Here is a 55,624-nt window from a genome sequence, read left to right as displayed (position 1 = left end):
AGGAGGGTGTGTCAGGCGGTGGGTGCGTCGGCGTTCTGCTGGGCGCGGGAGTAGCCGAGGTAGCTGCCCTCGATCTCGATGACGGGGAACCCGGCGCGGCGCAGCGCCTGGCTGGCGATGATGTTGCGGGCGCCGCTCTGGCAGTAGCTGATGATCGTGCGGTCCTTCGGGAGCCGGTCGGTCTCCCACAGCACGCGTCCTGCGCCGATCCGGGTCGCTCCGGGGACGTGGCCGGCGGCGTACTCGCTCGCTTCGCGCACGTCGAGCACGAAGGCGTCCTCGATGTCCGCGACCTCGTCGGGGGCGATGGTGGCGGAGGGTCGCGTCTCGAGCCCGTCGAGGGTGGTGAGGTAGCCGGCGTAGGAGTCGATTCCGACGCGGATCAGGTGATCGCGCACGTGATCGGCCGGCTCCGGCCCGTCGACCAGGAGAAGAAGGGGGCGCTTCTCCTGCTCCGGGTCCACCGCCCAGGCACCCCACGCGGCGGTCTTCCCTGTCGCGGGGATCGCCAGGGCACCGGGTACCGAGCCGGCGCGCACGTCGGCCGGGGCGCGGGTGTCCACCAGGATCACCTCGTCGTCGCGGAGCAGCTCGGCGGCGTCCTCGGACGTCACCGCCGCCAGTTCGGACAGGGGTCCGAGCACGGCGGGGCCGTCGCGGTTCTCGCGCTTCATGCGGGCGAAGTAGGCGTGCGCGTCGGGCTGCCCGTCGAGCAGCTCGCGGACGAACCCGTCCCGGTCATCCGCCGCGAGGTAGGGACCCCACCAGGTGTAGAGGCGTTCGTAGCCGACGGTGGTCGACGCGATCGCTCCGAGCGCCTTGCCGCAGGCGCTACCCGAGCCGTGCGCGGGGTGGATCTGCACGTGATCGGGAAGGGTGAGCAGGACGCGCTTGAGGCTGTCGAAGAGGTCCTGCGCGCCCTGGAACCGCGTGTCCTGACCGCCCGCCGCTTCATCCAGCAGATCGGGGCGGCCGAGGTCGCCGACGAACACGAAGTCGCCGGAGAGCAGGTAGCCGGGATCCTGAGTCAGGGCGCCGTCGGTGACGAGGAACACGAGGTGCTCCGGAGTGTGGCCGGGGGTGTGCCGGGCCTGCAGGCGGAGGTTGCCGACGGGGATCACGTCACCGTCGTGCAGCCGGGTCGCGTCGAAGCCGTACTGCCAGTCGACGCCGCCCTCCCCCGAGACGAAGATCTCGGCGTCGGTGGCGCGGGCGAGCTCGCGCGTGCCGGAGAGGTAGTCGGCGTGGATGTGGGTCTCGGTCACCGCGACGATGCGCATGCCGTTGCGGGCGGCGGTGTCGAGGTAGACCTGGACATCCCGTCGCGGGTCCACGACCACCGCGTCTCCCGTGGCCTGGCAGCCGATGAGGTAGCTCGCCTGGGCGAGGTCGTCGTCGTAGAAGCGTTCGAGCAGCATCACTTCCCCTTTCAGTAGGAACTCATGACCAAATTATACCCCCGGGGGTATTTTGTCGAGCGTGCTCAGGTGGGGGCTGGCCCTTCGGGCGAGCGAGCGCCGTCCGGCTGGCAGCGGTCAGCCTGCCGGCACCGTCCGCATCTCCTCACCCACCGAGGTGTGCAGATCGCCGCTTCGACTGGAGCCCTGCGCCATCGATGAATCTGTCCGAGTGCGAATGACGGGGGTCCGTGTCACCATGACTGCATGGTTCCCACCCTCGAGGTACTGACGATTTCGAAGATCAGCGCTCGTCTCGCTGAACTTGAGGCACGCGCAGGGGCTTCGGTTGATGAGCTGCGCCAGCGCGCCGACCGGTACGAGCTGTCCCAGGAGGGACAGTCGATCCTGCGCAAGCTCGAGGACCTGACGTACCTGCGGGAGCATGCCGAGCGTTGACCCTGGCGGTCAGTCCGACGGGGACCTCGAAGAGAAGGTCTTCGACTTCATGCTCGAAATCATGGAGATGCTCGCGAAGATCATCCCCAACGGACTCGTCGGCCTAGAGAGCAGCGTGGTTCGCATGCGCGGCGGCGGTGTCGCCGTCACTGTCGAGCCCACCGAGGAGCTCGGGCTTCGTCTGGACATCGAGGGCACCGAGACCTTCCGTCTCGTCGTCCAGTATCGGCTGGTCCTGAGTCCGGTGAGCCACCTCGTCTCTGTGGAACGCTCGACGTTCAAAGTGAACGTGCGCGGCTCGGCCCGGCCGCTCTTCACCGTCGACTACCTCCGAGACAGCGGCAGCGACGTCCCCTCGGCGCACTACAACGTGCATGCCGAGCGGCAGGACATGACGGACGCCCTCGCCGCCACAGGAGCTCGACGTCGCGGCAAGATCTACCAGAAGCGCGTAGCGAAAGGTGACCCGCCGCGATTCGGCGATGTTCACTTCCCGACTGGCGGCCATCGGTTCCGACCGTGCCTCGAGGACGTGCTGGAGATGATGATCATCGAGTTCGGTATCGACACCATCAGTGGCGCGGGCGCCGCCCTTCACGAGGGTCGCCTTCGGTGGCGCAAGCGTCAACTCGCCGCCGCGGTGTCCGACGATCCGATGACCGCCGTGGCAGAGCTGGAGCGGCTGGGGTTCACTGTCGTTCCGCGCGACAGCGCCGAAATACTCCCGCGTTTCGATCGGCTCACCGCACTCTGAGGCTCACCCCCTCACCGCAGGTACGCCGGCAGCGCTCCTCCGCCGAGCCTCACCGTCAAGCGCTCCCGGGCGCCGCGAGCTCGCCGGTGATGTATTGCGCTCGGCCGAAACCGAAGGACCAGTCGGCCGCGGTGTTCTCGATGAAGCCGATGACGAGGTCGGCGCCGTCGATGCCGATCGCGTCCAGCGCGGCGGCGAGGGCGGCGAAGAACGCCTGCTTCTCCTCGGTGCTGCGGCCGGTCTGGGTGAAGATCTGGATGATGACGATCTGCTCGGACCTCTCGATGCCGAGTCCGACGTCCAGGGCGGTGAGTCGGCCGGGCTTGTGCTCGGTGACGATCTGGAAGCGGTCACGCTCCGGGAGGCCGTAGACCTCGACGAGGGTGCGCATCAGCGCGTCACCGAGTGCGGTGATCTGCTGGTCGGAGCGGCCCTCGATCAGGTCGATGCGGATGAGTGGCATGGTGACTCCTTCAGTCCGGGGCGTGCTCGCACCGTAGCTCCCTGCCAGCGCTGGGCTCTGCCTCTCCCCTGCGTCTCTTCTCAGCCGGTGCAGCACCGACGGGATTGGGCAGGCTCTCCTGGCTAGCGCTCCCGCGGGGCGGGTGCTTGCATGGCCCTCATGTCGACCCCGTCCACGCCTCCGCCCTCCTCGCCCCGCGCGGAACCGCACGACAGCGCGATCTCAGGTCGGCTGAACTGGTTGCGAGCGGGCGTGCTGGGCGCGAACGACGGCATCGTCTCGGTCGCCGCTCTCGTCGTGGGTGTCGCCGGTGCGACGACCGCGACGGCACCGATCCTGACGGCGGGTGTCGCGGGTGTCGTCGGCGGTGCGATCTCGATGGCGCTGGGCGAGTACGTGTCGGTGAGCAGCCAGAGCGACAGTCAGCGTGCGCTGATCACAAAGGAGCGCGTCGAGCTGGCCGAGGATCCCGACGGGGAGCTCGAAGAACTCGCCTGGCTGTACCAGGCGCGCGGTCTAACCCCGGAGACAGCGCATCAGGTCGCCCGCGAGCTGACCGAGAACGACGCTCTGACCGCACATCTGGAAGCGGAACTGGGGTTGAACGAGGAAGCGGTCGCCAGCCCGCTCGCCGCCGCCGGCGCCTCGGCGCTGGCGTTCCTCCTGGGAGCCGTGCTGCCGCTGCTGGCGATCCTGCTCCCTCCGCCGGACTGGAGGGTTCCGGTGACCTTCGCCGTGGTGCTGATCGCCCTCGCCGCGACCGGATACATCAGCGCACGGGTCGGCGGCAGCCCGGCTCTGCGCCCGATGATCCGCATCGTCGTCGGCGGCGCGCTGGCCCTCGCCGCGACGTTCCTGATCGGGTCGCTGCTCGGCACGTCCGGCGCGATCTGATGTCCCGGATCCTCGTCGTCGAGGACGACCCGCAGATGGGCGCCCTCGTCGAGCGAGGACTGCGGGAGGACGGCTACGACGTGCAACTCGTCGACAACGGTGTCGATGCGCTGATCGCCTTCACGGCGGAAGATGTCGACGTCGCCGTCGTCGACGTCATGCTGCCGGGGATGACCGGGTTCGAGGTCTGCCGTCGGATGCGCGAGTCGGGCAGCACCGTCCCGGTCGTGCTGATCACGGCGCGGGACGCCGTCGAGGACCGGATCTTCGGGCTGGACTCGGGCGCCGACGACTACGTCACCAAGCCGTTCCACTTCGGCGAGCTGAGCGCCCGGATCCGAGCACAGATCCGGCGCCGAGCCAGCGGCCCGCAGCCAGTGGTCCAGATCGGAGCGCTGCGCCTGGATGCCCTGTCCGTGCGCGCGACGGTCCGAGAGCGTCCCTTCGCGCTGAGTGTCAAGGAGCTCACGCTGCTGCGCTTCTTCGCCGTGCATCTCGATGAGGTACTGACCCGGACGGAGATCCTCGCCGAAGTGTGGGGGTCTACGGAGACGTTCGAGCCGACCCTCGTGGATCAGTACGTCAGCTACCTCCGCAAGAAGCTCGCCCTCGCCGACACAGGCCTCCGGATCACGACCGTCCGCGGCGCCGGATACCGGCTGGAGCGCGCCGAGTGAGGCTGCTGCGCTCCCTGTCGATCCGCTCCCGGATCACCCTCGGCAGCCTCCTGGTCGCGCTGATCGGGGTCGGCGTGATCACCCTCGTGCTGCACGGGCAGTTCCGCAGCATCGTCGTCGCGTCCGAGGTGACCCTCGCCGAGGGCGACCTCGCCCCGTATCTCGCCGATCTGGGATCGGACCCGACCGAGACCCCCGACCCGCCGGCCGAGGGGATCCTGATCTTCGCGCGCGCTCCCGGCGGAGCGGTCCCCGTCGATACGATGCCGCACGACGTCCACGAGGTTCTGGAGCGCAGCACCGGCAGCGACGGCACCTCGACGGTGATGACCGACGAGGACGTCCGGTTCACGATCGTCTCCCGGACCCTGGACACGAGTGCGGGCACGTGGGAGCTGTGGGCGGCGCGCAGCGGCGCCGGCAGCGACCTGACCGTCTCGGCCCTGGACCGGACGCTGCTCGTCAGCGCCGCGGCCCTCGTGATCCTGTCCGCCCTCGCCGCATGGCTGCTCACCGGCGCCGCCCTGCGTCCGGTCGAGCGGATGCGCCGCACCGCCGCGTCCCTCGGCGACCGGGACGGCGGCAAGCTCCCCGTCGGCCCGGTGGCTGACGAGCTGTCGGACCTGGCGGAGACGTTGAACGCCTTCATCGCCCGGACGCGGGACACCGCGGATCGGGAGCGGCAGATGGTGTCCGCGGCCAGCCACGAGATCCGCACGCCGCTGGCCGTCGTCATCACCCAGCTCGAACTCGCGCACCGGCACTTCGGCGACGCGGACGCCCTCGAAAAGGAGATCCGCGCCGCCGAGGGATCCCTCGCCCGCCTGTCCCGCCTGGCGACGAACCTCCTCGAGCTCTCCCGCCTGGACGCCGCACCGCCCGCCGCGACGCGCTCGACGGCGAGCGAGCTGGAGACCGAGCTGATGGACTCCGTCGACCGGCTAAGGACGATCACGGGCGGCGCCGGCCCCGACATCGAGCTCGACACCGCGATCGAGCGCGCCGACGCGCCCTACCCGCTCTCGGTGAGCGCGTTCTCGCGGATCCTCGACAACCTCGGCGCGAACGCGATCGCCGCGACGCCTCCTGCGGGACGCATCACCCTCCTCCTGCAGCAGCACGACTCCACCCTCGAGCTGCGCGTGGAGGACACCGGGCACGGCATTCCGGAGGAGTTCGTGCCGCACGCGTTCGAGCGCTTCTCCCGACCCGACGAGGCGCGCACCAGCCGCGACGGCGGCAGCGGGCTCGGGCTCGCCCTCGTCGCAGCTCTCGTCGACACAGCCGACGGATCGGTCACCATCGAGAACCGCCGCCCCAACGGAGTGCGGGTGACGATCGTGCTGCCCGAGCGCTGACATGTGAGACCTCGAACACGAATCGGACCCCCGCGGGGAATCGGCACGCATCCCTCATAGTCGACACCAAGACTCCCCCGCGACGGTAGGAGCGCGCCCCCCGGAAACCCGAGGTCGGCGCATGCGACACCGACCGGAGGGCGCCGCCGTGAGCACCACGATCCGACCGACCAACGCACCCGCACCCCACGCGCCGACCACCCTGCGGCGGTCGCAGGCCGACCGCGAGCGATCCCTGCGTCGGCGCCTGCGTTCCGCGGACGCGCTCGTCACCGCCGGCTGGGTCTCGGTCGCCCTCGCCATCGCGCTCTACCTCGCAGCCGGCGGGCCCGCGGAGGCCACCGATATCGCCGGAGCTCTCACGGCCGCAGGGATCGTCGCCGGCCTCGTCGGCACCGACCTGATCCTGGTCATGCTCGTCCTCGCCGCCCGGATCCCCTGGATCGACCGCACCTTCGGCCAGGACACCGCGATGGCGCTGCACCGTCGCCTCGGCAAGCCCGCCCTGTCTCTGATCCTCGGGCACGGTGCCCTGCTCACCGTCGGCTACGCCCTCACCGACGGGCTGACGCTGTGGAACGAGACACTCGCTCTGTACTCCGGCGCCGACATGCTCCTGGCGCTGCTCGGCAGCACCCTGCTGGTGCTCGTCGTCGTCACCTCCCTCGTCGCCGTGCGCCGCCGCTTCGCGTACGAGGCGTGGCACGCGATCCACCTCCTCAGCTACGCGGCGGTCCTCGTCGCCGTCCCCCACCAGCTCTCCGCCGGCCAGGTCCTCGCCGGGAGCACCCCGCAGCGCGTCTACTGGCTCGCCCTCTACGTCCTGGCGTTCGGAGCGATCGCCAGGTTCCGGTTCGCGGTGCCCGTACTCGCCACCCTGCGGCACCGGATCCAGGTCGAGGCCGTCGAGACGATCGCCCCCGGCGTCTTCTCGCTCCACCTCTCCGGCCGCGACCTCTCCCGCCTCGGCGTGATCGGCGGGCAGTACGCGATCTGGCGGTTCTGGAGCCGCGGCACCTGGTGGCATGCGCACCCGATCTCCTTCTCCGCCGTCCCGACCGACACCCGCGCTCGGATCACCGTCCGCGCACTCGGAGCCGGGACCGACCGTCTCGCACGACTGCGCCCCGGGACCGCGGTCTCGATCGAGGGCCCCTACGGGATCTTCACCGACGTCGCCCGCACCGCCCCGCGGCTCGCGATCATCGCCGCCGGCATCGGCATCACCCCCGCCCGAGCGCTCCTCGAGCACGGCGGCCTCCGACCCGGCGAGGCCACCGTCCTGCTGCGCGCCACCGACGACTCCCAGACCTACCTCTGGGACGAGACTCGGACACTGGTCCGCAGCAGCCGCGGCGCGCTGTTCGGGATGATCGGCCGGCGGCCCGCAGGGCTGGCGACGTGGATGTCCGCCGAGTCCGTCGCCCGAGGTGTGACGATCACCTCGGCACTGCCGGGCCTGCTCGAATCCGACCTGTTCGTCTGCGGTCCGACCGCCTGGGCCGACCTCGTCGTCCGCGACGCGCGAGCGGCAGGCCTGCCCGACCGGCAGATCCACGTGGAGAGGTTCGACTGGTGAGAACACGAGCAGCAGTCGCCAGCGTCCTCGCCTCCCTCGCCGTCCTCGTCGTCGGCTGGCAGATGGGATCCGCCGGCGCCACCGGGTCCTCGCTCGCCACCGGGACGAGCGCCACCACGGCCACGGAAGGAGCGGCTCCCGCGGTGACCACGCCGACCCCGGCCGGCGCCCCCGCCTCGACGACGCCCTCCGCCGGCGCGCCCACCGACCCGTCGGCCGGTACGAGCTCGACGGCCACTGCGAGCCCGTCCGCCTCGGCCGACGGCACGTGGACCGGCTCATCTGTTCCGACTCGCTTCGGCGCGGTGCAGGTCGCGATCACCGTCGCCGGCGGGCAGATCACCGACGTCACGGCCGTGCACCTCACGGACAAGGACGGCAGGTCCGTGTCGATCTCGCACCGGGCCGCGCCGATCCTGCGTCAGGAAGTCCTCGCCGCCCAGTCCGCGAACGTGCAGGCGGTCAGCGGAGCGACCTACACCAGCGACGGGTACCTCACCTCCCTGCAATCGGCGATCGACCAGGCCGGACTCTGACCGTGCACACGTTCACGACGATGGGCACCGTCGTCAGCCTGCGCGCCGCCGACGACACCCCGGTCGGCGACGTCGAGGCCGTCTTCGCCGACGCCGACGCCCGCTTCAGCCTGTACCGGCCGGAGTCGGAGGCGTCCCGGATCGCCCGCGGTGAGCTCGCGCTGACGGCCGCGTCCGAGCAGATGCGGACCGCGTACACCGAATCGCTGCACTGGCGAACGGCGACGGACGGCGCCTTCACCCCGCACCGGCCCGACGGGGTCATCGACCTCGCCGGAACCGTCAAGGCGACCACCATGGCGCACGCGGCCCGGCTGCTCGGAGACGGCGAATGGCTCCTCGATGTCGGGGGAGACGTCCTCACCTCGCCCGCCGGCAGCGGGAGGGTCGGGATCGTGGATCCCGGCGACCGGCAGGCGCTGCTCTGCGTCGTCCCGCTCGGCGACGGTCGCCGCGCGATCGCCACCTCCGGGACCGCCGAACGCGGAGAGCACGTCTGGCGCCGACCTGCCGAGCCCGGTGACGTCCCCTTCGTGCAGGTGTCCGTGATCGCCGAGGACATCGTCACCGCCGACGTCCTCGCGACCGCGATCCTCGCCGGCAGCGCCGGGACGCTCGACACCGTCACCGACCGCTTCGACGTCGACGTCCTCACCATCGACGCCGCCGGTGCCCTTCTCGTGACCGACCGGCTCCGCCGCCTGATCGCACCGGCGAGCCGGCACACGTCCTGACTCCGCTCGGTCGGCTCCTCGCGTCTCGGCCTGAAGCGGGGAGTCGGCTCGGAGGACGGGCGAGTGATCGTTCGAGGGCTCACACGAACACGTCCAACGGCAGAGCGCGCAGGGCGGGGCGCGTTAGCGTCACGAGGACAGCCCCCCTCTCGACCGAAGGCGCCCCCGATGAACGACTGGCAGATCAACGGCCTCCCCCTCCACCCGCTCCTCGTGCACGCCGTCGTGGTTCTGCTCCCCCTCGCCGCACTGATGCTCATCCTCGGCAGCCTCTGGCCGGCCGCCCGCCGCAAGTTCGGGATCCTCACCCCGATCATCGCCCTCGCCGCGCTGATCGCCGTCCCGCTCACCACGCAGGCCGGTGAAGCGCTCGAACGACAGACGGAGCCGTCCGCGATCCTCGAGAAGCACACCGAGCTCGGCGACCACCTGCTCCCCTGGGCTGCCGGCCTGTTCCTCGTCGCCCTGATCCAGTGGCTCTGGTTCCGCCGCACGCGACGAACCGAGGACCGAGCCGCCACCACCCGCCGCCCCCTCGTCGGAATCGTGCTCGCCGTCGCAGCGATCGCCATCTCCGTCGGAGCGACCATCGACGTCGTCCGCATCGGCGACTCCGGCGCGCAAGCCGTCTGGTCCGACTCCACCTCGAGCACCAGCACCGATCAGGCACCCGCGCCCGACAGCGACGACGACTGACCCACCCGCTCTCGGGCACTGCCCTCTCCGGCTGACACCGCCCCCTCTTCGCAGGAGGATGGTGTGAGTGCCTCAGCACTCGACGCCATCTGCGAGGTCCTCGGCTGCCAGGTGGGCGACATCCTGACTCACGTGCCGGACGACGTCGGGAGCAGTACGGATCGGCTCGGTGACCGAGCGGCCCGCTGACACGTCGCACCTCGGTGGTCGACTGGTCACCGCGGGCGTCGTCCAGCTGGTGGCCGTCGTCGCGCTCAATGTGCTGGGGCCGATCGTGCCCGTCTGAAGGATCTCCGGCCCGAGCGCTCAGGGTCCACTGCGGTCCCCGATCTGTCGCCTCTGCTCGGCTGGGCGATCGCCGCGGCGGTGTTCCTCGTCTGGGCCTGGTCGACGGCGTGGCCGGCCGGCCCGGAACGCACCCGCGACCTCGCCCGCCACGAGGACCGGTCCCGGAAGCTGGTCGACTCGCTCATCATCGCCGCCACCTTCTTCAGCCTCGTCCTCGTGGTCGTCGCACTCCTCCGCAGCCAGCAGAAGGACCCCGTCGGATCCGCGGCCGCGATCCTCGCGGTCGTCGGGGTCGTCGCGGCCTGGGCGCTCGTCAACACCGTCTACGCCTTCAAATACGCACGCATGTACTACCTCGACGACCGCCACCGCTTCGACTTCGACCAGGACGAGGACCCGTCCTACAGCGACTTCGCCTACACCGCGTTCTCGATCGGGATGGCCTACAGCGCGAGCAGCATCACCCAGTCCTCCACCCCCTCACGCCGGAACGCCCTGGCCCACGCCCTGCTGTCCTACTTCTTCGGCACCTTCGTCGTCGCCGTCGCCATCAACCTGATCACCGGCCTCACCCAGGGAGGGTGAGGAGCGCCGCACATCCTCAGGCAGGCATGTCGGAGTTCGATACTGATGTCATGGCATCACCGCTCGTCTCCGACGTCGCTCACTCCGGTCTCACCGTGGCCGACCTCGACGACGCGCTGGTGCTGTGGTGCTCCGGTCTCGGGTTCGTGCTCGAGCGCACCTTCATGCTCGACGTGGACGTCACGGCGGCGACCACCGGCGTCCGTGGAGCCGTGATCCGCGCAGCGACGGTGACACTCGGCCCCCACCGGGTGGAGCTGCTGCAGTACGACCCGCCCCGACAGCTCGAGTCCGCCGGCTCGCCCGCGCAGGTCGGCACGGTGCACATCGCGCTCACGGTCTCGGACCTCGATCGTGTCCTCGAACTCTGCGCTGGACACGGCTGGAGACCGGTCGGGACACCTCACCGGATGACCGCTGGCGCCCGAGCCGGCACGCGCATCATCTACCTCGAAGGTGCCCTCGGCGGATTCCTCGAACTGATCGCGCCCCCGCAGCTCCCGTAGGCCGCGTCGGCCGATCGCGTCGAGGGCCCGATCTCTCAGCCCGCCAACCTCGCCATCCACTCCTCCACCGCGTCGGGCGTGCGCGGCATCGCCGCCGAGAGCAGGATCGACGACGTCTCCGTGACCACGAGGTCGTCCTCGATCCGGATGCCCAGGCCCCGCAGCTCGGCGGGGACCGTCAGGTCGCCCGGCTGGAAGTAGAGGCCCGGCTCCACGGTGAGGGTGTGGCCGGCCGCGAGCACTCCGCCGAGGTACGTCTCGTGCGGAGCGTGGTTGCAGTCGTGCACGTCCATCCCGAGCATGTGCCCGGCGCGGGAGATGCTCCACCGGCGGTGGTACGACGCGGACGGGGCCATGGCCTCGTCGACGGAGCAGCGGATCAGGCCGAGGTCGATCAGCCCCTCGGTGAGGGCTCGCCCGCACGCGTCCTGGTAGTCCTGGAAGCGCACTCCCGCGCGCAGGGAGTCGATGCCGGCCTGCTGCGCGCGCAGCACGATCGAGTACACGTCCCGCTGCAGCGGGGTGAACTCCCCGCTGACCGGGAAGGTCCGGGTGATGTCGGCGGCGTAGAGCGAGTGCAGCTCGACCCCCATGTCCATCAGGACGAGATCGCCCTCGGCGAGGGGCCCGGTGTTCCGCGTGTAGTGCAGGGTCGTGGCGTGCGCTCCCGAGGCGACGACCGATCCGTAGGCCGGCCCCTGTCCCTCGACCAGGGCGCGGCGGGCGAAGGTGCCCTCGAGGTAGCGCTCGCCGCGGGGCATCGCGCGGGCGACCGGCCACGCCTCGAGGCAGTCGTCGAAGCCCCGCGCCGTGCCGTCGACGGCGAGCTGCAGCCGTCCGATCTCCCAGTCGTTCTTGATCAGGCGCAGCTCGTCGAGCGTCGCCTTGAGCACGAGGTGCGGTCCGAGCTCCGGCCCGCAGATGCTCCGCACCAGCTCGTCGACGCTCTCGTCGAGGGTGGGCAGGACCCGGATGCGCCGGGCCCGCCGCGCGGCCCGCTCCACGTCGCGGGTGAAGTCGGCCAGCGGCCGGGTCTCGATGCCCAGCGCCGCCTGCGTCTCGGCGAGCGACGGCCGCGGCCCGACCCAGAGGTCGCCGAGCGCGTCGTTCTGCCAGAACTCGTCTCCGTCGCGGCCGGAGGGAGCACGCAGGTACAGGATCGAGCCGGCCTCCCCTCCCGTCGTGTCGACGACGAGCACGCTCTCGGCGACTCCGTTGCCCGTCAGCCACACGTGGTCGGTGCCCGGGCGGAAGCGGTGGTCGCTGTCGTTCGAGCGCACCCGCGGCAGGCCGGCGGGGATGATCAGCAGCTCGGCGGGCAGCGCCTGCGCCAGTCGCGACCGGCGCTCCGCGGTGTAGGCGAGCACCGGGTCGTCGGGGTCGATCACCGGCTCCGGATCGGCCCAGCCGGCGGTCATGAACGCGCCGTCCCCGGGGAGCGGGCTGCGGTTCACGGCCCTCGGCATGCTCCAGAGTGCGGACTCCCCTGCCCGGGCCTCCTCCACCGCGCTCACGCGCCCGTCCGCTCCAGCGCGTCGGGCAGCTCCTCGAGCCAGGCCGCCCGGTCGGCGTCGAGCGGGGCCAGCGGCAGCCGCCCCAGCCCGTCCGGCAGCGGGATCGCCGCGAGCAGCGCCCGCGTGTACGGGTGCAGCGGGCTCTGCCACACCGTCTCGGTGTCCCCCGACTCCACGACCCGGCCGCGGTACATCACGAGCACCCGGTCGGCGATGCGCCGGACCACCGAGAGGTCGTGCGAGATGAACAGCATGCCCGCGCCGGCCTCGACGCTGAGCGAGCGCATCAGCGCGGCGACGCTCGTCTGGGTCGAGGCGTCGAGGGCCGAGATCGGCTCGTCGGCCACGAGCATCCGCGGCCGCGCGGCGAGTGCCCGCGCGATGGCGATGCGCTGCTTCTGCCCGCCGGAGAACTCGTGCGGGAACCGGCTCGCCATCGACGGATCGAGCCCGACGCGGCGCAGCCAGTCGGCCGGGTCCGAGCCCTCGGCGCCCCGGGCGAGCGCCGCCCGGACGCCGTCGCCGATCTGCTCGCCGATGCGGCGACGGGGGTTGAGCGAGGAGTTCGGATCCTGGAAGACCATCTGCATGCCGGTCATCACCGGACTGCGCCGACGGAGTCCGAGCGCGGGCACGTCGACGCCGTTCAGGCGCACGTCGCCACCGCGGCGCTTCTCGATGCCGACCACGGCGCGCGCGAGGCTCGACTTCCCGCAGCCGCTCTCTCCGACCAGCGCCACGACCTCGCCGGCCGCCACCCGGAAGCCGACCCCGTCGACGGCACGCAGCGGCGGTCGCCGCCCGTACTCGACCACGATGCCATCGGCCTCGAGAACCACTCCCGCGCTCATCGCGCACCCCTCTCGACGTCGCCTGCCGCGGCCGCGCCCGGATCGTCCGCGGCGGCGGCCCTCTCGTGCCCCTCGACGAGCTCGGCGACCAGCTCCTCCGGGCTCTCCTCGAAGCTCGAGCCGGGCAGAGCCGCGAGCAGCGCCCGCGTGTACTCGTCCTCGGGTGCGGTGAACAGCCGCTCGCGCGGAGCCGACTCCACGACGAGCCCCTGGCGCATCACCGTCACCTCGTCGGCCACGGCGCTCATCACGCCGAGGTCATGGGTGACGAGCAGGATGCTCAGCCCGCCGTCGTCGACCAGCTCCCGCAGCAGCTGCAGCACTCCGGCCTGCACGGTCACGTCGAGCGCGGTCGTCGGCTCGTCGGCCAGCAGCACGGAGGGCTCGCACGCGAGCGCCACCGCGATCGCGATGCGCTGCCGCTGACCACCGGAGAACTGGTGGGGGTAGCGCCCGAGGGAGGCCCGGGCGTCCGGCACCCGCACCCGCTCGAGCAGGGCCTCGGCCCTGGACCGCGCGGCCTCCTTGCCGAGACCGAGGTGGTGGCGCAGGTGGTCGGTGAGCTGGCGTCCCACGGTGAGCTGCGGGTGCAGGCTCGTCGACGGGTCCTGGAAGACCATGGCGACCCGGCGTCCGCGCACCGCGCCGAGCACCTGCCGGGACGCGCCGACGAGCTCCGTCGTGCCGTCGCCGGTGTCGTCGGCGAGGCGGATGCTCCCGCTGGCCGTCATCGCTCCGGGCAGCAGTCCGAGCACCGCCAGGGCGGTCATGGTCTTGCCCGAGCCCGACTCGCCGGCGAGACCGTGGATGCCGCCGCGGCGCAGCGCCAGATCGATGCCGTCCACGATGGCGTGGCTGCGGGTGCGGATGCGCAGCCCGCTGATGGTCAGTGCGTCGCTCACAGCGTGGCGCCTCCTCCGCGGATCGTCTGCGACCGCGGGTCCAGGGCGTCGCGCAGGGCGTCGCCGACGAAGGTGAACGCGATGACGACGGTGAGGATGGCCAGGCCCGGGAAGACCCCGATCCACCACGCGTCGAAGTTCTGGATGGCGTCCGACACCATCGAGCCCCACTCCGCGGTCGGCGGCTTCGCACCGAGCCCGAGGAACGACAGGCCCGACAACAGGAGGATGGCCGTGCCGATGTCGAGGCTCGCCAGGACGAGCACCGGGCCGACGATGTTGGGCGCGATGTCGCGGACGAGGGAGCGCAGCGGCGAGAAGCCGAGCAGCTGGCCGGACACGACGTAGTTCGACGAGCGGAGGCCGAGGACGAGACCGCGGGTCAGCCGGGCGTAGGACGGCCACGACACGATCAGCGCCGCGAGCACCGCGTTCAGGAGCGACGCTCCGAGCGCGGCCGCGATCACCATCGCCAGGATGACCGTGGGGAACGCCATCACGAGATCGGTGATGCGCATCGCGACCTCGTCGACCGCACGGCCGAGGAATCCGGCGACGGATCCGACGATCGCGCCGATCAGCACCGACATCACGACGAGCAGCAGGGCGAGCGGGATCGTGACCCGGGCACCCCAGATCACCCGCGAGAACACGTCCCGGCCGAGCGCGTCGGTCCCCATCAGCGTGCCCTCGCCGGGCGCCTGGAGGAGGGGCAGGTCCTGCGCGAGCGGATCGTGCGGGGCGATGACGGGGGCGAGCACGGCGATGAGGATCCAGAGCACGCCGACGGCGGCGCCGAGGAGTCCGAGCGGCGCCGACCAGCGGCCCAGGCGCAGGCGGGGGCGGCGCAGGCGGAGGCCGGGGGCGGCGACCGGGTCGAGCACTCCGGCACCGACGCCGTCGCGCGGACCGGCAGGAGCGCCGTCGCGCGGGTCGGACCGGGTGGTTCGCGGATCCGTCACGAGGCCAGCCTCACTCTCGGGTCGAGCACGCCGTACAGCAGGTCGACGATCAGGTTCACGAGCAGGTACATCACGCCGATGAGCAGGCCGACGCCCATGATGCCGCGCAGGTCGAGGTGCGACGCGGCCTGGTAGGCGTAGGAGCCGATCCCGGGCCAGCCGAAGACCGCCTCGACGAGCACGGTGCCGCTGAGCAGGCTGCCGAAGGCGAGGCCCACGACGGTGAGGATCGGGATGCTCGCCCCGCGCAGCACGTAGGAGAAGGTGACCGCGCGGTTCGGCAGCCCCTTCGCGCGGGCGGCCCGCACGTAGTCCTGGTCGAGGATCTCGAGCACCGCGGTGCGCACGAACCGGGTCAGCAGGCCCACCGTGTAGAGCGTCAGGACGAGGACGGGGAGGAAGAGGTGCGACGCCGCGTCGAGGAAGGTGTCGAGCTGGCCGGCGAGCAGGGCGTCGACCGTGTAGAGGCCCGTCACCGTCGGCGGCGTGGTGAAGTCGCTGCTCAGCCGGCCGGATCCCGGCGCGATCCGGAGCTGGAAGTAGAGGACGTAGTAGAGGACCAGCGCGAGCCAGAAGGTCGGCACGCTGAGGCCGGCCAGCGACACGACGCGCAGAACGTGGTCGGAGGCCCTGCCGCGCCGGTAGGCGGCGACGGTGCCGAACAGCACGCCGACGATCACGCTGAGCACGATGGCGCCGAAGGCGATCTCGAGGGTGGCCGGCAGCGCCTTCGCCAGGTCGCCGACCACCGGGTTGTGCGTGGTGGTGGAGACGCCGAGGTCGCCGTGCAGCAGGTTGCCGAGATAGGTGAAGTACTGCACGACGAGCGGCTGGTCGAGACCGTACTGGGCGCGGAACTGCGCGACGATCTCCGGATCCTCCGCAGCGCGCTGGCCGAGGGCGGCCGCCACGGGGTCGCCCGGCACGAGGTTGGTCAGGATGAAGGTGACGAGGGTCACGCCCACCACCAGCAGCAGCGAGGTGAGCACGCGGCGGAGCGCGTAGCGGAGGAACGGGTGGGCCGCCCGGCCCCCGCGCTGACGCGGGGTCCGGACGGCCGTCGTGGTGGTGGTGGACACGGGCTACTGCGCGGCGAGGGCCGCGATGTCGATGGTCCACACCGCGTTGTAGACGACACCCGAGACATCCTTCGCCGCGGCGATGTTGTTGCCGGGCTGGAGCAGCGGGATGAAGGGGCCGTCGGCGTTCAGCGCGGTCTGCAGCTCCTCGAAGCGCGACTGGCGCTCGTCGTCGCTGCCGCCGGTGGCCGCGGCGTCGGCCAGCGCCGAGATCGCAGGGGCCGCACCGTCGGTCCAGCCGGAGCGGAGGCCCACGACGTCGCCCGGGGTGAAGACGAGGTAGTCGCTCGGGTCCGGGTAGTCCGGGCCCCAGTACCAGAGGCCCATGGTCTCGGTGCCGTTGCGGTAGGCGTCGAGCTCGGTGGCGACGGGGGCCGGGGCGAGCTCGACGGTGATGCCGGCGTCCTCGAGCTGCGACTGGATGCGCTGCGCGATGGTCGGGAAGTCGATGCCGTTCAGGCTGATGTCGCTCGGGAAGTTGAGCGTCACGGACTCGCCGGCGTAGCCGCTCTTCGCGAGGTCCGCCTTCGCGGCGTCGAGGTCCTGGGTGAGCGCGCCGCTCTCGGGCAGGGCACCGAGCAGCATGCTCGGGATGACGCCGGACGCCTGGGCGGTGCCGTTGCCGGCGATCGAGACGAGGTCGTCGTAGTCGACGGCCTCCTTCACGGCCTTCACGAAGTCGGGGTTCGACGTGATCGCCGAGACGCTGGGGTTCTGGTTGAGCAGCAGGAAGATCACGTTCGCCGACGGGTCGCTGGTCACCGCGACCGAGTCGCCGAGCGCCTCCGCCTGGGTGCCCGAGAGGTCCAGCGCGACGTCGGCGCTTCCGCCCTCGACGTTGATCTTCTGGGTCGCGCCCTCGACGTTCTGGATGACCACGCGGCCGTAGCCCGGGGCGTCGCCGTCGTAGTTCTCGTTCGCGGTCAGCACGACCTGCGAGGCGAGGTCGAGCGTGTCGAGCACGTACGGGCCGGAGCCGGCGGAGGTGGTGTTGAGGAACGTCTCGGCGGTGTCGGTCTCGTCGGTGGTGCCGCCGTTCTCCTTCACGACCTTCGAGTTCAGGATGCCGAGCGCCGGGTTCGCCAGGATCGCCGGCAGGGCGGGCGTGGGGTTCTCGGTGGTCAGCACCACCGTCGTGTCGTCCTTCTTCGTGACGGTGACGCCGTCGAGGAGGAACGAGGGGTTGCCCTTGAGGCCGATCACGCGCTGCAGCGAGAACACCACGTCGTCGGCGGTCATCGCGGTGCCGTCCGAGAAGGTGTGCTCGCCGTTCAGGCTGAGGGTGAAGGTCTTCGCGTCGTCGGACTGCTCGAGGCTCGCGAGGCCGTCGACGACCTGCGAGACGTCGCCGCCCTCGAAGGTGAGGAGGGTCTCGTAGAGCGCCTTGTCGACCATCTGGCCGGTCGGCTCGTACATGCGGCCCGGGTCGGCGGTCTTGAGGTCGAACGCCTTGTTGATGGTGAGCGTCGCGCTGCTGCCGTCGGCGGTGTCGACGCGGCCCGAGGAGCAGCCCGCCACCAGAAGGGCGAGGGAGACCGCCGCAGCGGCGATCACCACTCGCGTCGGGGCGGAGCGCGGGGTGCGGGTGGAGCGGACAACCATGGAGGCCTCCTGGCGAGGGTTCGGCTGGACGTGTTGCGAAACGATGGCACATCGCGACGCACTCCGTTTCCAGAGGGCCGCTATCGTGGACGAACTGCCGCCCGCAGCGACGAAGGAGTGGATTATGTCGATCACCGATCCGGCCGCCGGTGCGGTCGCTGGACAAAGCGCGGGCGGGCTCGACGACCTCAATCTGCGCATCCTCGCCGTCCTGCGCGAGAACGGGCGCATCTCGATGTCCGCCCTGGCCGAGCGGGTGAACGTCTCGCGGGCGAGCGTCTACAACCGGGTCGAGCAGCTGACCGCATCCGGCGTCATCACCGGATTCTCGGCCCTGGTCGATCCGGGAAAGGTGGGGCTCGACGTCTGCGCCCTGGTGTTCGTGACGGTGCATCCGCAGTCGTGGCACCGGTTCCGCGAGGGCATCCTCCAGATGCCCGACGTGGAGTACTGCTGCATCACGACCGGCGAGCACGACGCGATGCTCCTGGTCCGCTCGCTCGACATCGGCGGCGTGCACGACTTCGTCACCGGCGTGGTCGCGGCCCGGCCCGAGGTGAAGTCGGTGGTCTCGGTCGTCGTGCTCGACGAGGTGGTGCGCAAGGCCTACCTGCTGCCCTCCGACATCCCCGACCGCTCCGGATCGACGAACCGGCTCGGCATGACGCGGTTCACCACCGCGGGGAACGGCCGCGACGCGGCGCGTTGAGCGTCAGACCTCGACGCAGATGCTGACGTGGTCGTCGCCGTCGATCTCGAACTCCTCGACGAGCCGCAGCAGGCCCTCCCCGTCGAGCTCGACGCGGCTGCCGCCGGTGCCGCTGACCACGGTCCCGCCGTCGATCAGCTGGTGCACGAACGAGACCTGCAGGGCGTCGCCGGTGCGCGTGCCCACGAACCGGCCGAAGGTCACGGTGTCGCCGACGTAGTCGCCCCAGACCACTCCGTCGCGCTCGGAGTAGTGGAACCGCGACGGCGACTCCGGGTCGACCGCACTGTTGGTCGAGGAGGTCATCACGAACTCGCGGCCGTCGAGACTGGGGGCGGTGGTGGCGTCGTTCACGTCATGGAGTATGCCGGAGAGGTCGAGGTGTCCTGGCCGCACGCCGGTTTCGTCTCGTTCTTCGGGTCCGCGACCCCCGGGGCTGGACGAAAGCGCCGTCTGCGGGTCTCTCGACGGTCCATTCGTCTGCGATCCTCCGCCGCCCGTCCCGATCCACCGAGCGACTCCGGGATCGGACGGGCGATCTCCGCGGACAGGCGGCGGCGAGGCGTCCGGACTTCCCTTGCCGCCTCGATGCTCCATCGACTCGTCCGTGATCGGAAACTTTCCCGTACTCTCAGGACCCGTACGGGGAATGAACCGGGGGCTCATCCGCATCCGGTTCGAATTCGACATCTTGGGGGCGCAATGGATCCGCAGCAATCGGTGAACAGTGATCGCGCCGTGTGCGCCCACGCGAGGAGCGGCGGATGACCGGGTCGAGTGCGACCGGCGCCGTGGTGAAGCGCCCCGAGTCGCGGGAGTGGATCGACTTCGCCAAGGGCGTCGCGATCAGCCTCGTCGTGCTCTACCACTCGTCGTTGTTCCTCGGATTCTTCGACCTCGCGGGGTACGTCCCGAAGCTCCGCACCGTGCTCCTCTACTTCCCCATGCCCGTGTTCTTCTTCATCGCGGGCCTCACGGCCGCCCGGATGCTGACGTGGACGTTCGCCGAACTGTGGCGCCGCCGAGTGCTCGCGCTGGTGTACCTCTACCTGCTGTGGTCGTTCATCCGGGTCGTCTTCTACCTCATCGTCCCGTTCTCACGGTCGGAGGCGACCTCGCCGACGGACCCGCTCAACGTGCTGGTGCTCCCCATCCTGCCGTCGAGCAGCTACTGGTTCATCTGGGCTCTCGCGATCTTCAGCATCCTCGCCTGGCTGATCCGCAAGGTGCCCCGATGGATCCAGCTCTCGGTGGCCGGGCTGCTGGCCGTCGCGGCGACGACCACCGGCCTGCTCGACACCGACAACATCGGCTGGGACCGGGTGCTCCAGAACTTCATCTTCTTCCTCGTGGCGATGTTCATCCCCCGCACGTTCTACCGCTTCGCCGCTCGCGTGAAGCTCTGGCAGGCGCTCGCGCTCGCGGTGGCCTACCTCGGCATCATCGCGGTGATCGTCGCCTTCGACGCCAACCGCGTTCCGGGCGTCATCCTGATCGCCAGTTCGGTCGCGATCATCGCGGGCATCGCCGGCTCCCAGTACCTCGTCAAGGTCCGCGCACTGAAGATCTTCGTCACCATGGGGCAGCAGAGCTTCCAGATCTATCTCCTGCACCTCTTCGTGATCGCGGTCGTCGTCGCATTCGTCCCCCTGCTCGGCGAGACGAATGTCCCACCCCTTCCGGCGACGGTCTTCCCGGTCGCCCTGACGGTGTTCTCCCTCTGGGCGTCGCTGTTCATCTTCCAGTCGCTGCGGCGCTTCTCCTGGCTGTGGGTGAGCCCGTTCAGCACCGGCAAGTCCCAGAAGAAGCGCCTCGCCGCCAGGAATGCGAGATCAGCCGAGGTCCAGCCCACCGCGGTCGAGTCCGCAGCTCCTGTCGCCCCGGCCGATGAGCCCGCTGACGCGGGGACTGCGGGCAGACCGGAGAAGGACTGACCGGCGAGCACCTCCCGGGCGACTCCCCGGGCGGCCCTTCTGCAGGCCCGAGTCGTCTCGGGCGCTGGTGAGTCCGCGTCAGACCGGGCCGGCCCGCACTGCTCGGTCTCGGGCGAGCCGAGGGAGCAGTCGGACGAGGACGACCATGCCGACGAGTTCCACGAGGGTCTGCGTGACGACGACGACGGGCGCGAGCGACAGCGGTGCCGGGAGCGCGAGTGCGAGGGGCAGCACGACGAGCGAGTTGCGGGTCGCGCCGCTGAACACGAGGGCGCGCGTCGCGGGCACGTCGAGCCGGAAGACGCGTCCAGCACCCAGCCCCAGAGCGGTCATGACCACGAGGAATCCCGCGTAGAGCGGGACGAGGACGAGAAGCCGGCCGGCCGAGGCGCCCACGGCGCCGGCCTGGGAGGCGACGACGGTGAAGAGCGTGGCCGTCATGAGCGGCACCATGAGCCCGAGCATCGTGGACTCGACGATCCGGCCGGCTCTGTGTCGGCGCGCCAGGGCCTGCACCAGCCCGGCCGCGGACAACGGCACCACGATCAGCAGCAGGAACGCCCGCGCGAACGGACCGGCGTCGACCACCGCCACCCCCGCAGGACCGATGAAGAGCAGCAGATACACGGGGAGGAGGAGGATCTGCGCGAGCATCAGCAGCGGTGCGGCGGCGAGCAGCCGGTCGGACGCCCCTCCGGCGAGCCCGGCGAACACGATCACGTAGTCGATGCACGGCGTCAGGAGCACCAGGAGGACCCCGAACAGCAGCACCGGAGTGTCGGCGACGAATCGGGACAGCCCGTAGGCGACGAGCGGCACGACGACGAAGTTCAGCACCCCGACCGCGGCGAGGAAGCGGCCGTCGCGCAGAGACCGTCCGATCGCGGCGAACGGGACCCCGAGGAACGTGGCGAACAGCAGCAGCGCGAGCACCGGTTCGATCGCGACCTCGAGGTGGTGCGCGGCGGGCAGCAGCAGTCCGAGAGCGGCGCCGGCGGCGATCGCGGCGAGGTAGAGCGGGATCTGGCGGTGCTCGAGCCAGGCGACGAGCGCTCTCACGACAGCAGGTCGGCGAGAAGGAGGGGCACGGGTGCAACGGTAGAGGTCCGAACCGCTTGAGGGTCGCTGCTCTGCCGCTCGTCGCGGCGGAGGGGCTTCTCCCTCGACCCCGCCCCGGTGAACGGACCGGGTCGAGACCTTCGACGATGCGGCACAGCCGGGGATCCGCTCCCGCACGGTCCTCCCCCGTGGGACGCGCGCCCAGGACAAAACGCCGTCGACAGCTCTTTCCCGAGTCACTCGCGGTCCTCCTCATAAGCTTTCGCAACTTCTGGTGCAGAGGTGTCGGAAAGATACGAACGCACCATGTCGCATCAGGGGCGAAAGGCTCGAAGAGCTCAGAGGTATTGAGGCCTCGGCCAGTTAATGCTTTAATCCACATCGAACCGGTTCGATGATTTATGCAGCACTGTGCGGACAGGTTCGACCAATCGCTCGATCAATGGAGATACAGCAGATGAACAGATCCATCGCTCTACGCGAGACGCCTCCCACGGATGCCGACCGGCGACAGCGCCGTCGGATCCGCGGGCGTCGTGTCCTCGCAGCAGTCGTCTCAGCGGCGGTCGTCGCAGCGGGGAGCGTCCTCGCCGTGGGCGCTCCCGCGGAAGCGGCACCCGGAGCCGCAGCCACGCTCGTCGTGGAGGCCGACCAGCCCTTCCGTCCCGTCACTCACATGGCCAGCGGGTCCCTGTACGGACTGGCGAGCGCCGGTATTCCGTCCCTCGACAAGATCCTCCCCATCAAGCCGCACACCTTCGTGCAGAAGCCCGAGGGGGGCACACAGCAGCCGACCGGTGACGCCCTGTCGGTCGCAGACACCGCGAAGTCGGCCGGTGCGGGCGTCGTCGTCCGCCTGGTGGACTACCTGCCCGGCTGGCCCTATCGATACGACAAGGCCTCCTGGCTCCCGGCCGTCGAGAAGATGGTCGAGGACACCCAGGCGTCCGGCAAGACGAACATCGTCGCCTATGCCATCTGGAACGAGCCCGATATCACCTGGCAGGCGTCGAACGGCTCCTTCTTCGATCTCTGGACCGAGACCTACCGTCTGATCCGCACCCTCGACCCCGAGATGCCGATCCAGGGCCCCGCCTACTCCGACAACATCACGAACATGCGCGCGTTCTACGAGCATGCGAAGGCGACCGACACCCTCCCGGACGTCCTCGAGTGGCACGAGCTGATCCGCTCCTCGAAGATCAAGGGCGACGTCGAGAAGGTCCGGGCCATCCTCGACGACCTCGACCTCCCCGAGCCGCCCATCGACATCACCGAGTACGCGGCACCCGCCGAGGTCGGCCTGTCCGGCCCGCTGGTCGGGTACATCGCGAAGCTCGAGCGCTACGGGATCACCCGCGCCGAGCTCCCGTTCTGGAACCAGTCGGGCGCCCTGGGCGACCTCCTCACCGGACGGAACGGCGACCCCAACGGCGCGTACTGGCTCTACACCTGGTACGCCCAGATGAGCGGCCAGATGGTGACCACCACGCCGCCGTCGAACGAGAGTCCGCTCGACGGCGCCGCCTCCGTCAGCGACGAGGGCGACGAAGTGCGCGTCATCGCCGGCGGCAACACCGGAGCCACGTCCATCAAGGTCAACGGGCTCGACGAGCTGTCGCTCGGCTCGAAGGTCGACGTCCAGGTGGACTTCACCGCCTCCTACGGCCGCACGGTGAAGACCGACGGCCCGGTCACCATCTCGAACACGACCTACGAGGTCGCCAGCGACGGATCGATCACGGTGCCCATCGTGATGAACCCGACCTACGGCTACCAGGTGATCGTCACCCCGGAGAAGAGCCCGACCAGCCTGGCGGGCGACTACACCGTGGGCAACGCGAACTCCGGTCTGCAGCTCGCCACGCAGGGCGGCGCGACCGCGAACGGGACGCCGGTCGTCCAGGCCGACTCCGCGACCTCGACCGGACAGGCGTGGAGGATCACGGCAGCGGGCCAGGGCCTCTACCGCGTCATCCACACGCCCAGCGGACGCGCCCTGACCATCGCCGGCGCCGCGACGTCCAACGGAGCAGCCGCGGTGATCGCCGACGCGAACGGCGGAGACGAGCAGCTCTGGCAGCTCATCCCCGACGGGAAGGGGAAGGTCCGCCTCGCGAACTACGCGACGGGCAAGACGCTCGGGGTCCTCAACCTGAGCAAGGACGCGGGCGCTGCGGTCATCCAGTGGTCCGACGGCGCACCGACGTCCAACTGCCAGGTCAGCGGAGCCCGCCAGCCGGGCAGGTTCGGCACGGCACTGGACTTCTGCAAGACGGCGTCGTACGGGTCGCTACCCAGCGGAATCGTCAGCGGACTCACCGGCGACTGGTCGGTCTCGACCTGGATCAAGCCGGCGTCGCTGACGAACTACTCCCGCGTCTTCGACTTCGGCACGGGCCAGAACGTCAACATGTTCCTCACTCTCAACGCCGGGGGTGCCGGACCGCGGTTCGCCATCACGAACACCGGCGCCGGAGGCGAGCAGCGACTGACCTACGGCGGTCAGAACTTCCCGCTCAACCAGTGGTCAAACGTGGTCGTCACCGTCTCGGGCACGCAGGGCACGATGTACCTCAACGGCACGGTCGTCGCCACGAACCCGAACATGACGGTGAAGCCGTCGGCTCTCGGGAACACCAACCGGAACTACCTGGGCAAGTCGCAGTACGGGGACCCGGCCTACGACGGCGCGATCGACGACTTCGCCGTCTACGACCGGGCGCTGTCCGCGGCCGACGTGGCCGCTCTGGCCGGCGGCCGGGCGGCGGCGGGCACCGTCGCGCAGTACGCGTTCGACGAGGCGTCCGGAGCCGCGCTCCAGGACTCCTCGGGGAACAACCGGAACGGGACCATCGTGCTCGGAACCGACGGGGCCACCACCAGCACCGCGACCGACGCCCAGACCGCCGACCGGTTCTGGACGCTCACGCCGGTCGCCGTCGCCGACACGACCAAGCCGGCGGTCACGCTGGTGTCGCCCACCACGGCGGGCCCCTTCTCCGCACTGGCCGTCCAGGTCGACGCGACGGACGACCGCGGACTGAAGCGCATCGTGGCCAACATCTACAAGGACGGCAAGCTCGTCACGAGCACGCAGTCCCCGGTCGCCGGTGGAGCGAGGACCGGATCGCACTCGGCCACGGTGCAGCTGCCCGACGGGAACTACACCGTCAAGTACAACGCGGAGGATCTCGCGGGCAACATCGCGCCCACGAAGACCTTCGCGGTGACGCTGGACAGCACGGCGCCGACGGCCACGGTCAAGACCGAGCCCTCCTTCACCACCGGTGAGAAGGGCGTCTACGACCAGGTGAGCTTCAAGCTGTACGACGCGGGCAGGATCGACAGGGCGGTCATCAACGGTCGCGTGAAGGATCTCACCGACAACGCGTGGTCCGACGTGAACTTCATCAAGCCGGGCGTCTTCGGCGCGGTCAAGGGTGCCAACACCATGGTCGTCCACGACGTCGCCGGGAACACCACCACCGTCCAGTTCACCCTGAACTGACCCGGACCTCGAGGCGCCCCGTATCCGTACCGGGCGCCTCGAGCGTGTGCGGGGCATGCCACGGCAGGCTGGGCGCAGGTGGGGCGCCCCCCACCCGGACCGGCAGCGGCCCCTGGATGCAGGAGCATGAGGTGCGACCGCCGCGTGCTCTCCTGCACCTGAGCGGAGAGCCGGCAGCAGTCCGACCGGTCCTCGCCGTTCGACAGCCTCCGAGGAGAACGACAGTGGCCACCATCGCAGACGTCGCCCGCGAAGCGGGCGTCTCCCGCAGCACCGCGTCCTACGCGTTCTCGGGCAACCGCCCGATCTCGGCCGAGGTGCGCCGGCGAGTGCTCGCTGCGGCTCGTCGCCTGGAGTTCACGCCCAACGCGGGCGCGCGATCGCTGGCGACCTCGCAGACCCGGGTCATCGGCCTGCTGGCGCAGTTCCTCGAGGACGAGTTCGCCCCCGCGATGCTGCAGTACACCCTCGGCGTCTCGAACATGGCCCGCGAGCTCGGATACGACATCCTGCTGGTCACCGACGCCGACGGCACGAGCGCCCTGCGACGCATCAGCGACTCCCGCATGGTCGACGGGATCGTCCTGCTCAACGTCGCCGTGGACGATCCGCGGCTGGACATCCTGCGCAACGCCCGGCAGCCGGGCGCCCTCGTCGGCCTGCCGAGGGACTGCTCCGGCGTCGACGTCTTCGACCTCGACTTCGAGGAGACCGGTCGCGCGATGATCGAGCACTTCCACGCCCTCGGGCATCGGGAGCTCGTGCTCGTGTCCCCGCCCCAGCACGTCGTCGATCGCGGCGGCGCCTACGTCTGGCGCCTGCAGGACGCCGCTCTCGAGGCCGCCGACGCCCACGGCATCCGACTGCACACGTCGTTCGCGCCCTCCACCCAGCCGGACGTCGGCCGAGCGCTCGGAGACCTGCTCGACGCGCACCCGCGGGCGACGGGGCTGCTCGTCAACAACGAAGCGGCCGCAGCGGCACTTCCGAGCGTTCTGGGAGCACGGAGCACGAGGAGCCCGGAGGACGTCTCGGTGCTCGGCCGGTTCTCGGAGGAGTTCGCGCGCACCTTCTCGCTCCCCTACTCCTTCGTGGAGAGCGCACCCGACCGGCTCGGGAGCATGGCGGTGCGTCAGCTCGTCCGCCGGATCGAAGGCGCGACCGACACCGAGGAGGCGTACGTCGTGCGCCTCCTCGGCCCTGAGATCGTCGAACGCGGCAGTACGGCGCCTCCGCGTCCGACTCCCGCGGCCTGAGCGGACGACCTCCCCCGGGCGCCCTCTCCCTCCACCCGGAACCACGACCACGAGGCGCACGATGGTCGCCTTCGCCGCCGCTGCTGTCGTGACGGCAGCCGCCGGAATCACCCGCCGCCAGAAGTCGCCGAATGATCGGCTGTCGGCACGGTCGTCCGGTTCGTAGTGTCGGACGTATGGATCCGCGACCGCTTCCCGCCGTCGGCGCCCCGGCCACCCGTGCGCTCGAGGACGCGGGCGTGCACGATGTGGACGACGTGAGGCGGGTGGGCCTCGACCGTCTCGCAACCCTCCACGGAGTCGGGCCGAAGGCGCTCCGGCTCCTCCAGCAGGCCCTCGACGCAGACGATCCCGCTCCGTAGCGATCCCTTCCCCGCACGGTCGCCTCGACCCAGAATGGTCGGAGGCTCGGCGCGCCGGTTCCGGGGGCGATCCGCCCGCGGAGGCGGCCGCCGGGGGAACGGTGGTCGGATGAACGAGGAGGCGCGATGAAGATCATGCTCGTGATGCGGTCCGACGGCAGTTACGCCGGGGGCGATGCACCCGAGGACTACGCGGCCTGGGCGGACTACGACGCGTCGCTGAAGGCGGACGGCGTCCTCGTCGGCTTCGGACGCTTCGCCGACGCCACCGGGGACGTCTCCGTCGAGACCGATCTGACCGCGGCGCGAAGAGGAAGCGGCGCTCCGGCCCCTTCCCGAGCGGAGGAGCGGTCCGCTCTCGTCGGCTACTACCTGCTCGACTGCCCGACCCGGGACGACGCCGTGCGGTACGCCCGACGCGCCCCCCTCTACGGCTCGGTCGAGGTGCACGAGCAGGCGCAGTACTGAGCCGCGGTCGCCGGTCGGGCGGCTGTCCCCGTCACCGCCGCGCGGGACCGACCGCTTCACCCGAGGGATGCGAATCGGGCGTCCGGGATCGGGGCGGCGGGAGGGAAGTGGTGTACCGCCATCGCCTGACCGATTCTCATCGGAGTGGTCGACCCGTCTCACCGGCGGTGTCGATCCGGGGCTGAAAACCTCCGGCGTCCTCGAAGCCCGGAGGTCCTCCCATGTCAGTGTCCCCACGAAGCACCACCGTCGACGGTGACGCGTCCCCCTTCGTCGTCGTGGTCAGCGCAGAAGCGCACCCGGGCGGCGCGGGGTCGGAACGGTCCGATCCGGCCACCTCGCCGGCAGCGCTCGCACGTCCGAGGACGGGGTACGGCGGAGCGATCCGGCTGGCGCAGGGCCGCGTGCTCGGCCCGCCCTCCTCCCCCGGCACCGAGCTCCTCTTAGGGCTGCTCTTCTGGCGCAGCCGCCGCGACGCCGAGGATTTCGCGGCGGAACTGAGCCGCGCTGAATCGACGTGGGTCGTGGACGAGGGGATCTACCGGTTCACCACCTCGGCGACGGCGAGCCCGGACGACGTGACTCCCGTCGATCCGGTGCGCGCTGCCCCGACGGCGGCCCACGAGATCATCCGACTGGCGCCCGTCGCGGGCAAGCAGGCATGGATGGCCGAGTACAACGAGAGCGAGACGCGCGGTCACATCAGAACGCTCGAGGGCTTCGTCTCGACGAGCTTCTTCCGCGACCTCCGGAGCGATCGGATCATCGAGTACGTGCAGTGGCGCTCGGCCGACGACCTGACAGCGGCGTTCGGGGACGAGCGCTTCGCCGAGCACGTGAGCGTGAACAGCCATTACTCCGACGGCGAGGCCTTCCTCTTCGGAGAACGGTCGACCGATGCGGCACCCGCCGATGAACCGCCCGACGGCGCGTCCACCCCCTCCGGGACCGACGGTCCTGCCACCGCTCAGAGCCCCGAGGCCCGACCGTGACTCGACTCGAGACCGTTCACGAGATCCTCGGGCCCTGGTCGTTGGCCACCACCCAGCGGTTCTGGGAGGGCTTCGCCCCGAACCGGCTCGCGTCGCAGCCGCAGGCCGCGGGCATCCGCTCCGCCCTCCTCTGCGATGCCGACTGGCAGCGAGTGGACGTCGTGGTCACCCAGGACGGGCCGTCCGCCCGCATCGTGGTCGAGGGCCCGGGCGACCTGGACGCCGCGACCGAGCAGGTCCGTCGGCTGCTGTCCATCGACATCGACGGGCGCAGCTGGCCCGACGTCGCGGCGCGCGACGAGGTCATCGCGGACGTGCAGGCTCGGCTCCCCGGGTTCCGGCCGTGCGGCTTCTTCTCGCCCTACGAGGCGGCGGTCTGGACGGTCCTGTCGCGTCGGCTGCAGATCCGGCAGGCGGCGGCGGTCAGGACGCGTCTCGCGCAGCAGCTCGGTGATGACGGAGCCTTCCCGTCCCCGGCCGTCCTGCGTGCGGCGTCCCTCGACCTGCCCGACCGCAAGGCGGAGTACCTGCAGGCGATCGCCGAGGCCGCCCTCGACGGACAGCTCTCCGGCTCCCACCTGCGCTCGCTCCAGCCGGCCGAGGCCTTCGTCCAGGTGCAGAGCATCCTGGGGATGGGGCCGTTCTCGGCCGAGCTCGTCGTGATCCGCGGCGCGAACTTCCCCGACGTCCTGCCGCGCAACGAGGGCAGGCTGAGCGACGAAGTCGCGAAGCGCTACGGCGACGACCGGTCGATCGACGAGATCTCCGAGACGTGGACGCCGTTCCGCTCCTGGGCGGCGGTGCACCTGCGCGCGCTCGCGGAGTAGACGGGCGACTCCCAGGGGCGGCCCACCGTCAGGACGGCTCCTCCCGCAGGCGCCCCGCGGCGGCCGCTGCCGCGGAGATCTCTCCGCAGTGAGTCCGGCGACGGACGCCACCCCGAAGGCCCGGGCGGATGATGGTCGGGTGAACCGCTCCGATCGTCTCTACGGGCTCGTCGAGGAGTTGCGGGCGGTCTCGCCCCGGCCGCGGAGCGCGCGCCGTCTCGCCGAGCGGTTCGAGGTGTCGGTGCGGACCATCGAGCGGGACCTGTCCGCGCTGCAGCAGGCGGGTCTGCCGATCTGGGCGGAGCCCGGCCGCACGGGCGGCTACGTCATCGACGCGTCCGCGACCCTCGGGCCGGCCGGATTCACGGTGGAGGAGGCCGTCGCCGTGCTGATCGGCCTCAGCGCGCTGCAGCGCAGTCCGTTCCGGCAGGCAGCCAGGACCGCTGCCCGGAAGACGCTCGCGGTCCTGCCGGACGACGTGGCCGCCCGCGCCGGCGCGGTCGCCTCCCGGGTGCACTTCCTCGAGAGCGAGGAGGAGGCGGTCGTCCCGGCGGAGTTCGCGACGGCCCTCCGAGCGGATCGTGTCGTCCGGCTCCGCTACCGCGACAGCAGCGGCGCGGAATCGGTCCGAGACGTCGAACCGCTCGGCTCGATCGGGAAGGAGGAGCACTGGTACCTGATCGCGTGGTGCCGGCTGCGGGAGGGGGTCAGGGCGTTCCGCGGCGACCGGATGCTGTCGGTCGAGGTGACCGACGAGCGGCCTCCGCAGCGCACCCTGCGAGCCGAGGACCTCGCGCTCCAGTACGGACGGCTGCGGTCCGTCGTCGACGACTGACCTGCTCCGGGGACGGCCGCCGCGGACCTCGCGGAGTCGCGGACGATCTGCGGAAACACCGACAGGACGGTGTCGCGACGACCGGCGAGCCTGGTGCCTCCACCTCGTCCCCGCCCCTGAAGGAGCCCCATGTCGTTCACCTCCCTCCGCATCGTCACCGACGACCTCGACGGCCTCGTCGCCTTCTACGAGCAGGTCGTCGGCCGACCGGCCGAGCGCCCGGCGCCGGTCTTCGCGCAGTTCACCGGAGCGGGCGCGACCCTCGCGATCGCCCACACCTCGACGGTCGCGATGCTCGACGGCGCCGTCGTCCCTGCGGCGAACCGCTCCGTCCTGCTCGAGTTCGAGGTGGCCGACGTCGACCGCGCCTTCGCCGAGCTCGGACCCCGGAGCGAGGACGTGGTGCTCCCGCCGAGCACCATGCCGTGGGGCAACCGCTCCGCCCTCGTCCGCGACCCGGACGGGAACATCGTCAATCTGTTCAGCAGGCCCGCGGGCTGATCGGGCGCACTCCGTCGGTCCGAGCACGCTCACGCCTGGCCGGTGGGACCCGACGGAGATCGCGGAGACCACCGGGGATCCTCTCTCGCGACGCGATCCTCCCGAGCCGGCGTGGCCTCGGGCCGACCGCGACCGGTCTGCGGTTCGCAGGCGGGAGCACGGCGACTCCGTCCAGCGTGACGTCCCGACCGCACTCCGACCGTCGGGACGGCCACCCGCCGCCGGTGTCCTCGGCGGTACCCTCGCGGCATGACCTTGGTGAACGTCGGCACCCTCGGGGCCGTCCCCGGCAGACGCGACGAGCTCGTCGCCGTCCTCACCGAGCACAACGACGACCTCGTCGACGCCGGCTGCCTGCTCTACGAGGTCGGGGTCGACGACGAGCAGCCCGACACCGTCTTCGTCGTCGAGCTGTGGGAGAGCGCCGAGGCGCATCGGGCCTCCCTCGCCCTCCCCCGGGTCCAGGCCGCGATCGCGACGGCACGCCCGCTGCTCAGCGGCGCCTTCGGCGGCTACCGCTTCGACGCAGCAGGCTCTCCCCTCCGGAGCTGACTCGCACCGAAAACGGGCGGGTCGACGGTACAAGCCGACCTGGAGGGAGCGGGCCGTCCGTCAACGGAAGACCTCTTCCTCTCCCGCAACCCCGACACATCGAAGCGGAGCACCGTGATCAGCACGTACCTCGTCGACCACGCCGCGCTCGTCCCGATCGCCTTCTGGATCGCGGTCGCGGTGGTCACGGCGATCGCCTGGCTGCTGCACCGGCGCGGCGCGGAAAGGTCTCTTCTCGTCCTCGCCGCGCTCGCCTTCGTCGTGGGGATCGCGCTGACCGTGTATCCGCCCGACGGGACGCCGCGGGTCTTCTGCACCGTGCAGTTCTCGGTGCCGTTCGACGGCATCGACACCCTCGCGAACATCGCGCTCCTGCTCCCCGGGGCCCTGCTGCTCGCGGTCGCGGTCGGCCGGCCCCTGCTCGTCGGCGCCGCCGTCTCCGGCCTGTCCGCCCTGATCGAGCTGGTCCAGGCGGGCGTTCCGGCGATCGGCCGCTCCTGCGACACGAACGACTGGTTCATGAACACCATCGGCGCACTCCTCGCCGCGCTCCTCGCCGCCCTGATCCTCACAGGGGAGAAGCGGCGCGGGCGTCGGCGAATGGTCCGCTGACACCGCCCGTCACGTCGCCCTGCTCTCGGCCGGGTGTCTCGGCGGCCGACATCAGCACGGGTCCGTCGATCCACGTCCCTGTGACGCGGACCTGCTCAGAGGACGGCCGACGCCACGGGTGTGTCTCGGCGACGCCGAGGACGACCGGGCGCGACCGGGCGCCACCGGGTGCCGCGGTCGCGTCTGTCGACCGCCCCAGGAGCTGTCAAGTCTCTCCCCCGTCGGCCTCGGCGCTGCGCACGCTGGGGGCATGAAGCATCTCCTCTTCGCGAACAAGACGATGCTGGTCGGAGACGACGCGGCGGACGCTCTGATCGAGTACGGCGTCGCCCTCGCCGTGAGCAGCACGGCGGACCGCGTGGAGTACACCGGCATCGGCGGCGACGGCGGCACCGTGCAGGCGGTGTTCCTGCTCAACGCCGGCGCCGCCCTGGTCGCCGAGACCACTCCCTCCGATCTCCCGGAGCCGGACAACACGGCCGAGGTCGCCCGCATCCGCGAACGCACCAGGACGCTCACGGGAGTGTTCCCCGTGCAGCCGAGCGAGGACGACGTCACCTTCGACGTCGAGCTCGAGCACGGCTTCGGGCACTGACCGGCCCGCCCATGCCCTCCCTCCACGCCCCCTGGCCGACGCTCTGACCGGGGACACGGACGACGCCGAGGTCCGTCGCTGGGCGGCGTCCCGCGCCCCGCTCACGCCGGGGACGATCGCCGTGCTGCAGGCCGTCGGCTTCATCAGCGCAGCGCAGCGGGTCCCCGCCGACACGGCCCTCGCTCTCCTGCTGACGGCGGCGGAGGACGACCGGCGCGATCCGCCCGACGTGGCTCGCGATGTCCTCGCGCGCCGCCATCCCCTGGCCGATCCCGGTGACGATCGCGGCGCGTCGGGGACCCCGTGATCACCGCCCTTCGGGAGCCGTGGTCGGTCCGCCGCCGGGGGCGCTGTCTCCCGAGTCCGCGACGTGAAGTGCACCGCGCGCCGCCCGCCCCGCCCGCTGGATGCGCGCCCGCACCAGCCGCTGCAGCAGCGCGGGGTAGAGCTGGACGGCGATCGTCGACCCGAGCAGCCAGGCCGCGCCGCCCGTCGCACCCGTGACCGTCGCGGCGAGGGCGAGCGCGACTCCGACGGCCGTGCACGCGAGGTGCACCGCCTCGGAGCGGCGGGTGTGCTGATCGAGTGCGGCCAGCCCCGCGCGCGTGCCGTCGAAGCCGCGCTCCCGGGTGACGAGGCGGTTCCACCCGACGATGTCGAGCAGCCGGCCGAAGACGCCGACACCGAGCGCGCGCAGCAGCGCCGGCTCGCGGCGACCCACGTCGAACCAGGACTGCTCGAGCGGACGCGTGCGCGCACCGAAGGTCAGGGCCGCCCAGCTGGTGAGGACCACCTGCGCGACCGCGGCGAAGACCGGATGCGAGGGTCCGATCGCGGTCCAGCCGGCCGCGAGGAGGGCGGCCGCGAGGACGGTGGCGACGAGGATCCGGATCACGTCCGCTCCCTCCTGCTCGTGCTGCGGTGCTCGAGGCCAGTCCAGCAGATCCGCGGCATCCGTGCGCCGCATCCTCCTCCGGACGCCCCGCGCCGGGCATCCACCGCCTACTCGGCAGCGCTTCCTTGACACCGCCGCCGGCCGGTCACCATCATGCAGTCACGACCGGCGGCGGCGCGCCACCGGCGTCCCGACAGGAACGGTGCACCGATGCCCACCATGCTCTTCGTCAACCTGGCCGTCGCCGATCTCGCCCGCGCGAGGGCCTTCTACGAGTCGCTCGGCTACTCGATCAACGAGGGCTTCAGCGACGAGAACGCCGTCAGCGTGGTGATCAGCGACACCATCACCGCGATGCTGCTCACGAGGGAGTTCTTCGCCGAGTTCACCAGCAAGCCGATCATCGACGCCACCACCTCGACCGAGGTGCAGCTCGCCCTCAGCGCCGACAGCAGGGAGGAGGTCGACACCCTCCACGGGAAGGCCCTCGCCGCGGGCGCGACCCCGGCCGGCGAGCAGGACCACGGGTTCATGTACTCGAAGAGCTTCGACGACCTCGACGGCCACCACTGGGACTTCGTCTGGATGGACCCGGCGGCCGCGGCAGGCGGTGCGCCGGAGCTGTCCGTCGAGGAGATCCGGGCGAACACGACGCACAGCTGAGGCACGACCCGTGGACGCCGAGCGGTCGACGTCCACGACCCGCGCAGTCACACTCCGTCACGATCCGGCGCGCACTCCCCTCGGCCTGACAGGCTCCCGGCATCCGCCTTCCGGGCGTCTGGACAGGAGCACACCGTGACGATCACTGCACCGGCGACCACCGCGACCACTGCTGCGGCGACCACCGCGACCATGACCTCCGCGCCCGCACCCCGTGCCTCCGCGGCGCCCGGCTTCACCACGCGCCAGGTGCACGCCGGTGCCGCGCCCGACGGCGCCCACGGAGCGCGCGTCACGCCCGTGCACCTCAGCGCCGGCTTCGTGTTCGACAGCTTCGAGCACGCCCGCGAGCGGTTCGCCGGCGAGGACGAGGGCTACCTCTACACCCGCAACGGGAACCCGACCACCGAGGAGGTCGAGCGTCGGCTCGCCGATCTCGAGGGCGGCGCCGAGGCGATCCTGGTGGCGAGCGGCCAGGCGGCCACCGCCTCCGCTCTCCTGGGGATCCTGCAGGCCGGCGACCGGGTGCTCTCGTCGCGCCGCTTGTACGAGGGCAACCGGGGGCTGCTGGTGCAGAACTTCGGTCGGCTCGGGATCGGCGTGGACTTCGTCGACGACGCGTCGGACCTCGGCGAGTGGGAACGGCGGATCGGGCCCGACACCCGGGTCCTCTTCGGCGAGCCGATCCCCAACCCGAAGAACGATCTGCTGGACCTCCCGGCGCTGGCCGCGATCGCGCACCGGCACGGGCTGCCGTTCGTGGTCGACAACACGCTCGCGACCCCGTACCTCCTCCGCCCGATCGAGCACGGGGCCGACGTGGTCGTGCACTCGACCAGCAAGTTCCTCGCCGGACACGGCTCCGCCCTCGGCGGCGTGATCGTCGACGCCGGCACGTTCGACTGGGCGGCGCGCCCCGCGCTCTTCCCGCACCTCAACCAGGAGGAGCGGTCGTTCGGCGGGCGCAGCTGGACCGAGCAGCACGGCCGGCGCGCCTTCGTCTCGTACACGCGGGACATCGTGGTCTCCCGCCTCGGACCGACGCCGTCACCGCTGAACTCCTTCCTGCTGCGGCAGGGCGTCGAGACGCTGTCTCTGCGGGTCGAGCGGCACTCGGCGAACGCCCTCGCCGTCGCCCGCTTCCTCGAGGAGCGGCCCGAGGTCGTGTCGGTCGACTACTCCGGCCTGGAGTCGAGCCCGTCGTTCGCCCTCGCGCAGCGCCTGCTCCCCCGCGGGCAGGGCTCCGTCTTCTCCTTCACCGTGGCCGGAGGGGAGGCGGGCGCGGCCGCCTTCATCGACGCCGTCGAGCTGTTCAGCCACATGACCCACCTCGGCGACGTGCGCTCGCTGGTGCTGCATCCCGCGTCGACCACCCACGCCGGACGCACCCCCGCCGAGCGCGCCGCCGCCGGGATCCACCCCGGGCTCCTCCGACTGTCGATCGGGATCGAGGACGTCGACGACCTCCTCCGCGACCTCGAGCGCGGGCTCACCGCGGTGCGCGCACACGCCCTCCCCGCGCTCACGGAGGTGTGAGCGTGGCGCGCCGTCAGCACTTCGGCTGGTTCTTCTCCCGGGGCTTCGGCCCGCAGGGGTGGGGGCACCCCTACCGGGAGTGGAACCACGACTGGACGAAGCCCGGCCTCTACCAGCAGTCGGCCCGCGAGCTGGAGCAGGCCGGCTTCGAGCTGATCGTGATGGAGGACGCCGTCTCGCTCGGCTCCCCGGAGACGCTCGACCTGCGGGTGCGGGGAGCGTACGGCGGGCCGAAGCACGATCCGCTCCTCCTGGCGCCGTACCTGTTCGCGGCGACCGAGCGGATCGGGCTGGCGCCGACGATCAACGCCGGCATCACGCCCCCGTACCTCGCCGCCCGGCAGGCGGCGACGCTGCAGCACCTCAGCTCCGACCGCTTCGGGATCAACCTGGTCACCGACGTCGGCAGCGCCCGCCACGTGGGCCTGGAGCCGCTGTCGCACGACGCGGCCTACGACCGGGCCGACGAGTGGATGGCGGTCGTCCGCCGGCTCTGGCACAGCTGGGGGGAGGGCGCGCTGGTCGCCGACCCCGAGTCGGGCCGCTACGCCGACGGCACCCGGATCGACGCGTTCCGCCACCGCGGGGAGCACTTCCGCGTGGACGGACCCCTGAACGCCGTCCCCTTCGCGAACGGCGACCCGATCGTCGTCTCCCCAGGCGGCTCCCCCCGCGGCCTGGCCTTCGCCGGCACGCAGTCGGACGTGCAGCTCGCGCTCGCCCCTCTGGAGGCCCGGGCGGTGCGCGACTACCGGGCGCGCGTGCTCGCCGCGGCCGAGCAGCACGGGCGGACCGCGGACGACCTGCGCGTGCTCTTCGTCGTGAAGCCCGAGATCGTGTCGAGCCCGGAGGAGGCCACGCGCGTCGTCGAGGCGTCGCGCCACCCCGACGAGGACGCGCTGCGGCGGATCGCGCTCGGCTGGTCGAGCGACCTGGAGACCGACCTCACGGGGCTCGACCTGGACCTCCCCGTCCCGCGGTCGGTGTTCGGCGAGCACGTCTCGCACGGCACCATCGCCGGCCTCTACGGCGGCACGGAGGACGCTCCGCTGCGGGAGCTGCTCACCAGGAAGGCGCACAAGGGCCGCGTCGCCGAGCGCGCCGGCTTCGTCGGCACCGCGGAGGAGTTCGCCGACTTCGTCGAGGAGCTCGGCGACGACGGCGGCAGCGACGGGCTCCTCCTCTCCGGGGACCTGCACCCCGTCACCCTGCACCGGATGCTCGACGACCTCGTCCCCGTCCTGCGCCGCCGCGGGATCCTCCGCGACGAGCTCGCTCCCGGCGGGACCCGCGCCAACCTCTTCGGGACGTAGGGGGGGGTCCTCCCCGTCTCACTCCGGATCCTGCGCCCGGCCGGGCACCGGGCGGAAGAACCCGTGCTCGATCTCGTGGGCGAGCTGCACAGCCTCGACACGCGAGGCCGCCCGGTCCACCGCCGGCGGCCCGGCCTCATCGGGGGTGCAGAGGGAGCGGAGGCGCTGAAGGACGGCTCCTCGCCACTGTCGTGCGATGCCGCCCGCCTCGGTGCTCCGCCGTCCCACCTCGTCGAGTCCCCGCGAAGGCGCTCCGCCGTTCACACGGCGGCCCGCACGGCTTCGAGCGTCTCGAGGAGGAGGGGACGCGGCATGGCGAAGACGAGACGCACGTGGTCGGCGTAGCCGGCGCCGCACAGGCGTCCGGAGGTGAGCGTCACTCCCGCCTCGCGCTGCAGGTGCTGCGCGGGATCGGTGAGGCCGAGAGCACCCAGGTCGAACCAGGCGAGATACGTCGCCTCCGGGGTGCGGTGCCCGATCCGGGGCAGCTCGGAGGCGAGGAAGTCGGCGATGAGGCGCCGGTTGCCGTCGAGGTAGTCGACGACCTCGTCGAGCCACGCTCCGCCCTCCCGGTAGGCGGCCGTCGAGGCGATCACGCCGAGATTCGAAGCGCCGTGCTGCACCGCGAACCCGAAGCGCGAGTAGACGTCCTCGTCTGCGTCGTTCGTGGTGATCAGCTGCGCGGCCTTCAGGCCGGGGATGTTCCACGCCTTCGAGGCGCTCGTTCCGGTGACGGAATGCCGGGCGGCCTCCTCCGAGACCGAGGCGTAAGGGATGTGGGGGACGCCGTCGAACCGCAGCGGCGCGTGGATCTCGTCGGCGAAGACCCGCCCGCCGTGGCGCTCGACGACAGCGGCGAGACCTTCGAGCTCGGACCGTGGCAGGACCGAGCCCGTCGGGTTGTGCGGATTGCAGAGCACCAGGGTGCCCGCTCCCTGCGCGAAGGCCGCATCGATCCCGTCGAGGTCGTGCTCCCAGCGGCCGTCGACGATCGTTCCCGGGACCTCGATCACCTCGCGTCCGATGGCCGACAGGTAGGTGAGGAACGGCATGTAAGCGGGGGTAGGCACGATCACCGGTGAGCCGGGGCGGGAGAACTCGGTGACGGCCACTCCGAGCGCGGCCATGACATCCGAGACGGAGTGCACGCGGGCGGGGTCGACCGTCCACGCGTACTGCTCAGCGAGGTACTCCGCGGCGGCCTCGCCCAGCTCGCCCGCAGTCGAGGGGGACAGATAGCCCAGCACGTCGCCGGCCACGGCGTCGTGCAGTGCCCTCCGAACGGCCGGCGCCGTACCGAAGTCCATCTCGGCGACCCAGGCTCCGATGGTGCCGGGGCGGAGGCTCCACTTGCGGCTCGTCGGGCGGTCGAGTCGTTCGCGCGTGAGCGAGTCGAACAGGTGCATGAGAGTCCTCGGGGAAGCGGGCGGAGGGCGCCCCGCTGGTCGATCGGGGCGCCCGAGGCGGGGGCGGCTCAGCTGTTGTCGAGCGGGAGCCCGGGCGGGTTCACCAGGGCCTCGTCCACGGCCTCGTCCTGCAGGCCGTAGGCCGACAGCCAGTCCTGGTACTGACCGTTCCCGATGAGGTAGCCGAGGGCCTGGGCGATCGGCTCGGCGAGTCCGGAGTCCTTCTTCACAGTCGCCGCGATCAGCCCGTCGAGCGATTCGCCCGCTCCGGAGAACGTGCCGGCGTTGCGGGTCGGGTCGGCGCCGTCCTCCGAGATCCGGTTCTGGTAGACCGTCGTCGGGTTGGGCCCGAAGTAGGCGTCGATCCGGCCGGAGCCGAGAGCGAGAGTGACGGAGTTGGCATCGGGCAGTCGCGTGATCTCCAGGGACCTGCCCTCGGACTGCAGACGGGCCTGCCACTCGAGCAGGATCTTCTCCTGGTTGGTGCCGCTGCTGACCGCGACGGTGAGTCCGTCGAGGTTCTCGTAGTCGCCGTCGAACTCCCAGTCGTTCGAGGCGAGGACCTGGAACGCGAGGGTGTCGGCGCGGTAGGAGGCGAAGTCGTACTTCTCCTTGCGCTTCTCCGTGACGGTGATGTTCGAGAAGCCGACGTCGCTGCCTCCGGTGTCGATGCCCACGAAGAGGTTGTCCCAGGTGGAGTTCTCCACCTCGGGCTGCAGCCCGAGGACGGCGGCGACGAGGCGGCCGAGATCGGGCTCCGAGCCGGTGAGGGTCTCGGTGTCGGTCCCGGTGAACGCGAGCGGAGGGAAGCCTGCGGGGAGAGCGCCGACGCCGATCGTCAGGGTCCCGCGGTCGAGGATCTCCTGCGGCAGCGTGCCGCGGATCTCGTCGACGACCGGCACGTCGATGTCCGTCTCGGTCGCCGCTCCGTTGGAGAGGGCACCCACGGTGACGGTGGTGGTGCCGGAGGCGGCTCCCGGGGAGGCCGGGTCGGAGGCGGCGGCACCGGAGCAGGCCGCGAGGCCCGTCGTCAGCGCGGCGGCAGCGAGAAGCGCCCCGACTCTGGTCCAACGAGTGATGTGCGGTCTGGTCATGATTCGATTCCTGTGTCTGTCGTGCGGATGGAGAGGAGGAGGAGTGCGGGGGCTCAGCCGAGGACTCGGCCGAGGAAGTCGCGGGTCCGCGGATTCTGCGGGCGGTCGAGGACCTCGCTCGGGCTGCCCTGCTCGACGACGAGGCCGTCGTCGACGAACACCACCCGGTCGGCGACCTCGCGGGCGAAGCCGATCTCGTGGGTCACGACGATGAGGGTGCGGCCGCTCTCGGCCAGCGACCGGATGACCTGCAGCACCTCCCCGACGAGCTCGGGATCGAGAGCCGAGGTCGGCTCGTCGAAGAGGATCACCTCGGGGTCGAGCGCGAGCGCACGCGCGATGGCCACGCGCTGCTGCTGGCCGCCGGAGAGCTGCCTCGGATAGGCCGCCGCCTTGTCGGCGAGACGGACGTGCTCGAGCAGGGCGCGTGCCCGCTCGCGGGCCTCCGCGGGCGGCTGCCCCTGCGAGATCGGCGCCTCGGTGACGTTCTCGAGGATCGTCAGGTGCGGGAACAGGTTGAAGCTCTGGAAGACGAAGCCGATCCTCGCCCTCTGGCGCAGGATCTCCTTCTCGCGCAGCTCCTTGAGCCGACCGCCGCGCAGCCGCACCCCGATCAGCTCGCCGTTCACGGAGACGAACCCCTCGTCGAGCTTCTCGAGATGGTTGATCGCCCGCAGCAGGGTCGACTTGCCCGAGCCGCTCGGACCGAGGATAACCGTGACGGTGCCCGCCTCGACGCGCAGGTCGACTCCCCGGAGCACGGTCCGGTCGCCGTAGGACTTGGTCGCGTTGTGGATCTCGATGGCGGCGGTCATCGCGCACTCCTCAGGCCGGCGAGCGAGCGCCGCACCCGCTGGAGGGGCGTGGGCGCGAGCTCCCGGTGCGCGCCGCGGGCGTAGAAGCGCTCGATGTAGAACTGCACGACCGAGATCGCCGAGGTCAGCACCAGGTACCAGATCGTCGCGACGACGAGCAGGGGGATGATGTCCGTCGGGTACGTGCTGCCGAGGTTCTGAGCGACCCCGAACAGGTCGAGCAGCGAGACGTAGAACAGCAGCGAGCTCGCCTTCAGCAGGCCGATGATCTGGTTCACGTAGGCGGGCACGATCGAGCGGAGCGCCTGCGGGAGGACGATGCGGGTGAACTGGCGGCGCTGCGGGATCCCGAGCGCCTTCGCCGCTTCGTGCTGCCCCTGATCGACCGCGAGCACCCCGGAACGGACGACCTCGGCGCTGTAGGCGATCTCGGACAGGCTCAGGCCGATCACGCCGAGGGCGAGCGGAGGCAGCAGCGACACCGTCGGCACCGACCACTGCGGACCGAAGGGGATGCCGATGCCGACGGTCGGATACAGGTTGCCGAGATTGAACAGGAAGATGAGGACGAGGATCAGCGGCACCGAGCGGAACAGCCAGATGTAGACCCAGCTGAGCGTCGACAGCACCGGATTGCCCGAGAGCCGGGCTACGGCGACGACGATGCCTCCGACGAAGCTGATCACGGCGCTGATGGCGGTGGCGAGGAGCGTCAGCTGCAGCCCCTTCAGGATCGCCGGACTGAAGAGCCAGGTCCCGACCTTCGGCCACTCCCACGACGGGTTCGTGAAGAGGGTCTGTCCGGCGTTCAGCAGGAGCACGAGGACCAGTGCGGCGACCACCCAGCGCACCGGGTGGCGCAGCGGCAGCACCGGCCGCTCGCCGAGTCGGGCGAGGTCGATGCCTCCGGGAAGGGGGCCGGACGTGTCCCGCGGTCGAGGCGGCGCGATCGTGCCGCTCATGAGGCACGCCCCGTGACGCCACCGCGCAGGCGTGCTCCGCCGTCGGGCAGGGACGCGGTGAGCTGCGCGAAGGAGTCGTCGTGCGCGGTCCGGATCCTCGCGACGTCGAGCGGCCGATCGGTGAGCGTCCGCGCATAGCCGTGCAGGACGACCACCTCCGGAGGCTGGTTCACGTCGTAGAGCGGTGTGTAGCCCGCAGTGAGGTAGAGCCGCTGCGCCTCCGGCTGGAGCGGCCCGGTCGTGAGGTAGACGGTCGAGTAGCCGAGCCGGCGGGCCTCCGCCTCGAGCTCTGCGACCACGCGCAGGGCGAGTCCCTGCCGACGGTGCGCCGAGGATGTCCAGATGCGCTTGAGCTCGGCGGTCGTGTCGTCGAATCTCTTCAGCGCGCCTCCGGCGATCGCGGTGCCGTCGCGCAGAAGCAGGACGAAGGATCCCTCCGGCGGGGCGAACACCTCGCTCGGGTAGCGCGCGAGCTCGGCCGATGCCGGCTCGCCCCAGGCGGTGCCGTAGCGGGTGTCGTACTCGCGCTCGAGCTCGTCGAGCAGGGGCCGGGCCCGCGGGTCATCGGCCCGCACATGGACGAACTCGTCGGCCGCGACGGTGTCAGACGAGGACACGAGCGGCCTCCTCGGCGGCCTGGGCGGCCGCGGCGTCGCGTCGAGCGACCTCCTCGCGCACCAGCGGTATCACGTGGCGACCGAAGTCGAGGGTGTCGTCGACGTAGTCGTAGCCGCGCGCCGAGATGATGTCGACCCCGAGATCGACGTAGTCGAGCAGCGCGGCGGCCACCGTCTCCGGCGTCCCGACGAGGGCGTTCGAGTTGCCGCGCGCTCCCGCGGCGACTCCCGCCCTGGTCCAGAGCGCGCGATCGAAACGGTCGCCTGCGGCGGCGATTGCGAGGAGGCGCTGCGAGCCGGTGTTCTCCGGCGCGGCGAGGCCTCCGGGGGCGGTCTCGCGGGTGCGCGCCTCGATGCGGCGGAGGATCCCCTCCGCCTTCTCCCAGGCCTGCTCCTCGGTGGCCCCGAGGATGGGTCGGAAGGCGACCTGGATGCGCGGCGCGACGTCGCGGCCGGCCGCCGCCGCCGCCTCCCGGATGCTGCGGATCTGCTCGGCGGTGTCCCGCAGCGGCTCGCCCCAGAGCGCGTAGACGTCGCTCTCGGCGGCACCGACGGACAGAGCGGCGGGAGAGGAGCCTCCGAACGAGATCTGCGGCCGAGGCTGCTGCACCGGCCAGACGTCGCTGACGAACCGGGAGAAGCGGTAGTGCTCCCCGACGTGATCGAACGGCTCACGGGTCGTCCAGACCTGCTTGACGATCCTGATGTACTCGGCGGTGCGCGCGTAGCGCTCGTCCTTGCTCAGGTAGTCGCCCTCCGCGGCCTGGTCCGCGTCCGACCCGCCCGTGATCACGTGGACGCTCAGGCGGCCTCCACTCAGCTGATCGAGGGTCGCGAAGGCTTTCGCCGCGACCGTGGGGTAGGAGACGTTGGGCCGGTGCGCCAGCAGCAGCTGGATGCGCTCGAGCCGCGACGCGATGAAAGCGGCGGCGACGGCGGGGTCGGGGGCTCCGGAGTGGTAGGCGAACAGGATGCGGTCCCACCCGCTGTCCTCATGAGCCGCGGCCAGACGCACCGTGTACTCCGGGTCGAAGCTCGCGCCGCTGCGTGCTCGTGTCTCGCTGCCGTCGTTGAGCGCGGCGATGCCGAGGAATTCGATGGGCACTCGAGGCTCCTGCCTGTCGGGGCGCACCGTTCTGCACGCCGTGGGGGCCGACGCTAGGGTCCGCGGCCACCCGGCTCCAACCCCGCCGCTACACACTTCTTCACATCGTCACGAGTCGTCACAGAGCGGCGTCCTCACGGGGGAAGGGTCATCGTGGACGCATGTCAGCGCCATCGGACGGGACCCGCTCCCTCGTGATCGTCGGGGGAGGTCCCCGCGCGGTCGGGGTCCTCGAGCGCCTCGCCGCGAACGCCGCCGAGGACGCCCTCGGGCCGGCCGCGCTCGTCGTCCACGTCGTCGACCCGTACCCCGTCGGCCCCGGCCGGATCTGGCGCTACGAGCAGTCGCCGCTGCTGAAGCTCAACTCGCTCGCAGCCGACGTGACGATGTTCACCGACGCGAGCGCGACGATCGAGGGGCCGGTGCGCCCCGGACCCTCGCTGATCGAGTGGGCGGAGGCGGTGCGGGCCGGCCGGATCGCGCTCGCAGAGGGCGACGAAGCCGTGCGCCGCGAGCTCGACGGGCTCCGCGCCGACAGCTTCCCCACCCGCCGGCTGCAGAGCCTCTATCTGCGCTGGTTCCACCGGGAGGCGCTCGCCGCTCTCCGCCCTGACGTCGAGGTCCGCGAGCACGCGGCGCGCGTCGTCGAGGTGCTCGGCCGCGACAACGGTGCGCAGCGGGTCGTCCTCGACTCCGGCGACGTGATCGAGGCGAACCTGGTCCTGTTCTCGCTCGGGCACAGCGGCGCTCTGCCGACGGTCGACGAGACCCGGCTGGCCGGGTTCGCCGAGCGCCACGGCCTCGCCTACCTGCCGCCGTCGTTCACGGCCGACGCCGACCTCGGATCCCTCCGCGCCGGACACGACGTGATCGTGCGCGGCCTCGGCCTCGTCGCGGTCGACCTCCTGGTGCTGCTCACCGAGGGCCGGGGCGGCCGCTTCGAACGGGACGACGCCGGCGGACTGCGCTACCACCCGTCGGGACGCGAGCCGCGCATCCTGATCGGCAGCCGCCGCGGGGTCCCCTACCACTCGAAGATCGGCTCGACGCTCCAGGGAGCCGCGCCCGAGCCCCGCTGGTTCTCGGCGTCCGTCGTCGAGGAGCTGCGCTCGCGACACCGCCCGCTCGACTTCAGCGAGGACGTCTGGCCCCTGATCGCCCAGGAGATGCTCTGGGGCTACTACCGTGAGCTCTTCACCGGGCACCCCGACCGGGTGAGCACCGACTGGACGCACTTCTCGGAGGTGTTCTCGCGGCTCGACCCGCGCGCCTCGGTCCTCGCCGGCTCCCGCGGCCCGCGACCCGAAGCGGGACAGGGGTACGCTCTCCCCGCACTCGGGGCCGACGCCGAGCGGGTCCTCGGAGATGCGCGGACCCTGACCGCGCTCGTCGCGGACACTGTGCCGGACAGCCTCGACAGGCTGCTCCTCCCCGATCTCGACCGCCCGTTCGCCGATGTGCGGTTCGCCGACGGCTCGGCGCTGCAGGAGGCGGTGCGCGCCTACATCCGGGACGACCTGGCTCTGCGCAGCCGGCAGGAGCACAGCGCCACGATGGCGCTCTTCCTCGCGCTTCTGCGCAGCCACTTCCTCGTCGCCGATCTCACCGCGTCCGCGAGGTGGACGCCCCGCTCGCGGATCGAGGATCTGCACGGATGGTGGCTCGGCTGGTTCAGCTTCCTCGCGAGCGGGCCGCCCGCGCACCGTCTCGAGGAGCTGCTCGCACTCTCGGACGCGGGCGTCGTCGACTTCCTCGGCCCGGGCATCCGTGTGGAGACTTCCGAAGAGGAGGGCCGCTTCGTCGCGAGCGGCGGGGCGACCGATCAGGTCGTCCTCGCTGACGCTCTCGTCGACGCGCGCCTCCCCCGGACGTCCGTTGCGAGGAGTGACGACGCGCTGATGCGAGCGCTCGTCGCGTCGGGGTCGGCGGTCGAGGACCTCGTCGACGTCGGCGACACTCTCCTGTCGACCGGGAGGCTGCGCGTGCACCAGGACGACACCCTGCTGCGCTCGACGGCGGGAGGCCGCGTCGGCCGCCGGTACGCGATCGGCCCGTACACCGACTCGCCGTTCGTCGGCGCCTTCTCCCGGCCGGGCACGAACGCGGTGTCGTTCCGCGAGAACGACAAGGTCGCGCGCGCGCTGCTGCGCCGCCTCCGCGCACTCGACGACGAGGAGCTCGTCCGAGCCGGCACCCTGATCCGAGGAGCACGATGACCGCCGCCCCACCCCTCAGCCTCGCCGTCGCCCTCGAGGGCGCCGGCTGGCACCCCGCGTCCTGGCGCGAGCCTGGCGCCCGTCCCGACGCGCTCTTCACCGGCGCGTACTGGGCGGACATCGTGCAGCGGGCGGAGCGCGGCGGGATCGACTTCGTGACGATCGAGGACTCCTTCGCCCTGCAATCGGCGGACCCCTTCCTGGCCGACGACCGCACCGACGAGGTCCGCGGCCGGCTCGACGCGCTGCTGATCGCCTCCTACGTCGCCCCCCTCACGAGCCGCATCGGTCTCGTGCCCACGGTCACCGTGACGCACACGGAGCCCTTCCACGTGTCGAAGGCCGTCGCGACGCTCGACCACCTGAGCCGGGGGCGGGGCGGTTGGCAGGTCAGGGTGTCGTCACGCGTCGACGAAGCCTCGCACGTCGGACGACGAATCGCGGCGATCGTGCCCCCGGAGCCGGGCACGCCCCTTCTCGAGGACCCCGCGATCCGCGCCGTCGTCGACGAGCTCTTCGAGGAGGCGGCCGACGCCGTCGAGGTCGCACGGAGACTCTGGGACAGCTGGGAGGACGACGCCGAGATCCGCGACGTCGCCACCGATCGCTTCCTCGACGCCGACAAGGTGCACCGCGTCGACTTCGCAGGACGCTGGTTCTCGGTGCGCGGCCCCGCGATCACTCCCCGGCCGCCGCAGGGGCAGCCCGTCGTCGCCGCGCTCGCACACGCCGACATCCCGTACCGTTTCGCCGCGCGCTCGGCCGACGTCGTGTTCGCGACGCCTCAGAACGCAGCGGACGCCGAGAGGATCCTCCAGGAGATCGCCGAGGCGGAGCGCGGGGCGGGGCGCACGGGCGAGCGCCTGCGGGTCCTCGCCGACCTCGTCGTCGTCCTCGACACCCCGGCGGAGTCCGCCGCGGCCAGACTCTCGCGCCTCGACGCTCTCGGCCGACCGCTCACCGGCGACGCCGCCGTCGCCGCCGGGTCGGCCGCGTCCGTCGCCGACCGCATCGCCGAGCTCTCACGGCTCGGCTACGACGGCGTCCGCCTCCGACCCGCGGTTCTCGCCACCGATCTGCCGCTGATCGCCGACGACCTCGTGCCCGAGCTGCGCCGACGCGGTCTGCTCGTCGGGACGGAGGAGGGCCGCACCCTCCGCTCAGCCCTGGGCCTGCCCACGTCGATCCCGAACCGCTACGCCTCCGAGGAGCAGTCATGACGCGGCGACCGAAGCAGATCGTCCTCGCCGCCTACGTGGGCGGGGTGAACGAGCACACCCTGTGGGAGCACCCCGACGCCGGCAGCCAGGTCGACTTCTCGACGTTCCGCCGCGTCGCAGAGACCGCGGAGCGCGGGCGGTTCGACTACTTCTTCCTCGCCGAGGGTCTGGCCCTGCGGGAGCGCGCGGGGCGCCCGTTCGACCATGACATCGCCGGACGACCGGACACTCTGCCGCTCCTCGCCGCGCTGGCCGCGGTCACGGAGCACATCGGCCTGGTCGGCACGCTCAACGCGACGTTCAACGAGCCCTTCGAGCTCGCCCGTCAGATCGCGACCCTCGACCACCTCTCAGGCGGACGAGCGGGGTGGAACGTGGTCACGTCCTTCGACGCCTTCACGGGCGCGAACTTCCGCCGCGGCGGCTTCCTCGACCGCGCCGACCGCTACGCCCGTGCCGAGGAGGCCGTCCGCGCGGTGACGATGCTCTGGGACACCTGGACCTCCGACGCCGTGCGAGCCGATGCCCCCTCCGGCGAGTTCCTCGCCGACTCGTCGACGGGGTCGTTCGCCGTCTCGAGCAGCCAGTTCGACGTCTCCGGCCGTTTCACCGTGCCGCGCAGCCCGCAGGGCCGCCCGGTGATCGTGCAGGCGGGCGTCTCTCCGCAGGGTCGCGACTTCGCGGCGTCGAGCGCCGACGTGATCTTCTCCCCCTACCACCGGGGACCTGAGGCGCACGAGTTCGCGCGCGACATCGCGGCCCGGGTCGCGGCGGCGGGTCGCCCGGCCGGCTCCGTGCGGATCCTCCCGTCAGCCGCCGTCGTCCTCGGCGGCACCGCTGCGGAGGCGGAGGAGAGAGCGCGGTGGATCCGCGATCAGCAACTCACACCGCGCACGATCCAGGTGCTCTTCGAGCAGGTCTGGAACCGGGACCTGTCGGGCTTCGACGTCGACGGGCCGGTACCCGATCTCGAGCCCGACCTCGAGGCGCCGCCGCTGATCGAGGGCCGCGCACTGATCCACGGTGATCGCGCGGGGACCGTGCGCGCCTGGCGTGCGCTCGCTCAGGAGCGCGACCTCACCCTCCGCGGTCTCGCCGAGACCGTCTTCGACCGCACGGAGTACGTGGGCACGGCTGAGCAGGTCGCCGACCGTCTCGACGAGTTCGTGCAGAGCGGAGGCGGCGACGGGGTCGTCCTCGGATCGCACCTGCACCCGGGTGGTCTGGACGAGTTCGTCGACCGCGTCGTGCCGCTGCTGCAGGAGCGCGGTTCGCTGCGCACCGAGTACGAGGGCACGACCCTGCGGGAGAACCTCGGCCTGGAGATCCCCGCCCGGCCGTGACCTCATCCCCTCCGCCCCCTCTCCGACCTCCGAAGGAAGACCATGACCGACGCCTACTACGACCGCGCAGCCGACCGCCGCTACACCGCCGCCTACAAGAAGGAGACCCCCGACGTCCTTGCGGCGTTCACCGCCTTCGACACCGCCGTCTTCGCTCCGCAGGGTCGCGAGATCCCGCTCAAGTACCGCGAGCTCATCGCCTACGCCGTGGGCATCAGCAAGCAGTGCGTCTACTGCATCGACGGCCACGGCCAGAACGCCGTGCGCGCCGGTGCGACCGAGACCGAGCTCGCCGAATCAGCCTGGGTCGCGGCCGCCATCGGAGCCGGAGCCGCCTTCGCGCACGGCCGACTCGGCTTCAAGCTGACCGAGGACCACCCGCACTGATCGTGCCCCCGCCCCAGTCCCTCCTACCGATCGGCCGATCATGACGAACGAACCCGCCTTCAGCATCACCCTCACCCCCTTCGACGAGGACTACTCGCCGGCCCAGAGCTCCCGGATCACCACCAACTTCGCGAATCTGGCCCGCGGCGAGCGCCGCCGGGAGAACCTCCGGACCGCGCTGCGGATGATCGACGACCGGTTGAACGATCTCGTGCCGGGCGACGATCCGAGCCGCGGCCGCTACACGGTCGGGCTCGACATCGTCTCCGTCGGGCTGCGGCTCACCGCGGACGGCGAGGACCGGGAGTTCCCCCTGCTGGAGGTCCTGCGCACCCGGATCCTCGACCGCCGCACCGGCCGATGTCAGCCGGGGACACTGGGGAACAACTTCTCCTCCTACCTCCGCGACCACGACTTCAGCGTGCGGCTGCCGGCGGTCAACACCTCGCAGGCCGGCTTCACCGTCCCCGACGACTTCGGCGTCCTGCACGGCGCGCTCTTCCAGCACTTCCGGGACTCCGCGCAGTACGCGGAGCTCTCGTCGACGCCGCCCGTCATCTGCATCAGCGTCTCGACGAGCAGGACGTACCGGCGCACCGGGACCCTCCATCCGATCCTCGGCGTCGAGTACCGGCAGGACGAGCTGTCGCTGACCGACCGGTACTTCTCGGAGATGGGCCTCGGGGTCCGCTTCTTCATGCCGCCCGGCAGCACGGCGCCGCTCGCGTTCTACTGCGGCGGCGACCTGCTGGAGGACTACTCGGACCTCCAGCTCATCGCCACGATCAGCACGATGGAGACGTTCCAGAGGATCTACCGGCCCGAGATCTACGGCGCGCGCTCGGCCGCCGCCGACGTCTACCGGCCGGACCTGGAGCAGCAGGACTACGTGCTGCCCGCGGTCTCCTACGACCGCGAGGAGCGCGGCCGGCTCGCGGTCGAGCAGGGGCGGTTCGCGGAGGAGCACCTCATGAAGCCGCACGGGGAGCGGCTGCGGCAGTGGGCCGCCGGGTACGCGGGAGCGGTCCGATGAGCGCCCGCGGATCCTCGACGTCCCTCCCGCTCCTGCCCACCTCGATCGCCGGCAGCCTGCCGAAGCCGTCGTGGCTCGCGCAGCCGGAGACCCTGTGGTCCCCGTGGCGCCTGACCGGCGACGCCCTGGCCGAGGGCAAGCAGGACGCCCTGCGCGCCGCCGTCCACGAGCAGCACCACCGGGGCCTGGACATCGTCAGTGACGGGGAGCAGACTCGGCAGCACTTCGTCACGACGTTCATCGAGCACCTCACGGGCGTCGACTTCGAGCGGCGCGAGACGGTGCGCATCCGCGACCGGTACGACGCGAGCGTGCCGACCGTCGTCGGCGCCGTAGGGCTCGAGAGGCCCGTGTTCGCCGACGACGCCCGGTTCCTGCGCGAGCAGACCGATCAGCCCATCAAGTGGGCGCTGCCCGGCCCGATGACCATGATCGACACCCTCTCCGACCGGCACTATGGGAGCCGCGAGAAGCTGGCGTGGGAGTTCGCGACCATCCTCAACGAGGAGTCGCGAGCCCTCCAGGACGCCGGAGTCGACATCGTCCAGTTCGACGAGCCCGCCTTCACCGTCTTCTTCGACGAGGTGCAGGACTGGGGCGTGGCCGCGCTGGAGAGGGCGGCGGAGGGACTCCGCATCGAGACCGCGGTGCACATCTGCTACGGCTACGGGATCAAGGCGAACACCGACTGGAAGGCGACCCTCGGGTCGGAGTGGCGGCAGTACGAGGAGTCGTTGCCGCTCCTCCAGCAGTCCTCGCTCGACATCGTCTCGCTGGAGAGCCACCACTCCCACGTGCCGATGGAGCTGATCGAGCTCGTCCGCGGCAAGAAGGTCATGCTCGGAGCGATCGACGTGGTGAGCGGGACCGTCGAGACGCCCGAGGAGGTCGCCGACACCCTGCGACGCGCCCTCCGGTTCGTCGACGCGGACCTGCTCCTCCCGAGCACGAACTGCGGCATGGCGCCGCTGCCCCGCGACCTCGCCTGGGGGAAGCTCAGTGCGCTGAGCGCGGGAGCGTCGATCGTCCGCGAGGAGCTCGCGCCCTGACGGGCCTCCGGAGAGACGGGTCGCGGCCGGCCCGTCTCCCCGGAGGTCCCGCCCGCCTCACCCCTCCGCTCGCGCCTCCTGCGCCGCGATGTCCTTCATCGCCAGGTCCGCGCGGCGGAACTGGTCCGTCTCCGGAAGCGCGAGGTGCAGTCCGGCGACGGTCGTGAGCGAGACCGTCACCTCGGCCACGGTCACGTCGAGGACGTGCCCGCCCTTCTCGCCGGCGTCGTCGACGTAGTGCAGGTGATACCCGGGGACCGACACGGCCTGCTCGAACTGCGGAGTGCGGAAGCCCGCGATCGTGCCGCGGGTGTCGGCGATGCCGGTGACGCTCTGGTGGGCGGTCGCCTCGATCAGGGGCGGGTACGGCTCGGTCTGCGCGCCCACGGTCCGGGTTCGAACCTCGGTGAACCGGCCGTCGATCCGCAGGGCGACGGGGATGTTCCCGCCGTCGACCGCGTCGTCGATCAGCCGGGTGAGGCCGGCGAGACCGGTCGGCTCCTCCACCGTGAACGTCGTGGTCGCGTGGAAGGGCAGCACGGCGGCGAAGGGCGTCCGGTCGTCGCCGTCCGCGACCTGGACGGAGCCGTCGCTGCGCAGGTGGTAGCAGACGCCGTCGACGATCACCATCTCGCCGTCCAGGTGGTTGAAGGTGCCCAGCCCGAGGTCGCCGTGGGTGAGCAGCTCGCGGATCGTCAGGTCCCCGTCGTACACCCCGGCCAGCAGCGCGGCCATGGTCGAGCTCTGGTAGATCGCGTAGTCGTCGGTCGAGTCGACCGTGTGCGTGCTCATTCGAAGGCGTCCTCGACCAGGTGAGCGGCGATGTCGACGTTGCGGCTGTAGTCCACCGCGACGTCGATGATCGAGACGCCCGGCTCGGCCAGGGACGCCCGGAACGCCTCCTCGAACTCGGCGAGGCCGCTCACCCGCCTGCCCGTGGCGCCGAACGCCGCCGCGAACTTCTCGATGTCGTAGTCGCCGAGCTGGACCCCGGACTTGCGGCCGTACTTCAGCAGCTGCTGGAAGCCGACCATGTCGTAGGTGTCGTCCCGCATGATCACGTGCGTGAACGAGAGGCCGAGCCGCGTCGCCGTCTCGATCTCCGTCGCGGAGAACAGGAACCCTCCGTCACCCGAGACGGAGACCACCGGGGTCCCGGGGCGCAGGAGGCTCGCCGCCATGCCCCACGGGAAGGAGACGCCGAGGGTCTGCTGCCCGTTCGAGAAGAGCAGGTGCTTGGGCTCGTACACGCGGAAGTGCCGGGCCATGAAGATGTAGTTCGAGCCGATGTCGCAGGCCACGGTGGCGTCGTCCGAGAGCAGGTCGCGCATCAGGAGCACGAGGCGGGCGGGATCGACGGTCCCGGGAGCCGCCCCGGCCGTCCGCGCCGCGTCGTCGATCCGCTCCAGCTCGCTCCGGTGCCGGGCGACCCGGTCGGCCGCGTCCTCGTCGAGCTGCAGGCCGGAGACGAGCGGCGTGAGGGCCGCGACGGTCTGCGCGAGATCGCCCTTCAGCTCCAGCGCGGGCAGGTAGTGGTTGTCCAGCGGGGCGTCGACGGAGTCGATGTGGACGATCCGGCGGTCGACGTCGCTGTTCCAGATCACCGGGTCGTACTCGACGGCGTCGTAGCCGATCGCGACGACGAGGTCGGACTCGGCGAGGGCGAGGTCGGCGGGCTGGTTCTTGAACAGGCCGACGCGGCCGAGGTAGTGGTCCTCGAGCTCGCGGGAGACGAGGCCGGCCGCCTGGAACGTCTCGATCACCGGCAGCTCCGTCTCGCTGATCAGGACCCGCAGTGCCGCCACGGTCGCCGGCTCCGACGCGCGGAGTCCCACGAGGAGGACGGGCCGCTCCGCGGTGTTGATCAGGTCGGCGGCGTGGGTGAGGTCCTCGGCGCGCGCCGGACCGCTCGTCGGCCCCGTGGCCGCCCGGGTGATGACCTGCGAGGTCGGCGCGGCCATCACGCTGGCCGACAGGACGACCGCCGCGGCGCCTCGGGGCTCGGTGACGGCGGCGCGGAAGGCGTTGCTGACCGCCTCCGAGACGTCGTCCGGATCCGTCGACTCGACCGTGTACTTCGTCACGGTGGTGAGGAAGGCGGCCGCGTCCATCGACTGGTGCGTGCGCTTGAGACGGTCGGAGAGCTGCACGGCCCCGGCGAGCGCGACGACCGGGTCCTGCTCCGTGTTGGCCGTGAGCAGGCCGGTGGCGAGGTTGGTCGTGCCGGGGCCGGAGGTCACGAGGACGACCCCCGGGCTGCCCGTGAGCCGCCCCACCGCGGCGGCCATGAAGGCGGCGTTCTGCTCGTGGCGGCAGACGATCAGCTCCGGCCCCTCGTCGGCGAGGACGTCGAAGACCGCGTCGATCTTCGCTCCCGGGATCCCGAAGACGTACTTCACGCCGTTGGCGGTCAGGGTCTCGATCACCCGCCGTGCACTGCGCGTCTCGACGTTCGGCTGCTCCATGGTCGGCTCCGCTCTCTCCTCGGTTGTACCGACGAGCGTAGGAACGGGGGCACCCGGAGCGACCCGGTCAGATGACTCGTTCCCACCGGTGCATCTCCGGCGGCGTACCGATCGCAGTGACGGAGCGCTCGGGCGGGACACGCCCCGCTCCCCCGCCGACGGTCTGCTCCGAGAGTCGTCCGACGCTCGCCGCGACGTCCCCGGTCGTGATGGACTTGCCCGCATGATGATCTCTCCGCGCGAGTCCGCGCACGACACGAAGGCAGGCGTCTGATGGCTGAGGAGCGCGCGATCCTCGCGGGCGGATGCTTCTGGGGGCTCCAGGAGCTCATCCGCGACATGCCGGGCGTCTTCAGCACCCGCGCCGGGTACGCCGGCGGCAGCACGCCGAACGCGACCTACCGCCACCACGGCGACCACGCGGAGGCGGTCGAGATCGAGTTCGATCCCGACCAGCTCTCCTACCGCGACCTGCTCGAGTTCTTCTTCCAGGTGCACGACCCGACGACGAAGAACCGTCAGGGCAACGACATCGGCACGGCCTACCGCTCCGTGATCCTCTTCCTCTCGCCTGAGCAGGAGAGGGTCGCGCGTCAGACGATCACCGAGATCGACGCGTCGGGCCGCTGGCCCGGACCGGTCGTCACCGAGGTCGAGCCCGCCGGCGAGTTCTGGGACGCCGAGGAGGAGCACCAGGACTACCTGCGCAAGCACCCCGGCGGCTACACCTGCCACTGGGTCCGGCCGAAGTGGGCGCTCGACGCCTGATCCCGGTCACGCGGGACGCGGGGCCCCGGGCTCCGCTCCCGCGGGCACGGCTCGCGCGCGGTGCGCGAAGAGCAGCACGACGGCGACCGCCGAGAGCACCAGGGCCGGCGTCGGAGCCCAGGCCGGAGCGAGCGTCACGGTCGCCGCTCCGACGACGGCCCCGACCGCGAGGCTCGCGACGATGAGCGCCTGGAGGGTCCTCGACCCGGACGAGCGCTCGGCGAGCTCCTGCATCAGGCTCGTGAGCGTGCCCGTGACGAAGGTCGTCGTCAGGCCGGCGGCGCCGGAGATCCGCTTCGCGAGCACGGTCTGCAGCCCCAGCGCCGCCGCGCTGGTCGCGATGAACGCGCAGTCCACGAGCAGCGACGTGCCGCCCTGCACCGTCGGCCAGGCGACCGCGACGGCGAGCTGCAGGACGACCCCCACGAGCGCGATCGCGCGGAGCGGACGTCTCCCGTCGCCGGTCGACGGCGTGCGCGCCCGGGTCGTGCGGAACCCGGCGTAGACCGCTCCGGCGAAGAAGACGATCGCCGTGACCGCTCCGGCCGCGGTCGTCAGCCAGGCGGAGCGGGGGTACAGCCCCAGCAGCACCAGGTTGCCCGTCATGTTCGCGGTGAAGATGCCGCCGAGCAGGAGGAACGCGAACGCGTCGGTCGCGCCCGAGGCGATGGCCAGCAGCACCAGGGCGAGCCTGAGGCGCGCGGGGCCGGTCACCGCCGTCACGCGCGGCCCTCACCCATGGAGCTGCCGCCAGGTGACGATCTGCTCGCCGCGGAGCTCGTAGCTCCCGAAGCAGCGGAGCCAGTGGCCCTCCCCCGTGTCCGAGCGGAGGTGCAGGGCGTGCTCGGTGAGGACGACGCTGCCGGCGACGGCGATCGTGACGAGGGCGATCCGGATCTCGGTGAACGCCCGGTGGACCTCGTCGCACATCTCGAGGACCCGCGCCCGCCCCGCGATCTCTTGCGAACTCGACGCGCTGTAGACGACCTCCGGATGCAGGAACGGGATGAGCTGGCGGCTGTCGCGAGCGCTCCACACCTCGAGGAAGTCGCGCACGACCAGCTCGTTCTCGATCATCGCGACGCCCCGCACCGACGCGTCCTGCCAGCTCTCGGCCATGGGTCCTCCCGCCGTCCCCGCACCGACACCCGTCGATGGCGACGAGCCTGCCCGAGAGCGCCCCGGGCGCCTACGCGTCGGATGACCCGATCTCCCCGCCGGCGGGCTCACCGCGCGTGGGCCGTCGCCAGCTCGCCCCAGTGCGTCGTCGCCCGGAGCGAGAGGGCGTCGCGCTTCATCGTCCACACCGGCCCCGTGCGGATGCCCGCCAGCCCGAGGCCGACCGCGGACCGGCCGTGGCGCTTCGTCACGGCGTCGATGGTGGCGCCGAGGCCCTTCGTGTCGAAGGCGGTGTCGAAGATCTCGAGCAGCGCGTGGGAGTTCCGAGGCGACAGGTTCGTGAGGATGACGCCGGCCCGCACGTAGCGCGCGCCCTCCCGCAGCCGCGGGCGCAGGGTGCCGATCGCGGCCCTCACCATCGCCACCGGGTCGTCCGTGGGGACGGGGAAGCCGGCCAGGCCGCCGGCGGACTCGTACGGCGCGTCCGCGAACGGCGACGTCGACGCGAACACGCTCATCGTCCTGGTGACCGACTCCTGAGCGCGGAGGCGGTGGGCGGCGCGCTGCGCGTAGACGGAGAGCACCTGCTCCATGCCCGCGATCGTCGTCACGGGAGTGGCGAACGACCGGGAGAAGATCAGCTGGTCGCGGACGGTGCGAGCGGCCTCGAGGGGGATGCAGTCGACGCCGCGCAGCTCGTAGACGGAGCGCTGCAGGACGACCGAGAACTTCTTGCGGATCAGCGCGGGGTCCGCGTCGCGGAGGTCGCGGACGGTGTGGATGGACAGCTCCGCGAGGCGCTTCCCTGTGCGGCCGGCGACTCCCCACAGCTCGGTGACGTGCTGCGAGGCCATGAGCGCGTCGAGCTGCTCGGGCGTGTACCAGTCGGTGTCGCAGACGCCCCCCAGGCGCGGGTGCTTCTTCGCTCCGCCCTTGTTGACGAACTTCGCGAGAGTCTTGCTCGGCCCGAATCCGACGCAGACGGGCAGGCCGACGTTCTTCGCGACGGCCGCCCGCATCTCCCGGCCGATCTTCGCCCGCTCCGCCACGTCGCCGTCGACGCCGAGGAAGGACTCGTCGATCGAGTACACCTCCTGCCAGGCGGAGTAGCGGCCCAGCAGCTCCATGACGCGCGCGGACAGCTCGCCGTACAGCTCGTAGTTGCTCGATCGGGCGATCACCTCCGGGAGGCGACCGGAGCGGATGAGCGGCTCGATCTGGAACCAGGGCGTGCCGTTCTCGATCCCGAGCCTCTTCACCTCGTCGGAGCGGGCGACCACGCAGCCGTCGTTGTTCGAGAGGACGACGACCGGGCGGCCCGCGAGCCTCGGATCGAACAGCCGCTCGCAGGAGACGTAGAACGAGTTCACGTCGACGAGGGCGATGCGCCGCTCAGAGCGCACGGTGCAGCCGGTGGAGGCAGACGGTGACGACGCCCCACACCTGGAGGTCGCTCAGCTCGGCGACGTGGATCGGCGGGTACTCCGGGTTCTCGGCCCGCAGCACCACTCGCCCGGGGTGCAGCTCGAGGCGCTTCACGGTCAGCTCGCCGTCGAGGATCGCGATGAC

At 71.4% G+C, this 55,624-nt stretch carries 59 protein-coding genes; 36 read left to right on the top strand and 23 right to left on the bottom strand.

Annotated elements, in window-relative coordinates; all coding sequences use genetic code 11:
• Positions 1-11 precede the first annotated feature (11 nt).
• Positions 12-1,418, bottom strand: a complete 1,407-nt coding sequence (locus tag C5C50_RS05165; protein ID WP_104273011.1) for a rhodanese-like domain-containing protein — start codon at positions 1,416-1,418, stop codon at positions 12-14.
• 246 nt (positions 1,419-1,664) lie between these two features.
• Here C5C50_RS05165 and C5C50_RS05160 point away from each other — a divergent pair, with 246 nt between their 5' ends.
• Together C5C50_RS05160 and C5C50_RS05155 are read left to right on the top strand one after the other, a co-directional pair.
• Positions 1,665-1,856: a hypothetical protein gene (locus C5C50_RS05160; RefSeq protein ID WP_104268950.1), complete on the top strand. Its 192-nt coding sequence runs from the start codon at positions 1,665-1,667 to the stop codon at positions 1,854-1,856.
• Positions 1,843-2,610, top strand: a complete 768-nt coding sequence (locus C5C50_RS05155; protein ID WP_104273010.1) for a hypothetical protein — start codon at positions 1,843-1,845, stop codon at positions 2,608-2,610. The genes C5C50_RS05160 and C5C50_RS05155 overlap by 14 nt, the downstream gene beginning before the upstream one ends.
• A gap of 55 nt (positions 2,611-2,665) precedes the next feature.
• On the opposite strand, the gene C5C50_RS05150 is transcribed toward C5C50_RS05155, so the two are convergent.
• On the bottom strand, positions 2,666-3,073 hold the full coding sequence (locus C5C50_RS05150; RefSeq protein ID WP_104268952.1) for a tautomerase family protein: 408 nt from the start codon (positions 3,071-3,073) through the stop codon (positions 2,666-2,668).
• 150 nt (positions 3,074-3,223) lie between these two features.
• On the opposite strand from C5C50_RS05150, the gene C5C50_RS05145 reads away from it, so the two are divergent.
• The 10 genes from C5C50_RS05145 (at position 3,224) to C5C50_RS05100 (ending at position 10,926) form a co-directional block, all read left to right on the top strand.
• Complete coding sequence (locus C5C50_RS05145; protein WP_104268953.1) at positions 3,224-3,967, top strand: VIT1/CCC1 transporter family protein; 744 nt, start codon at positions 3,224-3,226, stop codon at positions 3,965-3,967.
• Positions 3,967-4,644: a response regulator transcription factor gene (locus C5C50_RS05140; protein WP_104273009.1), complete on the top strand. Its 678-nt coding sequence runs from the start codon at positions 3,967-3,969 to the stop codon at positions 4,642-4,644. Before C5C50_RS05145 ends, C5C50_RS05140 begins: the two co-directional genes overlap by 1 nt.
• Entirely contained in the window at positions 4,641-6,002 is a 1,362-nt protein-coding gene (locus C5C50_RS05135; protein WP_104273008.1) for a cell wall metabolism sensor histidine kinase WalK, read from the top strand. Before C5C50_RS05140 ends, C5C50_RS05135 begins: the two co-directional genes overlap by 4 nt.
• 148 nt (positions 6,003-6,150) lie before the next feature.
• Positions 6,151-7,581, top strand: coding sequence for a ferredoxin reductase family protein (locus C5C50_RS05130; RefSeq protein ID WP_258067668.1), 1,431 nt, complete (start codon positions 6,151-6,153; stop codon positions 7,579-7,581).
• Positions 7,578-8,117 carry an FMN-binding protein gene (locus C5C50_RS05125; protein ID WP_258067667.1) on the top strand — a complete coding sequence of 180 codons (540 nt, stop codon included), beginning with the start codon at positions 7,578-7,580 and terminating at the stop codon, positions 8,115-8,117. Before C5C50_RS05130 ends, C5C50_RS05125 begins: the two co-directional genes overlap by 4 nt.
• A gap of 2 nt (positions 8,118-8,119) precedes the next feature.
• A complete protein-coding gene (locus C5C50_RS05120) occupies positions 8,120-8,851 on the top strand; it encodes an FAD:protein FMN transferase (RefSeq protein WP_258067666.1) in 732 nt (243 codons plus the stop codon).
• Between the two features lie 168 nt (positions 8,852-9,019).
• The gene (locus C5C50_RS05115) at positions 9,020-9,547 is read left to right on the top strand and encodes a DUF2231 domain-containing protein (RefSeq protein WP_104273006.1); all 528 of its coding nucleotides are present in this window, start codon (positions 9,020-9,022) and stop codon (positions 9,545-9,547) included.
• 63 nt (positions 9,548-9,610) lie between these two features.
• Positions 9,611-9,736 (top strand): helix-turn-helix transcriptional regulator, encoded by a 126-nt coding sequence (locus C5C50_RS17465; protein WP_181065426.1) that lies wholly within the window; start codon positions 9,611-9,613, stop codon positions 9,734-9,736.
• Between the two features lie 93 nt (positions 9,737-9,829).
• Positions 9,830-10,420 carry a DUF1345 domain-containing protein gene (locus C5C50_RS05105; protein ID WP_104273005.1) on the top strand — a complete coding sequence of 197 codons (591 nt, stop codon included), beginning with the start codon at positions 9,830-9,832 and terminating at the stop codon, positions 10,418-10,420.
• A 50-nt stretch (positions 10,421-10,470) separates the two neighbouring features.
• On the top strand, positions 10,471-10,926 hold the full coding sequence (locus C5C50_RS05100) for a VOC family protein (RefSeq protein WP_181133889.1): 456 nt from the start codon (positions 10,471-10,473) through the stop codon (positions 10,924-10,926).
• 35 nt (positions 10,927-10,961) lie between these two features.
• Here C5C50_RS05100 and C5C50_RS05095 read toward each other — a convergent pair whose 3' ends face one another.
• From C5C50_RS05095 to C5C50_RS05070, 6 genes are read right to left on the bottom strand one after another with little or no spacing between them, the layout of a single operon-like run.
• Positions 10,962-12,380: an aminopeptidase P family protein gene (locus C5C50_RS05095; protein WP_219812914.1), complete on the bottom strand. Its 1,419-nt coding sequence runs from the start codon at positions 12,378-12,380 to the stop codon at positions 10,962-10,964.
• Between the two features lie 56 nt (positions 12,381-12,436).
• A complete protein-coding gene (locus tag C5C50_RS05090; RefSeq protein ID WP_104273003.1) occupies positions 12,437-13,291 on the bottom strand; it encodes an ATP-binding cassette domain-containing protein in 855 nt (284 codons plus the stop codon).
• The gene (locus C5C50_RS05085; protein ID WP_104273002.1) at positions 13,288-14,193 is read right to left on the bottom strand and encodes an ABC transporter ATP-binding protein; all 906 of its coding nucleotides are present in this window, start codon (positions 14,191-14,193) and stop codon (positions 13,288-13,290) included. The genes C5C50_RS05090 and C5C50_RS05085 overlap by 4 nt, the downstream gene beginning before the upstream one ends.
• Positions 14,190-15,155, bottom strand: a complete 966-nt coding sequence (locus C5C50_RS05080; RefSeq protein ID WP_258067665.1) for an ABC transporter permease — start codon at positions 15,153-15,155, stop codon at positions 14,190-14,192. Before C5C50_RS05080 ends, C5C50_RS05085 begins: the two co-directional genes overlap by 4 nt.
• Positions 15,152-16,234, bottom strand: coding sequence for an ABC transporter permease (locus C5C50_RS05075; RefSeq protein ID WP_104273001.1), 1,083 nt, complete (start codon positions 16,232-16,234; stop codon positions 15,152-15,154). The genes C5C50_RS05080 and C5C50_RS05075 overlap by 4 nt, the downstream gene beginning before the upstream one ends.
• Positions 16,235-16,237: 3 nt before the next feature.
• A complete protein-coding gene (locus tag C5C50_RS05070) occupies positions 16,238-17,836 on the bottom strand; it encodes an ABC transporter substrate-binding protein (RefSeq protein WP_104273000.1) in 1,599 nt (532 codons plus the stop codon).
• A gap of 124 nt (positions 17,837-17,960) precedes the next feature.
• Between C5C50_RS05070 and C5C50_RS05065 the strand changes: the two genes are divergently transcribed.
• Positions 17,961-18,545, top strand: coding sequence for an Lrp/AsnC family transcriptional regulator (locus tag C5C50_RS05065; RefSeq protein WP_104223259.1), 585 nt, complete (start codon positions 17,961-17,963; stop codon positions 18,543-18,545).
• A 3-nt stretch (positions 18,546-18,548) separates the two neighbouring features.
• Here the strand turns inward: C5C50_RS05065 and C5C50_RS05060 are convergent, their stop codons facing one another.
• Positions 18,549-18,899 carry a hypothetical protein gene (locus tag C5C50_RS05060; protein WP_258060307.1) on the bottom strand — a complete coding sequence of 117 codons (351 nt, stop codon included), beginning with the start codon at positions 18,897-18,899 and terminating at the stop codon, positions 18,549-18,551.
• Between the two features lie 410 nt (positions 18,900-19,309).
• Between C5C50_RS05060 and C5C50_RS05055 the strand changes: the two genes are divergently transcribed.
• Complete coding sequence (locus C5C50_RS05055; RefSeq protein WP_104223260.1) at positions 19,310-20,479, top strand: acyltransferase; 1,170 nt, start codon at positions 19,310-19,312, stop codon at positions 20,477-20,479.
• Between the two features lie 78 nt (positions 20,480-20,557).
• Here C5C50_RS05055 and C5C50_RS05050 read toward each other — a convergent pair whose 3' ends face one another.
• On the bottom strand, positions 20,558-21,538 hold the full coding sequence (locus C5C50_RS05050) for an arsenic resistance protein (RefSeq protein WP_104272999.1): 981 nt from the start codon (positions 21,536-21,538) through the stop codon (positions 20,558-20,560).
• A 676-nt stretch (positions 21,539-22,214) separates the two neighbouring features.
• Between C5C50_RS05050 and C5C50_RS05045 the strand changes: the two genes are divergently transcribed.
• From C5C50_RS05045 to C5C50_RS04985, 12 genes are all read left to right on the top strand, one after another.
• On the top strand, positions 22,215-25,049 hold the full coding sequence (locus C5C50_RS05045; protein ID WP_219814075.1) for a LamG-like jellyroll fold domain-containing protein: 2,835 nt from the start codon (positions 22,215-22,217) through the stop codon (positions 25,047-25,049).
• 224 nt (positions 25,050-25,273) lie between these two features.
• Positions 25,274-26,305 (top strand): LacI family DNA-binding transcriptional regulator, encoded by a 1,032-nt coding sequence (locus C5C50_RS05040; RefSeq protein WP_104260243.1) that lies wholly within the window; start codon positions 25,274-25,276, stop codon positions 26,303-26,305.
• Between the two features lie 176 nt (positions 26,306-26,481).
• Positions 26,482-26,667 (top strand): DNA-binding protein, encoded by a 186-nt coding sequence (locus tag C5C50_RS05035; protein ID WP_104223264.1) that lies wholly within the window; start codon positions 26,482-26,484, stop codon positions 26,665-26,667.
• 126 nt (positions 26,668-26,793) lie between these two features.
• Positions 26,794-27,135, top strand: coding sequence for a YciI family protein (locus C5C50_RS05030; RefSeq protein ID WP_104272997.1), 342 nt, complete (start codon positions 26,794-26,796; stop codon positions 27,133-27,135).
• A 227-nt stretch (positions 27,136-27,362) separates the two neighbouring features.
• Entirely contained in the window at positions 27,363-28,127 is a 765-nt protein-coding gene (locus C5C50_RS16880; protein ID WP_181133888.1) for a hypothetical protein, read from the top strand.
• Positions 28,124-28,954, top strand: coding sequence for a DNA-3-methyladenine glycosylase (locus C5C50_RS05015; protein WP_104272995.1), 831 nt, complete (start codon positions 28,124-28,126; stop codon positions 28,952-28,954). The genes C5C50_RS16880 and C5C50_RS05015 overlap by 4 nt, the downstream gene beginning before the upstream one ends.
• Before the next feature lie 139 nt (positions 28,955-29,093).
• Positions 29,094-29,789, top strand: coding sequence for a YafY family protein (locus C5C50_RS05010; RefSeq protein WP_104272994.1), 696 nt, complete (start codon positions 29,094-29,096; stop codon positions 29,787-29,789).
• A 129-nt stretch (positions 29,790-29,918) separates the two neighbouring features.
• Entirely contained in the window at positions 29,919-30,290 is a 372-nt protein-coding gene (locus C5C50_RS05005) for a VOC family protein (protein WP_104272993.1), read from the top strand.
• Positions 30,291-30,539: 249 nt separating this feature from the next.
• Entirely contained in the window at positions 30,540-30,842 is a 303-nt protein-coding gene (locus C5C50_RS05000; protein WP_104272992.1) for a putative quinol monooxygenase, read from the top strand.
• 114 nt (positions 30,843-30,956) lie between these two features.
• Positions 30,957-31,454, top strand: a complete 498-nt coding sequence (locus C5C50_RS04995) for a VanZ family protein (protein ID WP_104326008.1) — start codon at positions 30,957-30,959, stop codon at positions 31,452-31,454.
• Positions 31,455-31,704: 250 nt separating this feature from the next.
• Positions 31,705-32,049, top strand: coding sequence for a hypothetical protein (locus C5C50_RS04990; protein WP_104272990.1), 345 nt, complete (start codon positions 31,705-31,707; stop codon positions 32,047-32,049).
• Between the two features lie 121 nt (positions 32,050-32,170).
• Positions 32,171-32,356, top strand: coding sequence for a hypothetical protein (locus tag C5C50_RS04985; protein WP_104233977.1), 186 nt, complete (start codon positions 32,171-32,173; stop codon positions 32,354-32,356).
• On the opposite strand, the gene C5C50_RS04980 is transcribed toward C5C50_RS04985, so the two are convergent.
• On the bottom strand, positions 32,357-33,016 hold the full coding sequence (locus C5C50_RS04980) for a hypothetical protein (RefSeq protein ID WP_104272989.1): 660 nt from the start codon (positions 33,014-33,016) through the stop codon (positions 32,357-32,359). It abuts the gene before it with no gap.
• 138 nt (positions 33,017-33,154) lie between these two features.
• Here C5C50_RS04980 and C5C50_RS04975 point away from each other — a divergent pair, with 138 nt between their 5' ends.
• From C5C50_RS04975 to C5C50_RS04965, 3 genes are all read left to right on the top strand, one after another.
• Positions 33,155-33,607 (top strand): VOC family protein, encoded by a 453-nt coding sequence (locus tag C5C50_RS04975; RefSeq protein WP_104250854.1) that lies wholly within the window; start codon positions 33,155-33,157, stop codon positions 33,605-33,607.
• A gap of 192 nt (positions 33,608-33,799) precedes the next feature.
• Complete coding sequence (locus C5C50_RS04970) at positions 33,800-35,143, top strand: O-acetylhomoserine aminocarboxypropyltransferase/cysteine synthase family protein (protein WP_104273041.1); 1,344 nt, start codon at positions 33,800-33,802, stop codon at positions 35,141-35,143.
• Positions 35,144-35,145: 2 nt separating this feature from the next.
• The gene (locus C5C50_RS04965) at positions 35,146-36,456 is read left to right on the top strand and encodes an LLM class flavin-dependent oxidoreductase (RefSeq protein ID WP_104272988.1); all 1,311 of its coding nucleotides are present in this window, start codon (positions 35,146-35,148) and stop codon (positions 36,454-36,456) included.
• Between the two features lie 260 nt (positions 36,457-36,716).
• On the opposite strand, the gene C5C50_RS04960 is transcribed toward C5C50_RS04965, so the two are convergent.
• The 6 genes from C5C50_RS04960 to C5C50_RS04935 all read right to left on the bottom strand — a co-directional run bounded on the left by C5C50_RS04960 (position 36,717) and on the right by C5C50_RS04935 (position 42,455).
• On the bottom strand, positions 36,717-37,862 hold the full coding sequence (locus C5C50_RS04960; RefSeq protein ID WP_104272987.1) for a MalY/PatB family protein: 1,146 nt from the start codon (positions 37,860-37,862) through the stop codon (positions 36,717-36,719).
• Between the two features lie 68 nt (positions 37,863-37,930).
• Positions 37,931-38,956 carry a transporter substrate-binding domain-containing protein gene (locus C5C50_RS04955; protein WP_104223286.1) on the bottom strand — a complete coding sequence of 342 codons (1,026 nt, stop codon included), beginning with the start codon at positions 38,954-38,956 and terminating at the stop codon, positions 37,931-37,933.
• 53 nt (positions 38,957-39,009) lie between these two features.
• On the bottom strand, positions 39,010-39,771 hold the full coding sequence (locus tag C5C50_RS04950; RefSeq protein WP_104223287.1) for an amino acid ABC transporter ATP-binding protein: 762 nt from the start codon (positions 39,769-39,771) through the stop codon (positions 39,010-39,012).
• Positions 39,768-40,733, bottom strand: coding sequence for an amino acid ABC transporter permease (locus C5C50_RS04945; RefSeq protein ID WP_104233982.1), 966 nt, complete (start codon positions 40,731-40,733; stop codon positions 39,768-39,770). The genes C5C50_RS04950 and C5C50_RS04945 overlap by 4 nt, the downstream gene beginning before the upstream one ends.
• Positions 40,730-41,350, bottom strand: a complete 621-nt coding sequence (locus tag C5C50_RS04940) for a GNAT family N-acetyltransferase (RefSeq protein ID WP_219813900.1) — start codon at positions 41,348-41,350, stop codon at positions 40,730-40,732. The genes C5C50_RS04945 and C5C50_RS04940 overlap by 4 nt, the downstream gene beginning before the upstream one ends.
• Positions 41,337-42,455 carry an LLM class flavin-dependent oxidoreductase gene (locus tag C5C50_RS04935; protein WP_104223289.1) on the bottom strand — a complete coding sequence of 373 codons (1,119 nt, stop codon included), beginning with the start codon at positions 42,453-42,455 and terminating at the stop codon, positions 41,337-41,339. Before C5C50_RS04935 ends, C5C50_RS04940 begins: the two co-directional genes overlap by 14 nt.
• A gap of 161 nt (positions 42,456-42,616) precedes the next feature.
• Between C5C50_RS04935 and C5C50_RS04930 the strand changes: the two genes are divergently transcribed.
• From C5C50_RS04930 to C5C50_RS04905, 6 genes are read left to right on the top strand one after another with little or no spacing between them, the layout of a single operon-like run.
• Complete coding sequence (locus tag C5C50_RS04930) at positions 42,617-44,671, top strand: FAD/NAD(P)-binding domain-containing protein (RefSeq protein WP_104272986.1); 2,055 nt, start codon at positions 42,617-42,619, stop codon at positions 44,669-44,671.
• A complete protein-coding gene (locus C5C50_RS04925) occupies positions 44,668-45,891 on the top strand; it encodes an LLM class flavin-dependent oxidoreductase (protein ID WP_104226542.1) in 1,224 nt (407 codons plus the stop codon). The genes C5C50_RS04930 and C5C50_RS04925 overlap by 4 nt, the downstream gene beginning before the upstream one ends.
• Positions 45,888-47,234, top strand: coding sequence for an NtaA/DmoA family FMN-dependent monooxygenase (locus C5C50_RS04920; protein ID WP_104272985.1), 1,347 nt, complete (start codon positions 45,888-45,890; stop codon positions 47,232-47,234). Before C5C50_RS04925 ends, C5C50_RS04920 begins: the two co-directional genes overlap by 4 nt.
• Before the next feature lie 42 nt (positions 47,235-47,276).
• Positions 47,277-47,621 carry a carboxymuconolactone decarboxylase family protein gene (locus C5C50_RS04915; protein ID WP_104223293.1) on the top strand — a complete coding sequence of 115 codons (345 nt, stop codon included), beginning with the start codon at positions 47,277-47,279 and terminating at the stop codon, positions 47,619-47,621.
• Between the two features lie 40 nt (positions 47,622-47,661).
• Positions 47,662-48,654: a putative oxygenase MesX gene (locus C5C50_RS04910; protein WP_104272984.1), complete on the top strand. Its 993-nt coding sequence runs from the start codon at positions 47,662-47,664 to the stop codon at positions 48,652-48,654.
• Positions 48,651-49,703, top strand: coding sequence for a methionine synthase (locus C5C50_RS04905; protein WP_104272983.1), 1,053 nt, complete (start codon positions 48,651-48,653; stop codon positions 49,701-49,703). Before C5C50_RS04910 ends, C5C50_RS04905 begins: the two co-directional genes overlap by 4 nt.
• A 57-nt stretch (positions 49,704-49,760) precedes the next feature.
• Here C5C50_RS04905 and budA read toward each other — a convergent pair whose 3' ends face one another.
• Both budA and alsS read right to left on the bottom strand, forming a co-directional pair.
• Complete coding sequence (budA, locus tag C5C50_RS04900) at positions 49,761-50,495, bottom strand: acetolactate decarboxylase (RefSeq protein ID WP_104272982.1); 735 nt, start codon at positions 50,493-50,495, stop codon at positions 49,761-49,763.
• Positions 50,492-52,168 (bottom strand): acetolactate synthase AlsS, encoded by a 1,677-nt coding sequence (alsS, locus tag C5C50_RS04895; protein ID WP_104272981.1) that lies wholly within the window; start codon positions 52,166-52,168, stop codon positions 50,492-50,494. Before alsS ends, budA begins: the two co-directional genes overlap by 4 nt.
• A 273-nt stretch (positions 52,169-52,441) precedes the next feature.
• Here alsS and msrA point away from each other — a divergent pair, with 273 nt between their 5' ends.
• Positions 52,442-52,936, top strand: a complete 495-nt coding sequence (gene msrA / locus C5C50_RS04890; RefSeq protein ID WP_104262242.1) for a peptide-methionine (S)-S-oxide reductase MsrA — start codon at positions 52,442-52,444, stop codon at positions 52,934-52,936.
• A gap of 6 nt (positions 52,937-52,942) precedes the next feature.
• On the opposite strand, the gene C5C50_RS04885 is transcribed toward msrA, so the two are convergent.
• The 4 genes from C5C50_RS04885 to C5C50_RS04870 all read right to left on the bottom strand — a co-directional run.
• Positions 52,943-53,659 (bottom strand): YoaK family protein, encoded by a 717-nt coding sequence (locus C5C50_RS04885; protein WP_104226548.1) that lies wholly within the window; start codon positions 53,657-53,659, stop codon positions 52,943-52,945.
• A 9-nt stretch (positions 53,660-53,668) separates the two neighbouring features.
• Positions 53,669-54,055, bottom strand: coding sequence for a nuclear transport factor 2 family protein (locus tag C5C50_RS04880; protein WP_104247117.1), 387 nt, complete (start codon positions 54,053-54,055; stop codon positions 53,669-53,671).
• Between the two features lie 107 nt (positions 54,056-54,162).
• Positions 54,163-55,458 carry a Y-family DNA polymerase gene (locus C5C50_RS04875; RefSeq protein WP_104272980.1) on the bottom strand — a complete coding sequence of 432 codons (1,296 nt, stop codon included), beginning with the start codon at positions 55,456-55,458 and terminating at the stop codon, positions 54,163-54,165.
• Positions 55,448-55,624 (bottom strand): LexA family transcriptional regulator (locus C5C50_RS04870; RefSeq protein ID WP_219814077.1); only part of this gene is annotated, 177 nt, incomplete at its 5' end. The genes C5C50_RS04870 and C5C50_RS04875, both read right to left, overlap by 11 nt.

The sequence above is a fragment of the Rathayibacter sp. AY1D9 genome, from assembly GCF_002932395.1.
In the GTDB taxonomy this organism is placed as follows: domain Bacteria; phylum Actinomycetota; class Actinomycetes; order Actinomycetales; family Microbacteriaceae; genus Rathayibacter.
This window is presented reverse-complemented; position numbering and strand designations above follow the sequence as displayed.

Excerpts from the sequence above, each read along its gene's own strand:
- C5C50_RS05065 (WP_104223259.1), top strand. The coding sequence starts at position 17,961 with ATGTCGATCACCGATCCGGCCGCCGGTGCGGTCGCTGGACAAAGCGCG.
- C5C50_RS04910 (WP_104272984.1), top strand. The coding sequence starts at position 47,662 with ATGACGAACGAACCCGCCTTCAGCATCACCCTCACCCCCTTCGACGAG.
- C5C50_RS04990 (WP_104272990.1), top strand. The coding sequence starts at position 31,705 with ATGAAGCATCTCCTCTTCGCGAACAAGACGATGCTGGTCGGAGACGAC.
- C5C50_RS04970 (WP_104273041.1), top strand. The coding sequence starts at position 33,800 with ATGACCTCCGCGCCCGCACCCCGTGCCTCCGCGGCGCCCGGCTTCACC.
- C5C50_RS04880 (WP_104247117.1), bottom strand. The coding sequence starts at position 54,055 with ATGGCCGAGAGCTGGCAGGACGCGTCGGTGCGGGGCGTCGCGATGATC.
- C5C50_RS05090 (WP_104273003.1), bottom strand. The coding sequence starts at position 13,291 with ATGAGCGCGGGAGTGGTTCTCGAGGCCGATGGCATCGTGGTCGAGTAC.
- C5C50_RS04955 (WP_104223286.1), bottom strand. The coding sequence starts at position 38,956 with ATGACCAGACCGCACATCACTCGTTGGACCAGAGTCGGGGCGCTTCTC.
- C5C50_RS04975 (WP_104250854.1), top strand. The coding sequence starts at position 33,155 with ATGCCCACCATGCTCTTCGTCAACCTGGCCGTCGCCGATCTCGCCCGC.
- C5C50_RS05055 (WP_104223260.1), top strand. The coding sequence starts at position 19,310 with ATGACCGGGTCGAGTGCGACCGGCGCCGTGGTGAAGCGCCCCGAGTCG.
- msrA (WP_104262242.1), top strand. The coding sequence starts at position 52,442 with ATGGCTGAGGAGCGCGCGATCCTCGCGGGCGGATGCTTCTGGGGGCTC.
- C5C50_RS05115 (WP_104273006.1), top strand. The coding sequence starts at position 9,020 with ATGAACGACTGGCAGATCAACGGCCTCCCCCTCCACCCGCTCCTCGTG.
- C5C50_RS05165 (WP_104273011.1), bottom strand. The coding sequence starts at position 1,418 with ATGCTGCTCGAACGCTTCTACGACGACGACCTCGCCCAGGCGAGCTAC.
- C5C50_RS05045 (WP_219814075.1), top strand. The coding sequence starts at position 22,215 with ATGGCCAGCGGGTCCCTGTACGGACTGGCGAGCGCCGGTATTCCGTCC.
- C5C50_RS05100 (WP_181133889.1), top strand. The coding sequence starts at position 10,471 with ATGGCATCACCGCTCGTCTCCGACGTCGCTCACTCCGGTCTCACCGTG.
- C5C50_RS05070 (WP_104273000.1), bottom strand. The coding sequence starts at position 17,836 with ATGGTTGTCCGCTCCACCCGCACCCCGCGCTCCGCCCCGACGCGAGTG.
- C5C50_RS05140 (WP_104273009.1), top strand. The coding sequence starts at position 3,967 with ATGTCCCGGATCCTCGTCGTCGAGGACGACCCGCAGATGGGCGCCCTC.
- C5C50_RS05155 (WP_104273010.1), top strand. The coding sequence starts at position 1,843 with ATGCCGAGCGTTGACCCTGGCGGTCAGTCCGACGGGGACCTCGAAGAG.
- C5C50_RS04950 (WP_104223287.1), bottom strand. The coding sequence starts at position 39,771 with ATGACCGCCGCCATCGAGATCCACAACGCGACCAAGTCCTACGGCGAC.
- C5C50_RS04930 (WP_104272986.1), top strand. The coding sequence starts at position 42,617 with ATGTCAGCGCCATCGGACGGGACCCGCTCCCTCGTGATCGTCGGGGGA.
- C5C50_RS05030 (WP_104272997.1), top strand. The coding sequence starts at position 26,794 with ATGAAGATCATGCTCGTGATGCGGTCCGACGGCAGTTACGCCGGGGGC.
- C5C50_RS05000 (WP_104272992.1), top strand. The coding sequence starts at position 30,540 with ATGACCTTGGTGAACGTCGGCACCCTCGGGGCCGTCCCCGGCAGACGC.
- C5C50_RS04920 (WP_104272985.1), top strand. The coding sequence starts at position 45,888 with ATGACGCGGCGACCGAAGCAGATCGTCCTCGCCGCCTACGTGGGCGGG.
- C5C50_RS05150 (WP_104268952.1), bottom strand. The coding sequence starts at position 3,073 with ATGCCACTCATCCGCATCGACCTGATCGAGGGCCGCTCCGACCAGCAG.
- alsS (WP_104272981.1), bottom strand. The coding sequence starts at position 52,168 with ATGGAGCAGCCGAACGTCGAGACGCGCAGTGCACGGCGGGTGATCGAG.
- C5C50_RS04980 (WP_104272989.1), bottom strand. The coding sequence starts at position 33,016 with ATGCGGCGCACGGATGCCGCGGATCTGCTGGACTGGCCTCGAGCACCG.
- C5C50_RS05005 (WP_104272993.1), top strand. The coding sequence starts at position 29,919 with ATGTCGTTCACCTCCCTCCGCATCGTCACCGACGACCTCGACGGCCTC.
- C5C50_RS05035 (WP_104223264.1), top strand. The coding sequence starts at position 26,482 with ATGGATCCGCGACCGCTTCCCGCCGTCGGCGCCCCGGCCACCCGTGCG.
- C5C50_RS04945 (WP_104233982.1), bottom strand. The coding sequence starts at position 40,733 with ATGAGCGGCACGATCGCGCCGCCTCGACCGCGGGACACGTCCGGCCCC.
- budA (WP_104272982.1), bottom strand. The coding sequence starts at position 50,495 with ATGAGCACGCACACGGTCGACTCGACCGACGACTACGCGATCTACCAG.
- C5C50_RS05160 (WP_104268950.1), top strand. The coding sequence starts at position 1,665 with ATGGTTCCCACCCTCGAGGTACTGACGATTTCGAAGATCAGCGCTCGT.
- C5C50_RS04925 (WP_104226542.1), top strand. The coding sequence starts at position 44,668 with ATGACCGCCGCCCCACCCCTCAGCCTCGCCGTCGCCCTCGAGGGCGCC.
- C5C50_RS04915 (WP_104223293.1), top strand. The coding sequence starts at position 47,277 with ATGACCGACGCCTACTACGACCGCGCAGCCGACCGCCGCTACACCGCC.
- C5C50_RS04960 (WP_104272987.1), bottom strand. The coding sequence starts at position 37,862 with ATGCACCTGTTCGACTCGCTCACGCGCGAACGACTCGACCGCCCGACG.
- C5C50_RS05145 (WP_104268953.1), top strand. The coding sequence starts at position 3,224 with ATGGCCCTCATGTCGACCCCGTCCACGCCTCCGCCCTCCTCGCCCCGC.
- C5C50_RS04905 (WP_104272983.1), top strand. The coding sequence starts at position 48,651 with ATGAGCGCCCGCGGATCCTCGACGTCCCTCCCGCTCCTGCCCACCTCG.